Consider the following 48,357-nt stretch of genomic DNA (forward strand, 5'->3'; position numbering starts at 1 on the left):
ACCAAACTGACGGGCCAATTCGTCTTTGCTGACCGGTGTGTCTTCAATCACATCATGCAGCAAGGCAGCCATCAGGGTTTCATGGTCCATGCGCATATCCGCCAGAATGCTGGTGACTGCGACAGGATGAGTAATATAAGGCTCGCCGCTGGAGCGGATTTGCGGGGCGTGCGCATCACGCGCAACCACATAAGCCTGCTGCACCTGAGCCACTTGCTCCGGTGGCAAATACGCGCTGATTTGCTGCTTCAGGCCTTCAAACAAATACATTCAGAACTCCCCAGACCACCACGCATGGGCGTGCTCTTTGAATATACGTGGATTTAGAGCAGTTGCCAACGGCAGGGCACCGTTGGCACGGGAGCGGCGGTCTTAGTCGTCTGAACCGATGATGGCGGCAACGGCAGCCATTTCTGAGGCTTCCTGCTGCAGCTGGTCACGACGTTCCTGTTGGTTCAGGATCTCTTCCGTGATCAGGTCTTTTTCGATTTCACGCAGGGCGATCACAGTGGCTTTGTCGTTTTCCGGATCCACCATTGGCTCTTTGCCTTCCACTGACAGCTGGCGGGCACGGCGTGCGGCGACCAGGATCAAATCAAAGCGGTTACCAATTTTATTTACTGCATCTTCAACTGTTACGCGAGCCATCAGCCACTCCAGTGATATAGGTTCAAATTAAGACCGCATAGTCTACTCTATTTGGCCGGATTCGCCAACAGGCCCGTCAGCAGCGCGCTCTGGCGTTGTGCCTGTTTGGTTTTACGCAGACGATGGCTCAGGATCACTGCTTCAAACTCGGCTGTGGCCTGTTGCAGATTGTCGTTTACTATCCAGTAATCGTATTCGTCTGCATGGCTGATTTCTGCCCGGGCCTGAGCCATCCGGCCCGCTATCACTTCGGCGCTGTCCTGGCCTCGTTGGTTCAGGCGCTGCTCCAGTGCTTCCACGCTTGGCGGCAGAATAAAAATGCTGCTGATAAAAGGCAGCTGCGCTTTCATCTGACGGGCACCTTGCCAGTCAATATCCAGGAATACATCAATGCCGCGGGCCAGCTGGTCGCTGATGGCGCTTTTCGAGGTGCCATAATAATTGCCAAATACTTCGGCCCATTCCAGAAACTGCTGCTGTTCAATCAGTTGTTTAAAGTGGGGCACGTCGGTGAAATGGTACTGCACGCCATTGGTCTCACCAGGGCGTGGCGCTCTGGTGGTGTGAGAAATGCTGAGCTGCATATCGGCGTGTTTGTTCAGTAACGCATTAATCAGCGTGGATTTGCCGGCTCCGCTTGGCGCCGAAATAATAAAGAGATTACCTGGTAAGTCCTGCATGACTCTGTCTGCTGTAGTAGCCAAAAGGCGATTTTAGCTGGGTGTAGTCAGCCTGCCAACCATTGAGTGCAGAGCTTAGTTTGCGAGCTGTGCTGCCATTTCGGCCACCACCTCCGCAATCAGTGCACGTAGCCAGCGGTGTGCGGGGTCGTGGCGGTAACGGACGTGCCAGGCCATTTCAATAGGAAAGGTGCCAAGGTCGACCGGCGCCGGCAGAATTTTCAGCCTGGGGTCGCGGGCCAGTTGACGGCAAATCAGCATGGGTAATGTGGCGCAGTAATCGGATACGGCAATCATTTCCGGGATGGCCAGAAAGTGGGTGACCGACACGGCGACCTCACGTTTCAGGCCTTGTTGTTCCAGCTTCTGGAATAAGCCCGCTTTGAGCCGGCCCGGAGGCAGCATATTGACGTGTTTCAGTTGCTCGTACTGCGCTTTGCTGAGGCTGTCGCCAACCGAAGGATGATCGGCGCGTACCACACAGGCCAGGCTGTCTTCGCCGAGGCGTTGCACCACCAGATTGTCCGGCGGGTCGGTAATGCGCCCCAGCACCATAGTGGTGTCACCGGACACCACGCCTGTGGCGGACAGGTCCGAGCCATAAGGAGTGAGCCGCAGCCGGATCCCGGGAGCCAGCTGGCGTAACCTGGCGACTATGGCAGGCATCAGCACATATTCGACATAGCTGTTGGGCGCAATGGTGACCAGTTGACGGGCGGTTGCCGGGTCAAACTCACGTTGTCCCAGCACCAGGTCGTCGAGGTTGGCCAGAGCGGCGCTAATCACTGGCGCCAGCTCCAGTGCCTTGGGTGTCGGCTGCATGCCGTAGCGTTCCCGGATAAACAAGGGGTCGTGCAGCATGTCGCGCAACCGGGTCAGCGCATTGGACAGCGCAGGCTGGGTCATGCCCAGTCGCTGTGCAGCCCGGGTGACACTGCGCTCTTCCATCAGCGCCAGGAATATAGGGAACAAATTCAGGTCATATTTCATCCAGATATATTGGGTGGGATATATCTTAAATTCAATGAATAAATTGGATGAATTACTTACGGCGGCGCATGCTTACCCCGGTAAAACGCAGCCCCGGCGTGATGGGGCGAACAGTGGTAACTGCCATTTTCCCCTAAGTCAACGCGATGCAAAGCCCGCAGGGGCAGCACGCAGAAAGAGGATGAACAAATGAATGATGTACTGACAAAGACTGATCATGCAGCGCTGTTCCAGCCGCTGCCGCTGGGCGACATTGAGGTAAAAAACCGTATTTTTATGGCGCCGTTAACCCGTTCGCGTTCCTTAGCCGATGGTCATCTGCAAACGCCACTGCATGCGTTGTATTACGCACAACGTGCCAGCGCAGGGCTGATTATTTCCGAAGCAACCCAAATCAGCCAACAAGGCCAGGGTTATGCCTGGACCCCCGGCATCTACACTGAAGCGCAGGTGCAAAGCTGGCAGCTGGTGACAGACGCAGTGCACAACGCCGGTGGCCGTATTTTTAACCAGCTGTGGCACGTTGGTGGGGTTTCTCACTCTGTGTTTCAGCCGGGCCAGCAAGCCCCGGTGTCGGCCAGTGCCTGGACGCCGCAAGGCATGGCCTTTGTCGGCGATTACCACCCGGATGGCCCGACTGTGCCGCACCCGGAGGCGCGTGAAATGACCAAAGCGGATATTCAACAGCTGATCAAAGACTATCAGCACGCGGCGCTGATGGCGCTGAAAGCTGGCTTCGATGGCGTCGAGTTCCATGCCGCCAACGGTTATCTGATTGACCAGTTCCTGCGGGATTCGGTGAATAAAAGAACTGACGAATACGGTGGTTCGGTAGCAAACCGCATCCGTCTGCTGACTGAAGTGGTCGATGCCTTATTGCAGGTGATGCCGGCTGGCAAAATTGGCGTGCGGTTAACCCCTATTGATGGTGTCGGCGGCAGTTACGACAGCGACCCGGCCACTTTATACACTGCGGCCGCCAAAGCTCTGGCAGGCAAAGGACTGGCCTATTTGCATGTGGTGCGGCCGAACAGCCATGTCAGCAGCGAAAAGAACCTCGGCACCGGCGAAGCCATAGTGCAGCAGATGCGTGCTGCCTTTGACGGCCCATTTATTATCAATGGCGAATTCAGTCCAGAGGAAGCGGCCGAATGGATTGCTGCCGGCAAAGCCGATGCGGTCTCGTTCGGACGGCCTTTTGTCGCCAACCCGGACCTGCCAGCGCGCATTGCGCAAAATGGTCCTTACAATCAGGGGGATCGCGCGACCTTCTTTGGTGGTGATCACCGCGGTTATACCGATTACCCCAGCCTGGTCCACAGTACCAGTCACTCACAGCAACACTCAGCAGTACGTTAACTTCAGGAGCTTCGATCATGGCTTTAAAAGATATTTTGCCCGGCAAACTGGGTTTTGGCACCGCACCGCTTGGCAATATGTTCCGCGACATTCCTGAAGCGGAAGCCCGTGCCACTGTGGACGCAGCCTGGAAGGACGGTATCCGTTATTTTGACAACGCCCCTTTTTACGGCGCCGGTCTGGCCGAATTGCGGATGGGGGAGGCTTTGGCTGAACGCAACCGCGATGACTATGTGATCAGCACCAAAGTGGGCCGGTTGGTACTGGATGAAATTGAAGATGTCAGTGCCCGCGATTTGGGCGAAAAAGGCGAAGTGTTTAAGTACGGCCGGCCGAATAAAATCGTTAATGACTATTCGGCTGACGCCACCTTGCGCTCCATTGAGGACAGCCTGAAACGACTGAAAACCGACCGTATCGAAATTGTCTGGGTGCATGACATCGCACAGGATTTTTACGGCGATGAATGGCTCAGTATGTTCGAGTCGGCCCGCAAAGGCGCTTTTCGGGTGTTGGACAAGTTGCGGGACCAAGGGGTGATCAAAGCCTGGGGTTTAGGGGTGAATAAAGTCGAGCCGATTGAACTGCTGCTGGATTTGGCCGAACCTCAACCCGACGGTTTTTTGCTGGCGGGTCGCTATACGCTGCTTGATCACGACAGAGCACTGCAACGGGTGATGCCAAAAGTGGCAGAACGGGGCCTGGGTATTGTGGTTGGCGGCCCCTACAGCTCCGGCGCTTTGGTGGGGGGGCCTAACTTTGAATACGCTCCGGCATCCGCGCAAATTTTGCAAAAAGTGGCGCAGATCAAACAACTGGCCGACCGCTACGGCATCAGTATGAAAGCCGCTGGTCTGCAATTTGCGTTGGCGAATCCGGCGGTGGCCGCTGTGATCCCTGGCGCCAGCAAACCAGGCCGGATTAGTGAAGACAGCAGTGCACTGAAAGAAGTGGTCCCGGTTGACTTCTGGCGGGAGCTGCGAGCCGAAGGCCTGGTGAACCCGCTGGCACCTTTACCTGTCTGAGTTTTCGACCTCAAAAAAAAGCCCGGCGCTCTGTGACAGAGCCCCGGGCCTTTTTATGCAGGCCTAGCGTTTTTTCGCTTTAATTGACAACGTCAGCTCAAAGTGGGCCATCACTTCATCGCCATGCAGCGAAGGGCAGGTCACATTAATAGTGACCGTCTGATTCACCCGTTCACCGCTTTGCAGCGACTGTTCAATCATCTGGTCGATTAAGGCGCCGTCATTACTGACAAAATGCACGTCGGCTTCAGGACGTTTTAAAAACTCACCTTTGACATCTTTAAAGGCAAAGTGAATAGCCAAACCACGCTGGCGGGCTTTGTGAAACACCAGAAAAGCACCGGCTAAATCGGCCCCTATGGCCAAAGCACCAAAATAAATACTGCCCAGATGGTTTTTGGTATGACGGTGATGCGGCATCCGGATCACGGTGCGCTGGTCATCCAGCTCAATAATTTTGGGTTTACAAAAACCAATCAGGGGAATGTAACGAAACCCAAACCACCATAATTGCCAGTTGGCTTTGCGCAATGCGTTCATGTTCTACTCCGTACCACTAACTGGTCGGAGCTTATCATTTGGGTGGGGATTTCGCGAGTTTTTGCTGCCATTGTCGGTCAAATTGCAGCTTTGCCTGCTGTCGAAGCTCTGCACACCAGGCAATTTGCGCTGTGTCCCGCACGCCATAACACTGTGCGGGCTCGCGGTAAAACTTCAGCCAGGCCTGCTGTTGTTCACCCTGATAAGGTGCAGTCAGCAACAAGTGACTGCTGGAAAAAGCCCGGCCTTTCGCCAGCTGCGACAGGTCGCCGGATTTTGCCGGGGGGGTATTTTTGCTTTGGACTGATTTCGCCTGCTGCTGGTCGAGACAATTTTGCAGACGGCTCGACAAAAGTCGTTGTTGTCGCTGTAATTTTGGTAATTCGTTCAGGCGATAACCTTGTTTCAGTTGTTGCTCCAGCATGTTCAGTCTGACTTCAATGTCTGAACAGGCTGCTGCAGCCAAACGCCAACTGATTAGAACAAAGCACAGACAAACCAGCGATGGGTTCATCCTTAAACCCCTTATTGGTTAACATAAAGTAAATAAAACATAGCTGGTTTTTGTGACCTTGAGGTCAAAACCGGCCCAAGGTTCAGGCAATGCACAATAAAGGCTGGAGAATGAAGATAAATGGAACCGTGATCCTGCTGGCAGCACTGCTTGGTATCAGTGATGTTCAGGCACAACAAGTGCCTAAAGTGCCGGTGCGGACGGCGCTGGTGCAACAGCAGGATATGCAGGTTTGGATCCGTGGCATAGGCCGGGTCAAACCAAAACAAAGTGTGGATATTCGTCCTCAGGTGGATGGGGTGCTGCTGGACATCCTGGTCAAAGAAGGCCAGATGGTGAACAAAGGCGATCTGCTGGCGGTGCTGGATGACCGGGCTATAAAGGCTTCGCTGGCTCAAGCCAAAGCGCAGCATGGGGTCATCAAAGCTCAGTTGGAGTCGGCCAGGCTGGACCTGCAGCGTTTTCTGAATCTGAGCACAACCCAGGCCATTTCACAGCAAGTGCTGGATCAACAAAAAGCGCTGGTGCAGCAACAGGAAGCCCAGTTGCGCAGTGTCGAAGCGGCGATTCAGGCACAGCAAGTGCAGTTGTCTTTTACCCGCATCAGCTCCCCGGTCACAGGCCAGGTTGGGATCCGCAATGTGGATGCCGGTAACTATGTGCGCTCCGGCGACAGCCTTGGCCTGTTTTCGGTGGTACAGCTGGACCCCATCAGTGTCGAAATAGCGTTGCCGCAGTCCAGGCTGCCTCAGCTGCAGCAACTGATGCAGCAAACAAGGCAACAACAGCAGGTGCCGGTACAGGCCTTTCTGCAGGATGGGGCTGAACTGTTGGCTCAGGGGCTGTTGCAGGTGGTGGACAACAAAGTCGCTGCAGGCACAGGCACAGTGCGTGTCAAAGCTGATTTTGCCAATCCAGATCACAAGTTATGGCCTGAGCAGACGGTGGTGGTGGCGCTGCAACAAGAGAAATTGCCAGGTGTACTGACAGTCCCGCTGCGTGCACTGGTACAGGGGCCGGACGGGCCTTATGTCTGGCTGAATGAGCAGGGCAAAGCCAAAACGCAGCCTGTGCAACTGGTGTTGCAGGAGCAGGACCTGGCGGTTGTTTCAGGTTTGCAGGCCGGGCAGCAGGTGGTGGTTGATGGCCAAAACCGACTGAAACCGGGTGCAGAACTGGCGGTGACTGCCGAGCCTCGCCTGGCGGCCAGCAAGGAGCTGCAGCCATGAAAGCCAGAGGCGTGTTTGCCTGGTGTATGGAACATCCGATAGGCACAGTGCTGCTGGCTTTTGCGCTTGTACTGCTGGGCTTGCTGGCCTTTCCACGTTTATCCATTGCGCCTTTGCCGGAGGCCGATTTCCCGACCATTGAAGTGAATGCGCGATTACCCGGCGCCAGTGCTGAGACTATGGCCTCTGCGGTGGCGACTCCGCTGGAAGTGGCGCTCAGTGCCGTGCCAGGTATTGCCGAAATGACGTCCAGCAGTGCTTTGGGCTCGGTCAGTATTACGCTGCAGTTTGTGCTGGAAAAAGACATTGATGCGGCCGCGCAGGAAGTGCAGGCAGCGCTGAACCAGGCGCAGGGTCGCCTGCCTGACATGCCCAATGCACCAACCTGGCGTAAAGCCAACCCGGCCGACAGCCCCATTCTGATTATTGGTGTGACTTCGGCCACTTTGTCCCGTACCCAGGTAAGCGATCTGGCCGAAACCGTGCTGGCACGGCAACTGACTCAGATTAACGGCGTGGGTGAAGTTTTTATTGGCGGTCAGCAAAAACCGGCCATTCGTATTCAGGCCAGGCCTGAAGTGCTGGCGGGGGCCGGTATCACACTGGCCGATATTCGTGCTGCGGTGCAACAAGCCAGTGTCAACCAGCCCAAAGGGGCCTTGTACGGCAACAGCAAAGTGTCCACCTTATCGGTCAATGATCAGGTGTTCAGTGCGGAAGACTATGCCAATCTGATTGTCACATACCAAAACGGTGCGCCGGTGTATCTGCGTGATTTAGCGGTGGTAAAGGCGGGCGCTGAAGATGATTATGTAGAAATTTCGCCAAACGGAGAGTCGGGTGTGGCACTGATTATCCGCCGTCAGCCAGGCGCCAATATTGTTGCGACGGCGGATCGGATCCGCGCTGCCTTGCCGCAGCTGACTGCGGCTTTGCCTGCCGATGTCAAGGTGGAGGTGTTTAACGACAGAACCCGCACCATTCGCGCTTCATTGCATGAAGTGGAGCTGACGCTGGCTATTGCTGTGGTGCTGGTGATTGGCGTGATGGCGGCGTTTTTACGCCAGTGGTCGGCGACTCTGATCGTGACCGCTGTCTTGTTGATTTCGCTGATTGCCACCTGCGCTGTGATGTATGTGGCGGGCTTCAGTCTGAACAACCTGACGCTGGTGGCCATTGTAATCGCCGTTGGTTTTATTGTGGATGATGCCATAGTGGTGATTGAAAACATTCACCGTTATCTGGAGCTGGGCTACAGCAAAAAAGAAGCGGCGCTGCGTGGGGCTGAGGAAATTGGTTTTACCGTGATCTCCATCAGCGTTTCGTTGATTGCGGCTTTTATCCCATTGCTGTTTATGGGCGGCATTATAGGCCGTTTGTTCCTCGAGTTCTCGTTAACGGCGGCGGCCGCCATTTTAATTTCTGTGCTGGTTTGCTTAACGCTGGCTCCGACCCTGGCGTCGCTGTTTATGGACAAAGCGCCGCACCATAGCGACAGCCCGGGGCTGTTTGACCGGTTAATTGGCCGTTATGACAAGGTACTGAGCTGGGCCCTGGATCACCCAAAAACCATGCTGATGGTGTTTTTCCTGAGCATCGCTGGCAGCGTGGGCAGCTTTATGGCCATTCCGAAAGGCTTTTTTCCATTGCAGGACACTGGTTTTATTATTGGCACTACGCAGGCCGCTTCTGATATTCCGTATGAAGACATGCTGGCCAAACACCAGCAACTGGAACAGATACTGCGTAACGACCCGGATGTGACAGGTTTTAATCATCTGGTGGGTGGCAATGCATCCAATGGCTCAGGCCGGGTCTGGATAGTGTTAAGTGATCCGGACGACAGGGAGGCGGATGCCAATGCCATTATCGATCGCTTAAGGCCGCAGTTCAGTCAAATCCCTGGTTTGCAGGTGTTTCTCCGTTCGGCTCAGGACATTAATCTCGGCGGCCGCGGTTCCCGTGCTCAGTATCAGTACGTACTAAAAGCGCTGGACAGCGATGAACTGGCACAGTGGACCAACGCACTGACCAGCAAGTTGCGGCAAAACCCAATGTTTACGGACTTGTCGAATGACCTGCAGTGGGACGCCAATATTATCCGGCTGGATTTAGACCGGCAGGAAGCGGCCCGCCTTGGCTTTAGCGCAGCGGATTTAGACCAGGCGCTGTATGACGCCTTTGGTCAGCGTCAGATCAATGAATACCAGACTGAAACCAATCAATACAAAGTGATACTGGAACTAAGCCCGGATCAGCGCGGCAGCGCGCAAAGCCTGAACTACTTTCATTTGCGTTCGCCCAGCACTGGTGAGCTGGTGCCCTTATTGGCCTTTGCCAAAGTGTTGCCGGCTGAGCCTGGCCCTGTGGTGATTAACCACCATGGACTGCAGCCGTCCGCCAATATCTCGTTTAACCTGGCCGCTGGTGTTGCGCTGGGCGATGCGGTACAGGCGCTGGAGCAAGCCAGAGCAGAACTGGCCATGCCCGCCTCTGTGCTGGGCAGTTTTCAGGGCGCAGCCCAGGCATTTCAGGAGTCACTGGCCAGCCAGCCCTTGCTGATCCTGACGGCTTTGCTGGCGGTCTACATTATTCTCGGGGTTTTGTATGAAAGTTTTGTGCATCCGCTGACTATTTTATCGACGTTGCCTTCGGCGGCTATTGGCGCCATTTTGCTGTTGTGGTTCTGGGGGCTGGATTTCTCCATTATGGCCTTGATTGGCATTATTCTGCTGATCGGGATAGTGAAGAAAAACGGCATTCTGATGGTCGATTTCGCGCTGGCGGCGCAGCGTGAACAGGGGGTGTCGGCCAAGGAGGCCATTCACCAGGCCTGTCTGGTCAGGTTCAGGCCCATTATGATGACCACCCTGGCGGCTATTCTGGGGGCTGTGCCACTGACCCTGGGTTTTGGCACTGGTTCTGAGTTGCGGGTGCCGTTGGGCGTTGCTGTGGTAGGTGGCCTGGCGTTCAGTCAGGTGCTGACTTTGCTGACGACCCCTGTGGTTTTTATGACGCTGGACCGGCTGTTCCTGCAAAAGCGCCGGGAGCTGCAGGCAGAGCAGGCGGTTGTTTAAGACTGAACCCGGCAGCAGCGTAGCCGGGCAGTTTTTGATAGCGCTACCAGATTGAACAGTTTTTTTTAAATCGCTACATATCACTGTTATCCATGTTTTTCATAGCCTTAATCTAGATGGTTCTGTAATTCTATAGTCGTCAGGTACAAAATGGTTGCGCAATCATTTTGTGTCAGTTAATTTATTGCCGGGTATTTAACCTCTGCTGGTTTTTTGATCGCCTCTGGCCTGTATTGGCTGGGTTTTGTGAGTGGCGATGCTGGAAATCAGTTGAAAATTCTAAATAAATCAACAGGTGTTAGCGCTATCACGCTAATAAAGACCGGGGTAAGGTGACAGACGTGAAAGAATTCAGACCAACGCAGGCGGCGCTGCTGATCAGTGCAGCTCTGGCGTGTATGGCCTCAGCTCAGGCGGAACAACAGGCCGCTGCAGAGCGTGAAATTGAAGTGATCCAGGTGACTGCCACCAAAAGGACCACGACCTTAAGAGAGACTCCGCTGGCGGTCACGGCTTATGATCAAAAAGCGCTGGATAAGAACCATGTGATCCAGCTGGATGACTTGCAGGGCGCTGTTCCCAGCCTGCAAATTGCGCAAAACGGTACCCAGAATACCCCTATGGTGTATATCCGTGGTATAGGGTCCTCTGATCAGACTGAAAGTGGTGATCCGGCCGTCGCATTCCACATTGACGGTGTCTATTCAGCCCGCTCGCAGGGCGCTTCTGCGCTGATGTTTGACTTAGAAGGCGCCGAAGTACTGCGTGGGCCACAAGGCACACTGTTTGGCCGCAACGCCACTGGTGGTGTGGTGAACCTGCACACCGCCAAAGCCCGTCTGGACGGTTTTGAAGGCAATGCGGAAATGACGCTGGGCAATTACGACCGCAAAGCGGTGCGCGCCATGGTGAATATTCCGGTATCTGAGACCTTTGCTTTCCGTGTCGCGGCTGCCACCGACCAGTCTGATGGCGTGGTGGATTTTCTGCCGGGGTCGGCCATGGGTGAAAAGTACGGTTCGACCGATTTGGCCGCAGCCCGTTTCAGCACTTACTACCAACCAAATGACCAGCTGGACTGGACCTTATCTTATGAACATTTTACCGATCAGGGCACTGGCCATATTCCAACCCTGACCGGCGGCGATGACCGCAGCTCTTATGTGCAAGTGCCTGGTTTTAATGACTTTGTCATTGATTCAGTTCGCACCCGCATTAACTATGTGTTCGAAAACGAGCTGGAATTAGCCTATATCGGTGGTTACACCGACTCATCGCGCGAGTCGCTGTGGGACCGCAGCTGGAGCCTGACCAAATACGAATGGGGCGGTTGTGTCGACTGTACCCACGAAGCCGTGCAACACGAGTTGCAGCTGAAAAACGAAGACAGCGCCCGCTGGCAGTGGATGGTGGGGTATTTCTTCTTTGATGAAAGCAACAAAACGATTTTCGACATAGTGCACCCAGACGTGGATTACGAAGGTGGCACCACACCCAACCCGAATCTGTGGTCGACCTATCGCCAGCCAGACCGCGGTTTACGCTCGAACAGCCTGTATGCCCAAAGCACCTTTAAACTGACCGACGACTGGCGAGTGAGTGCTGGCCTGCGTTACACCAATGACAAACGGTGGGACAAAGGCGGGCGCAATATTATGTGTCCGGTGAAAAAAGGTACAGAAACCATGGAGCCAAACACGGATTATGTTGGCCTGCTGGACCCGGATAACCTGCTGGGGGGCCTGGCGCCAAACAAAAACCTGGTACAGCCGGGGCAATGTTGGGTGGACACCTACAACGACACCAGCCCGGAATGGTCGAAAACCACGGGGATGGCGCGCTTAGAATGGGACATGAACAAAGACATCATGGTCTATGGCTCGGTTGCGACTGGCTTTAAATCCGGCACTATTCAGGACGGCAACAAATACACAGGGACAGGTCCTTTCACCAAAGCTGACCTGGACGCCATTATCGCCGCCAACAATAACGAAGCCGCTGGCACCAACGCCTATGTGGCTCCGGAAGAAAACACCAGCATTGAACTGGGCATGAAAGGCTTGTTCCTGGATGGCAGTCTGCAACTCTTTGGTGCCTTGTTCTCTACCGAATACACCGACCTGCAGGTCACCAGCAACGTGGTGACCGCCACTGGCGCCGATTTACTGCGTAAAACCAATGCGGGTAAAGCCACCATCAATGGTCTGGAGCTGGAAGCCAGGTACCTGGTCAGCGCCAATGGCGAGCTGACTTTTGCAGGTTCCATCCTGGACGCGACTTACGATGAGTTCCTGACCACAGACTCCAAGTACGGTGCTGGTGGTATCGCCTTTAACCCGTCTGCCGGTGTGCCGTCGCAACCAAACCTGCTGGATTTCAGTGGTAACCACCTGGTGCTGGCGCCTGAGTTTTCCGGCTCTGTCAGCTACGAGCACTTTGTCGGCCTGGACAACGGCGCCACTTTAACACCACGTGCCCGTGTCAGCTACTCGTCAGAAGTCTGGTTTGACCCGGCCAACCGTGGTGACCGCCCTGAAGGCTTCCGTAACCTGCCTTATGCGGCAGATATTGACCGCCAGGATGCCTACGCCAAGCTGGATTTGAGCCTGAACTACCAGCCATCAGACGGCAACTGGAGTGCGGAAGCCTTTGTGAACAATGTGACAGACCGTGACATTAAAAGCGATCAGGGCCGGACGCACGGCGATGCAGTACCGAACTTTATGTGGCAGTCGCCACGGACTTTTGGGGTGCGCTTCAGCGTCAGTTTCGATTAATTCCTGCCTGCCGCTCCTTCACCGGAGCGGCTTTTGCCCTTGTTTTGCACTCCAGCCGGAGTGCTTTTTTTTGGCTTAAGGGCGGAGAATGAACCTGATCTCAGGTGGAAGCGCGGCGGATAATCTGATAGCCCACGTCAATGGGCGCTTCTGGCACGGCTTCGCTTTTATTGCGGGCCACCAGCAGCTCAACCGCCTGTTTGCCCATTTCAAAGCGTGGTGAGGCAACAGAGCTGATGCCTGGTTCCACCAGAGCCGAGGCTTCCAGATCATTAAAGCCGCAAATCGCCAAATCCTGCGGCACCCGCAAATTCATCCGTTTGCTTTCAAATAAAGCACCCAAGGCTAAATCGTCGTTGCAGCAAAACACAGCATCACACTGACCGGCCGATTCAGCCAAAACGGCCTGCAGCAGCTGTCCGCCTAATTTGATGGACGAGGATTGTGGCGTGGTGATCACATAGGTCTGGCAGGCATCAGGCCAGGCGGCAACCGCCTGTTTAAAGCCGGTCAGCCGTTGCTGGGTGCGTGGGTCCATCCGGGCCCCAATAAAACCCAGTTTACGGTAACCCTGCTCAAGCAGATGGCGGGTCATATCGCGGCCGGCGGCCAGATGCGAAAAGCCAATATTTAAATCAATCGGCTGGTCGGTCAGCTCCATCAACTGCACCACCGGAATACCGGCGTTTTTCAGTAAACGCTTGGCGTAGTCGGTCTGATCTGTGCCGGTCAGGATCATGCCTTCGGGCGACTGGCTGAGCAGGGTGGTAATCAGCTTTTCTTCTTCCAGCGGCGAGTAATGGCAATCGCCCAGGATCACCTGCAACTGGTGCTGCTTCACGGCGCTGTATACGCCTTGCAGCACTTCATTAAACACAATGTTGGACAAAGACGGAATAATCACCGCCAGCACACCGGAACGGTTAGACGCCAGTGCGCTGGCGGCGTGGTTGCGGATATAACCCAATTGTTCAATCGCCGTTTCCACCTGATGCCGCAGTTTATCCGAGACTTTTTCCGGATTGGTTAACACCCGGGAGACGGTAATGGCGCTGACTCCGGCCAGTTGGGCCACATCTTTAAGGTTGGGTTTTCTGTTCATGCAATCCTGCCTTGCTGTTCCGGGTTCACCTTAACGGAAAGCAAAGAAATGGTCAAAATGGTTGCGCTAACATTTTGTCTGAATTAAGCTCTTGGCACGTCATTTTTGAGCTTAATTTTTGATGCAGCAACAGACTTGTTATCAGAGCCTGGTACTGATGGGGGTCGCAGGCAGTGGCAAATCCACTATGGCGCGGCTGCTGGCAGAGCGGTTGGGCTGGCAATGCCTGGAAGGCGATGATTTTCATTCGGACCAAGGCAAACAAATGATGGCCGCAGGCCAGCCTTTGGCGGCAGAGCTTCGCCAGCAGTGGGTGGACCGCCTGTGTAACCTGTTAAAACAGTATCAACAGCAGCAAAAGCCTGTAGTGCTGAGCTACTCTGGTTTGATTAAAACGCAGCGTGAACAGATCCGTGCCGCCGCCTGGACACCGCTGTTTGTCTATCTGAAAGGCTCGGCTGAGTTGTTGTCGCAGCGTCTGGCTGAACGGAAAAACCACTTTATGCCGGAATCCATGTTGGCCAGTCAGCTGGCCACCATGCAGGAACCAGAGCAGGAAGCCGATGTGCTGATCCTGGATATCAGCCAAAGCAGGGAGCAATTGCTGCAACAGGTGCTGGGCAGACTGATTGGCTGATAACGCAATCATGGAGTTGCGCGTTGTGACAAGTGCAATGGTACAAGCTAACAACATAACAAAAGAGAGACAGGGTGACAGCAATCAACAAGCAACCTGGCTGGCTGGAAAAGCTGGGCTACGGTGCTGGCGATATAGGCTTTAACTTTTACTGGGCCAATATCTCAGCCTTTTTACTGATCTTCTACACCGACGTCTTTGGTATCTCGGCCGCCGCAGCAGGCACCATGATGCTGATCACCAAGGTGATCGACGCTTTTACCGACCCCTTAATGGGGGCTCTGGCTGACCGGACCCAAACCCGCTTTGGTAAATTCAGGCCTTACCTGCTGTGGCTGGCTTTGCCTCTGGCCGGAGCCGGTGTTTTGACCTACAGCACCCCGGATTTAGACGCTGATGGCAAACTGGTGTGGGCCTATGCCACCTACAGCCTGCTGATGCTGATTTACACCGCCATCAATATTCCGTATTCGGCTTTGTCCGGTGTGATGACCAATAACAGTCAGGATCGCACCACCCTGGTCAGTTTCCGTTTTATTGGTGGTTTTACCGGCGGCATTCTGGTGACTTATCTCACGCCCAAGCTGGTGGTCTGGCTGGGGCAGGGCGATGAAGCACTGGGCTGGCAACTGACCATGGCAGTGTTTGGGGTGGCGGCAGCGCTGCTGTTTCTCTGGACCTTTGCTGCCAGCCGAGAGCGGATCCAGCCGGTAAAAACCGAGCGCCATCCGATCAAACAGGACCTGGCCGACCTGGCGGCCAACAAACCCTGGCTGGTGCTTTTTGTACTGGCGCTGGTGATTATGATCACCATCACCATGCGGGCCGCCAGTGGCGTTTATTACTTTAAATACTATGTGATGCGGCCTGAGCTGGTTGGCGAGTTCTTGTCGTCTTATATGCTGGCGCTGGCGTTAGGGGCGGCTTCCACCCCATTAATGACCCGCTTTCTGCCAAAAAAACAACTGATGATGCTGTTAATGGCGCTGGCCGGTCTGTTGTCGATCAGCCTGGTTTTTGTGCCGGCGGATCAGATAGGGCTGATTTTTGCCGTGAACCTGGCCATAGGTTTTGTGCTGGGGCCTAAGTCGCCACTGGCCTTTTCCATGTATGCCGACACCGCCGATTACAACGAATGGCGCACTGGCCGACGGGCGACGGCCATGACCTTTTCGGCGGCGACCTTTTCGCAAAAGCTGGGTGGCGCTATTGCGTCGGCCAGTATTGGCTGGCTGCTGTCGCTGATGGGCTATGTGGCCAATGCGGAACAAAATGCCGGTTCGCAGCTGGGCATCCTGCTAATGATTTCGGTGATCCCTGGGGTGGTGGCCCTGTTGGCCGCGGCCGTGATGTGGTTTTACCCGCTGACCGAATCGCAGTTGTTGCAGATGCAACGGGAACTTGAACAACGGAAAACAGCCGCAGTGGCGGCCGGACAAACAGAATGAAGCCGATGACGACTCCAATCATGAGCCCCAGCGCTGACGGGCAGCGCTATGAATTATTCAGTCCCACCGCCATGCCACAGGCGGGGGCTTTTTTATGGAATTCACAGCTGATGATTCAGCTGAACTGCCGTGGTTATGCCACAGCCCAGTTTATGCAGCCGGAACCGGCCAAATACGCCCATGCGCCGAATCTGGAAGCCAAAACTTTTATGCAACCGGAGCAACCCTATTACGCGCACCACCCCGGCCGTTTTGTCTATATCAAAGACGAAGACAGTGGGGAGATTTGGTCGGTGCCGCATGAGCCGGTGCGTAACAGCGCCGAGCGTTTTGTATTTTCAGCCGGTAAAACCGATATTGCCTGGCAACTGACGCTGGCCGGTGCAATTGAAGTGGACTGGCGGCTGACGTTAAGTGCAGATCGGCCGCTGGAGCTGTGGGCTTTGTCGGTGAAAAATACCGGCAGTCGACCGCGCCGCTTGAGTCTGTACCCCTATTTCCCGGTCGGTTATATGTCCTGGATGAACCAGAGTGCACGTTATCGGCCTGAGCTGCAGGCGGTGGTTTGCTCGTCGGTCACGCCTTACCAGAAATACCCGGATTACTTTAAGAATAAGTACTTTAAAGATAAAACCTTCTTGTTGGCCGAACAGGCGCCGGTCGCCTGGGAAACCCAGCAGCAGCTGTTTGAAGGCGAAGGCGGTTTGCATGCGCCGTCGGCACTGCAACAGGCAAAACTGAGCTGTTCTGACGCCGACTATGAAACCCCGGTCTGCGCCATGCAGTACCGGCTGGAACTGGCGGGCGGGCAACAGCAGCAGTACCGTTTTGCCTTTGGCCCTGCTTACGATGAAGCGGAAGTGGCCGACATCCGCCAGCAGCTGTTTGGCAACGCGGCGGGTTTCAGCCAGGCGGTGGAGCAGTATCAGAGCTGGATGAGCCGCTTGCAGCCTGCGCTGCAGATGCAAACCCCGGATGCGGGCCTGGATAACTTCGTCAACCACTGGTTGGCCCGTCAGGTGTATTACCATGGCGACGTGAACCGTTTAACCACAGATCCGCAAACCCGCAACTACCTGCAGGACAATATGGGCATGGCTTACCTGGCGCCGACTGTTGCCCGCCATGCTTTTTTGACCGCTTTGGCGCAGCAGCACCAGAGTGGCGAAATGCCGGATGGTATTTTGCTGCACAAAGACGCTGAGCTGAAATACATCAATCAGGTGCCGCACGCCGACCAGTGCATCTGGCTGCCGGTTTGCTTACAGGCCTATCTGGACGAAACCAATGACTATGGCATTTTGCAGGAACTGCTGCCGTACAAAGACAGCAATGAACAAAGTACGGTCTTTGAGCATATCTGCCGGGCCATGGGCTGGCTCTGGCTGAAAAAAGATGCACGCAACCTGAGTTACATCGACCAGGGCGACTGGTGCGATCCGATGAATATGGTCGGCTACAAAGGCAAAGGGGTGTCGGGCTGGTTGAGTCTGGCGGCGGCTTATGCGATGAAGTTATGGGCAGCTGTCTGCAGCAAGCTGGGGGAACAGCAACTGGCGCAGCAGTACCAGCAGCAAGCAGAGGCTTTTAATCAGGCGGTGAATCAGTACCTGTGGGATGGCCAGTGGTATGGCCGTGGCATCACTGACGACAATCTGGTGTTTGGTATCAGCAAAGACAACGAAGGCCGGATTTACCTGAACCCACAAAGCTGGGCCTTATTAAGTGGCGCGGCGAGCGAAGAGCAACAGCAACAATTACTGGCTGCAGTGGCAGAGCAGCTGCATACCCCTTATGGCCCACAAATGCTGGCACCTGCCTATACCGCGATGCGGGAAGACGTGGGCCGTGTGACACAAAAGTACCCGGGGTCAGCCGAAAACGGCTCTGTGTATAACCATGCGGCGGCGTTTTATTTGTACGCCCTGTATCAGGTGGGAGAGGCGGACAGTGCTTATCAGGTGCTGCGCCAGATGCTGCCGTCTGATGACGAGGCTGATCAGCGCCAACGGGGTCAGTTGCCGGTGTTTATTCCCAATTATTACCGCGGTGCTTATCAGCAGTTGCCCCGCACCGCTGGCCGTTCCAGTCAGCTGTTTAACACAGGCACTGTGCATTGGGTGTACCGCTGCCTGATTGAAGGCTTGTTTGGCTTAACAGGGGACGGCGACGATTTACGTATTGAGCCGCAGTTGCCATCACACTGGTCTGAAGCCAAGGTGCTCCGGCAGTTCCGTGGTGCACAAATTCAACTGCATATCCGCCGCGAGGTGGGTGTGACCCAGCCGCAACTGTGGCAGGGCGAACAGCAACTGCCAGAGCTTAAGCTGGCACAACCACAGGCTGGGCAACAGTACCAGCTGACATTAGTACTGCCACTGGAGGCTTAACCCATGACCAGGCTGCGGATTGGTTTATTAGGCGCGTCGCGCATTGCAGAAAAAGCCATATTGCAGCCCGCTGCGCTGCTGGCGAGCGATGTAGAAGTGCGGGCTGTAGGGGCGTCCAGCGCCGCCAAAGCACAGGCTTATGCACAGCAATACCAGTTAGCTGCCTGGGAGGGCAGTTATCAGGCGCTGCTGCAGCGCGATGATATCGACCTGATCTACAACGCGCTGCCAGCGTCTTTGCATGCACAGTGGAGTATCAAGGCGTTGCAGGCAGGCAAATCGGTGCTCTGCGAAAAACCTTTTGCGCTCAATGCGGCAGAAGTGAGCTCCATGCTGAGCGCCGCTGAGCAAAGTGGTCAACTGCTGCTCGAAGGCTACCACTACCGCTTTCATCCGGTGTTTTTAAAAGTGCAGCAGCTGCTGCAGTCGGGCGTATTAGGGAAATTACTGACAGTACGCAGCAATTTTTCGGTGCGTATTGCCGAAACCCCTGGCTCATTAAGGCATCAGCTGGCGTTGGGGGGCGGTGCGCTGATGGATTTGGGCTGTTACCCGCTGCACTGGGTACGGCAGTTACTGGGCAATGAGCTGCAACTGCTGCAGGCGGCGGCTATCTGCCACACTCAAGGGGTGGATGAAAGTTTCAGTGCCCGATTGCTGGGGCCGGCGGGTGAGCAGATTTACCTTGGCTGTTCGATGGCCGAGCACTTAAATCGTCAGCATGATGCCTATCTGGAATTGTTGGGCGAGCAGGGCAAACTGGAGGTGTTTAACCTGGTGGCGCCCCACCAGGGCCATCAGATTCGGCTGGAGCTCAATGGTCAAAGCCAGACAGAACAGCTGGAAGCCGAAAGCACTTATTATTATCAGCTGAAACACTGGCTGGATTGCCTGCGTGGTCAGGCGACGCCGCTGACGGGTGGCCAGGATGCGCTGCAACAAATGCAGTGGATTGACCGGCTCTATCTGGCCGCAGGCCTGCCAACCCGCTAAACCTCAGGGTTAATCTCCGGATGCTGGCCCGGTAAAACCGCTGGCCAGCTGATCCAAAGTGACTTCACCGAAGCGTTGCAGTACCAGCCGCTCGGCCTCTTGCAACACATCATCAATAGCGGCATTGACCGCCTGCTCAATAGGGCACTGATTGTGCTCATCAGTCAGCCCTATGGTGAACAACGAGCCTTCTTTCAGGCTTTTGTGAATATCCAGCAGACTGATCTCAGCCAGTGGTTTGCACAAGGTCCAGCCGCCGCCATGGCCTTTGCCTGAACTGACATAACCCTGAGTTTTTAAAATTGCCATGGTGCGGCGCACCACCACTGGGTTGGTATGCAGCATCTGGGCTATCTGCTCTGACGTGGCTGGGTGTTGTTGGTGATGCATATGCACCAGCACATGCAACATGCGGGATAAACGGCTGTCTTTTCTCATTTTTTTCTGATGCGGCATAAGCGTTTGCATAGTGTACGCTGAATTTTCATGAAACAAATAATGTTTCATGAGTTGAATTTAATTTTTTATGTAACTTATAATGTTTCGTAAGTTGGGCTGTGACGAAGGTACGGGACTATGTTGGATTGTTTGGTGATTGGTGGCAGTTTTGCCGGTTTGTCGGCGGCTATGCAGTTGGCGCGGGGTCAACGCAGTGTCGTGGTGCTGGATGCAGGAGAGCCGCGTAACAGGTTTTCCAGCCAGTCGCATGGCTTCTTTGCACTGGATGGTGTTAGCCCGGCCGAGATCTTAGAGCGGGCCTGGGCCCCGCTGTTGGCTTATCCAACTGTCAGCCGGGTGCAGGGCCGGGCTGTACAGGCCACGAAGACGGCCGAAGGTTTTGTGGTTGAAAGCGCCGACGGCCAAAGCTGGCACAGCAAAAGCCTGGTGCTGGCGACTGGCGTGACCGATACCTTACCTGCTATTCCAGGCCTGGCTGAGCGCTGGGGCAAAACGGTGATCCATTGCCCCTATTGCCATGGTTACGAGCTGCGTAATCAACCAGCAGTGGTGATCGCCAGTTCTCCCCATTCGGTGCATCAGGCGGCGATACTGCCGGATTGGAGCCCGACCATTTATTGCACTCAAGGCCAGTTTGAACCGGATGCAGAACAAATGCTGATGCTGGAAAAACGCGGTGTACAGGTTGAACGCAGCCCCGTCGTGGCGGTGGAAGGCGCAGGGGTGCAGATTGAGGCTGTGCTGCTGGCCGATGGACGGCGTCTGGCGGCGGCCGCTGTGTATCTGGCGCCAAAAACCGGCTTTGGTCATCAACTGGCGGAGCAATTGGGGCTGGCTGTTGAGGCCGGAATGACCGGGCCTGTTGTCGTTGCTGATGAGATGAAACAAAGTTCAGTTGCCGGAGTTTTTGTGGCCGGTGACAATAGCAGCCCAATGCACAACGCCACGCTGGCCTCAGCGGCAGGGGTGTTGGCGGGGGGAGCGGCTCACAGGTACCTGATGTTGCAGTATCAGGCCGCGGAGCATGCCTGATGGATGCTGAACAGTTAAAAGCGGTTTTTGAGCAGCAAGCCAGTCGGTATGATCAGCAGTGGCTGCGGCTGGCTCCACTGCAATCAGCGCTGTTTTTCCTGGCAGAACAGTGCCTGTTGCAACTGCCTGAACAGGCGCATCTGCTTTGTGTTGGTGTCGGTACAGGCGAAGAGCTGCTGTATCTGGCACAGCGCTTTCCGCTCTGGCGTTTTACAGCGGTAGAACCTGCAGCGGCTATGCTGGAATGCTGTCGGCAAAAAGCACAAGCCGCCGGGGTGCTGCAGCGCTGTGAATTGGTGTTAGGGTACCTGCAGGATCTGCCGGTTTCCGCCTGCTTTGATGGGGCGACCGCTTTTCTGGTGTCTCACTTTTTGACCGAGCGGCAACAGCGTCTGGCTTTTTTTCAGCAGATCGCCAGTCGGCTTAAGCCCGGGGCTGTGCTGCTAAATGCCGATTTAGCCTGTGCTGAGCAGGAAGTGCAGTGGCAGGCCCAACTTAGTTTTTGGCAGCAACTGATGACAGGGCAGCCGCCTGATGCAGAGAAGTCAGCGCTATGGATGCAAAGTTACCGACACGATGTGGAGGTATCCGAGCCTTCTGAGCTGCTGTCGTTGTTGCAACAAGCCGGTTTTGCTGAGGTCAGGCCTGTGTTTCAGGCTGGGCTGCTGCATGCCTGGTGTGCAAGCCGTGCAGAATAACTGCCATAAACAAAGCCGGAGCAATGAGCTCCGGCTTTATCAGCTCTGAGCAAACTCAGAGATCAAAACGGTCCAGGTTCATCACCTTGGTCCAGGTTTTCACAAAGTCGTCGACAAACTTCTGTTTGGCATCGTTTGAGGCATAGACTTCAGCCACAGCGCGCAGCTCAGAGTGCGAACCGAAAATCAGGTCCACCGGCGTGGCTGTCCATTTCAGCGCACCGGTCTTGCGGTCAAAGCCTTCGTATAAGCCTTCTTGCTTGGCTGATTTCTCCCAGCGGGTGGACATATCCAGCAGGTTAACGAAGAAATCATTGCTCAGGGTGCCAGGCTTGTTGGTGAACACACCGTGTTTTACACCCGCTGTGTTGGCATCCAGCGCCCGCAGACCACCCAGCAGCACTGTCATTTCCGGCACCGTCAGGGTCAGGTAATTGGCTTTTTCTACCAGGGCTTCCGCAGGCGGTAATTGGCTGTCTGTGCTGAAGTAGTTACGAAAACCGTCGGCTTTGGGCTCCAATACGGCAAAAGACTGCACATCGGTCAGTGCCTGCGTAGTGTCCATCCGGCCAGGAGTGAACGGCACTGTTACAGTGTAACCGGCATCTTTGGCCGCTTTTTCAACGGCGGCAGAACCTGCCAGTACAATCACGTCGGCCAGCGAGACTTTTTTGCCGCCTTTCAGCGTTTTATTGAAATCCTGTTGCACTTTGGTCAGGGCAGCCAGCACTTTCGCCACTTCTTTCGGGTTATTCGCAGCCCAGTCTTTTTGCGGCGCTAACGCCAGACGGGCACCATTGGCACCGCCACGCATATCAGTTCCACGGAAGCTGGACGCGGCAGACCAGGCAGTACGCACCAATTCTGGCACTGTCAGTTTAGTGGCCAGGATCTTCGCTTTCAGCGCAGTGATATCCGCTGCTTCAATCACCGGGTGATCCAGTGCCGGAATTGGGTCTTGCCAAATCAGCGCTTCTTTTGGTGCATCTTTACCCAGGTAACGGCTGGCTGGGCCCATATCACGGTGCGTCAGCTTAAACCAGGCTTTGGCGAAGGCCAGTTCAAACTCTTTTGGATTGGCACGGAAACGGGTGGTGATTTCGCGGTAAATCGGGTCTTCTTTCAGCGCGATGTCACTGGTGAACATGATAGGGGCATGACGTTTGCCTTCCACGTGCGCATCGGGCACTAAATTGGCTGCCTGACCATTGGCTGGGATCCATTGGGTGTGACCAGCCGGGCTTTTGGTTTTCACCCACTCAAAGCCGTACAGGTTGTCCAGGTATTGCATGGTCCACTTAGTTGGGCTGACCGACCAGGCGCCTTCGAGGCCAGAAGTGACAGTGTCTTCCGAGTGGCCTTTGCCGCATTTGTTTTTCCAGCCAAAACCTTGCTCTTCAACACCTGCAGAAGCCGGATCGGCACCAACGCATTTGTTTGGATCATGGGCACCGTGGGCTTTACCGAAGGTGTGGCCACCAGCAATCAGCGCCACAGTTTCTTCGTCATTCATCGCCATACGGCCAAAGGTGTCACGAATTTGCTGCGCAGAGGCCAGTGGATCAGGCACACCATTCGGGCCTTCCGGGTTGACATAAATCAGGCCCATCTGGGTGGCGCCCATAGGTTTGGCTAAGTCGCCTTTGGCATAGCGACTCTTGTTGTCCAGCCATTTTTTTTCTGAACCCCAATCCACCATCTCGGCTTCCCAGTCGTCAGTACGGCCACCGGCGAAACCAAAGGTTTTAAAGCCCATGTCTTCCATCGCCACAGTACCGGCCAGCACCATTAAGTCGGCCCAGGAGATTTTGCTGCCATATTTTTGTTTGATGGGCCACAACAGACGGCGGGCCTTGTCCAGGCTGACGTTGTCCGGCCAGCTGTTCAGTGGTTCGAAACGCTGCTGACCGCCGTTGGCGCCACCACGGCCGTCAAAAATACGGTACACACCGGCGCTGTGCCAGGCCATACGAACGAAAAACGGACCATAGTGGCCGTAGTCGGCTGGCCACCAGTCTTGTGACGTGGTCAACGTAGTGCGGATTTCGGCTTTCAGGGCGTCCAGATCCAGAGTTTTAAACTGCTCGGCATAGTTAAACTCTGGGCCATAAGGATTGGATTCGGCGCCATGCTGACGCAAAGGGGACAAATTCAGCCGTTCAGGCCACCAGAAGCTGTTGGTGGTCGTGTCTTTGGTTGCGGTTTCTGCCTGCAGCGCAATCGACATTGACAGCGCAAGTACAGACAGCAAAGGAATGGTTTTTTTCATGGTCGTTTTTCCTGTCCTTGAAGTGCCGCAGCGGGCACAAGAATTATCGGTCGCTGTGCAGAGGACACAGCACTCGTATGCTTCTTGCCTGAGCCTCTTAACATCTGGAGGTAACAGAGCTCAGGTAAAACAGCCTTTAAAAAGTAGCCGTGGTGCATTCATAGTACTAAATGATAAAAAGCGATTGTTTTAATCATTTAAACTGATGTTTTGTTCGGTGGCAGGGGGTTGTTAACTTGTTGTTTAAGAAAATGAACAGCAGAAAGTGAGCGGAATTTCGTTGATTTTGTGGAGTACTGCCAGCATGATGCGAAAAATAACGGGTGTTAACCGGGCGCTTTCCGAGTTGATGAGTCACAGCATGATAAACAAAAACCTGCTCTGTTGGTTACTGCTGATCGGCTGCTGTCCGACTGTTGCATCGGAACATCTGAGTGATCATGAAGTGTTCTGTCAGGCAGATCCTGCTGTGGCCTGCCAGGAGTTTATTCAGCAGCATCTGAGCGCAGCAGAGCCGCAGTCGGCTGACTGGTTTAAAGTGAAAACTTACCAGTTGGATTATCTGTTTGATAAACAGCAGTTTAAGCCGCTTCTGGATGAAACGTCGGCCTTGCTGAAGCTGCAAAATCTGCCTCAGTCTATTGAGGTGCAGGTGTATTTTTACCATGCCAAAGCCTTGATCGCTGTTGGTCGCAGGGACGAAGCGCTGTTATTTGCCGATCAGGCGATGCAAATTCTCGAACAGATTTATCAAGTCTTTGGCGACCCGTTACGTATGGTGGAACTGGCTAATCTGCATTACAGCATGGGGCAAATGGCTCAGGCAAAACGCCTGCTGTTGCTGGCAGAAAGTGAGTTTCAGCGCAGCAAAGATCCGGTATTTCTGTTTGAGCTGAATTCGAACAAAGCCCTGTTGTCCGATATTGCCGGAAATTTTACCGAGTCTGCCAGCTTCAGAAAAATGGCGTTGGAGGCGATAGCGCCTTTGCAACACAATGGCAAAAATATTGTGGCTTACGGTAATTTGGGGCGCACTTACCAGTTGTTGGGCGACTACCCTCAAGCGGTGCATTACTACAGGGAATCTCTGAAATTTATAGAGCCAGAGCAGGATGTTCACCTTCTGGCGTTGTACCAGCTGAAAATTGCCGAGCTCTACAGCCAGCTCAATCAACGCAAAGCCGCTACCGAGTGGCTGGCGAGGGTGGATGTGAACCAGTTGTCGGTCAACCGACAGGACTTGTACCGGCAAGTAAAGATCTGGTGTCAACAAGATCAAAAGTGAAAAGAACAGCCCGCAGCCAGGTTGAAACGCGGGCTGAGGTCATCATTCCAAATTTTGCACCTGCTCCCGCATCTGCTCAATCAGCACCTTCAGCTCCACTGCTGTGTTGGTGATTTCGGTGCTGATGGCCTTGGACGACAGGGTGTTCGCTTCTCGGTTGAATTCCTGCATCATAAAGTCCAGCCGGCGGCCGACGGCGCCCCCTTGTTTGATGCTGTGACGGGTTTCTTTGATATGGGCGTCTAAGCGGTCCAATTCTTCAGCGACGTCGGATTTTTGCGCTAAAAAGGCCATTTCCTGTTCCAGGCGGTTCTGGTCCAGTTCGGCTTTGATTTCTTGCAGGCGGGCGACGATTTTGTCGCGTTGCCATTGCAGCGCTTGTGGCAAATGCTGGCGTAAGTTGCTGACATGGTTGGCAATTTGAGCCAGACGGTCTTGCAGCATTTGCTCAATGGCGGCACCTTCGCGGCCACGGCCGGCTAAAAAGTCGGTCAGGGCGGCGTCAAAGCCGGCCAGCAGTTCGGCCTGCAGGCTGTCGAGGTCGGATTCCTGGCTTTCCATCACGCCTGGCCAGCGCAGAATATCCAGCACATTCAGCTGGGCTTTGCTGCTCTGTTCCGCCAGTGAACTGGCCACTTTCATCAGCTGGCTGGCCAGTTGCTCGTTGATGGCCAGTTCACCAGTCGCGGCACTGGCACTGTACTTTAAATTCACTTCCAGCTTGCCACGGTTCAGCTTCTGACGCAGTTTGTCCCGCAGCAGGCCCTCAAGGCCACGGAACTGTTCGGGCAGACGGAAATAAGTCTCCAGATAACGCTGGTTCACAGAGCGGATTTCCCAGACGGCGTTGCCCCAACTGGCTTTAATTTCATGCCGGGCGTAGGCGGTCATGCTGTGGATCATAACAAGGTCCTGAAAATGAAAATAAAACCGAGTATACCCAGTTCACCTCAATTCCGCTAATGGATGGCATCGGGCCAGCGAAATCCCTATAATAAGGCACATTTTTCAGCTGACAGAGGCTCCATCATGCGTCCAAGTGGCAGAACTGCTGGTCAAATTCGTCCTATCTCGTTCACCCGTCAATTCACTGCTCATGCCGAAGGTTCGGTGCTGGTGGAGTTTGGAAATACCAAGGTTTTATGTACAGCTTCCGTTGAGGAAGGGGTGCCACGTTTTATGAAAGGCCAGGGCAAAGGCTGGATCACCGCTGAATACGGCATGTTGCCTCGCGCCACTCATACCCGTAATGACCGCGAAGCGGCTCGTGGTAAGCAATCTGGCCGCACCATGGAAATTCAGCGCCTGATAGGCCGTGCGCTGCGGGCGGCGGTGGATTTGTCCATTCTGGGCGAAAACACTATTACTTTTGACTGTGACGTCATTCAGGCCGACGGCGGCACCCGCACAGCCGCTATTACCGGTGCCTGTGTGGCTTTGGTGGACGCGCTGAACCATATGCGCAGCAAAGGTTTGATTAAAACCAACCCGTTAAAATACATGGTGGCGGCGGTTTCTGTGGGGGTGTACAAAGGCGAAGCTATTGCCGATCTGGAATACACCGAAGATTCAGCCGCTGATACCGACATGAACGTGGTGATGACCGAAACCGGCAAACTGATTGAAATTCAGGGCACAGCAGAAGCGGAGCCGTTCAGTTTCGACGAAATGCAGAACATGCTGGAACTGGCCCGCCATGCCATCCGTGAAATCATCGACGAACAGAAAAAAGTGTTGGCGTAAGAGGCAGTGATGAAAGCATTTCAGAAAGACTTTATTGAGTTTGCGTTATCGCGCCAGGTGCTGAAATTTGGCCAGTTCACCTTAAAGTCCGGCCGCACCAGCCCGTATTTCTTCAACGCTGGGTTGTTTAATACAGGTGGTGATTTGGCCCGGCTGGGTCGTTTTTATGCGGCAGCCCTGCAGGACGCCGGTGTGGAATTTGACCTGCTGTTTGGCCCGGCGTACAAAGGTATTCCTATTGCCACCACCACGGCGGTGGCGCTGTTTGATCATCATGGCAAAGACGTGCCTTATTGCTTTAACCGCAAAGAAGCCAAAACCCATGGTGAAGGGGGCAATCTGGTCGGCTCGCCGCTGCAAGGCCGGGTGATGCTGGTGGATGACGTGATCACCGCAGGCACCGCCATTCGCGAATCCATGCAGATTATTCAGCAGGCGGGGGCCCAACTGACTGGCGTATTAATTGCGCTGGACCGGCAGGAAAAAGGCAAAGGCGAGTTGTCGGCCATTCAGGAAGTGGAGCGTGATTTCAATACCAAAGTGGTGTCTATCATCAGCCTGAAAGATCTTATCCATTATTTGCAGGACAAACCTGAACTGGCAGTGCATCTGGATGCCGTTAAAGCTTACCGTGCCCAGTACGGTGTGAACTAAGGACAATCCATGACCAAACCCAATGGCAGCGGTTTAGGCCGGGTGCTGAAGGCGGCAGATTGCAGCCGCAAAGGCCTGGCTGCAGCCTGGATTAACGAAGCCGCCTTCCGACAGGAAGCGGCGCTGATCGTGCTGGCCTTGCCTTTTGCCTGGTATCTGGCGGCCGACTTTGCTCAGTTTGCCTTGCTGATGGGCGTTTGGTTGCTGGTGCTGATTGTCGAATTGCTGAATTCGGCCATCGAAGCCTTGACAGACCGGGTGAGCCTGGAGCGTCACGTGTTGTCTGGCCGTGCCAAGGATATGGGGTCGGCGGCTGTGAGTCTGGCGTTGCTTTTTGTTGCTTTGGTGTGGATTGGTGCCATCTGGCAGAAGTTTGCTTAATGGCTTTTGTGGTGAAAAAGGCGGGTGAACCCGCCTTTTTTAATGCCGTTACAGGGCAAAAATGCTGCGTTGCAGCAGCGCCCATTGATTCGGCCACTGCGCCGTCGGCAAACGTTCAAAGCCTGAGCGAACAAACTGCTGCAGTTTGCCTTCGCAAATGCCCAGCAGCAGGTTGGCTAAATCCCCTTCGTCCACACTGAAGCTTTTGCCTTCGCGCAGCTTGCGTTCGCGCAGGCATTGCTTCAGCTGAGTTTCCAGTTTTTCATACAAGGCACTGATGCGCTCCTGCAGTCGTTCCTGCTCGCCTTGTAAGGCATCGCCGGTCAGAATGCGGCAAATGCCCGGGTTTCGCTCAGCAAAAATCAACAGCAGCTGCATAATCAGCTCAATGCGTTGTTCGGTTTGTTTGTGTTCCTGCAAAATGGCATTGATGCGGGACAGCAGGGTGTCTTCAATAAAATCAATCAAGCCTTCAAACATCCGGGCTTTGCTGGGAAAGTGGCGGTACAGAGCCGCTTCTGACACCCCTACTTCCGCGGCCAGCGCTGCTGTGGTAATGCGCTGGCCGGCATGGCTTTGCAGCATCGCTGCCAAAGCTTGCAGAATATCTTCCTTGCGGTTGGTTTTTTTTATGGTCGCCATGCCAATCCCTGTCTGCTGTTAGCTGCGGCCTGAATGACCAAAACCACCTTCACCCCGCTCTGAGGCGTCAAAATCGCTGACCAGATTAAACTCGGCCTGCACCACAGGCATAAACACCAGCTGGGCAATACGCTCGCCTGGCTGAATGCTGAAGCCGTCCTGGCCACGGTTCCATACCGACACCATCAGCTGGCCCTGGTAGTCTGAATCAATTAAACCCACCAGGTTGCCAAGGACGATGCCATGTTTATGGCCCAGCCCGGAGCGCGGCAGAATAGTCGCACATAAATTGGCATCACCAATATGAATGGCAAGGCCGGTCGGGATTAAGGTGGTCTGGCCCGGTGCCAGTTCGACCACTGAATCCAGGCAAGCGCGTAAATCCAAGCCGGCAGAACCCGGGGTGGCGTAAGCTGGCAAAGGGAATTCGGTGCCAATGCGGGCGTCGAGAATTTTCAGGTCAATAGCTTTTTTCATTGTGAGTACCGCTTGTAAATCAAAGAAATCAGTTGCTCAGCCAGCTGGCTTTTCTCTTGTAATGCGAAGGCCTGTTCGCCGTCGGCCCAATAGGCGGTTAGAGCGTTTTGTTCGGCATTAAAGCCCTGGCCAGGCACCGACACATCGTTGGCGCAAATTAAATCCAGTTGTTTCTTTTGCAGTTTTTGTTTGGCGTAGTTCGCCACATCCTGGGTTTCTGCGGCAAAACCAACGGTAAATGGCCGGCTTTGGCGCAGGGCGGCTACGGCGGCAATAATGTCCGGGTTTTTTACCAACTGCAGGCTGATGCCTTCGTCGCTGGTTTTTTTCAGTTTTTGTTCTGCCACTTGGGCTACTTTGTAGTCAGCCACGGCGGCGCAGCCAATAAAAATGTGGCAGTTTGTGGCCAGAGCAAGCGCCTGCTGATACATCTCATCGGCACTTTGCACGTCAATACGCTGCACACCTGCTGGTGTTGGCAGGTTGACCGGGCCTGCAATCAGCTGAACTTTAGCGCCAAGCTCAGCGGCGGCCTGCGCCAACGCAAAGCCCATCTTGCCGGAGCTGTGGTTAGAAATATACCGCACCGGGTCTATGGCTTCCCGGGTTGGTCCGGCCGTGATGGTGACTGTCAGTCCTTGCAGCAGTTGCGGTTTCGGCTGAAAAAATTGTACGACTAATTCGGCCAGCTGCAGCGGCTCCAGCATGCGGCCTGGGCCGACATCCCCACAGGCCTGCTCACCGGCCGCCGGGCCCCAAATGTAAAAATGATGTTGCTTCAGCCTGTCTATATTGGCCTGGGTCGCTATATTTTTATACATCTGCTGGTTCATCGCCGGGGCTATCGCCACAGGGGCTGCGGTCGCCAGAATGCAGGTGCTGAGTAAATCGTTGGCCATGCCATGAGCAATGCGGGCAATGGTGTCGGCCGACGCCGGAGCCACCAGCACTAAATCGGCCCATTTGGCCAGTTCAATATGGCCCATCGCCAGTTCAGCCGCAGGGTCGAGCAGGCTGTGACTGACCGGGTTGCCGGATAAAGCCTGCAAAGTTAAAGGTGTAATAAATTCACGGGCGGCGTCGGTCTGGATCACCCGGACATCAGCGCCCCGTTCCTTTAAGCGGCGGATCAAGTCGGCACTTTTATAAGCAGCAATGCCGCCGGTAATGCCAAGCAGAATACGTTTATTGGCCAGGGCTAAGCTCATAACTGCGAGATTCTGAGGTGTTCATGGGGCCTTAAGATAACACGGAAAGTTAAAGGAAAACAAAACACAAAGGAGGTGTGTGATGGCAATTCGCGACTGGCCACAGAGTGAGCGGCCAAGGGAAAAATTGCTGCAGCAAGGGGCTGCTACTTTGTCTGACGGTGAACTGCTGGCGATCTTTTTACGTACAGGGGTGGCGGGACAAAATGCGGTGGAGCTGGCCCGCCAACTGTTGCAGGACTTTGGTGGTTTGCGGCCGTTAATGGCTGCAGGTGAAACTGAGTTTTGCCGGGGCAGAGGCTTAGGGCAGGCCAAGTATGTGCAGTTGCAGGCCGTGTTGGAATTAAGCCGGCGCTATTTATTACAAAGCCTGCAGCGTGACACTGTCTTTACCGAACCTGCGTTGGTGAAGAATTACCTGCTGCAAAGTCTGGCCGAACAAAAACGCGAAGTCTTTATGTTGCTGTATCTGGACAGTCAGCACCGGCTGATTTGCGCCGAGCCGTTATTTTTTGGCACGATCGACGCTTCTCCTGTGTATCCGCGTATTGTAGTTCAGAGTGCTTTAGCGCATAATGCCGCCGCCGTTATTTTGGCTCACAATCATCCATCCGGAGTTGCAGAGCCAAGCCGTGCTGACAGAGCCATAACCGAACGCCTGACTCAGGCGATGTCCCTTGTAGATATTAAGTTACTGGACCATTTTGTCGTCGGCGACGCGGAGGTTGTTTCCTTTGCTGAACGCGGCTGGCTGTGATGATCGGAAAGGATCCGCTCACGATCGTCGGAATCAAATACAGATTTGCCTTGAATTTGTTCAGGCTTTCGTGTATAAATTGCGCCCTTTCAGAAGTCCGGGGCATTCTTCTTGGCCAGAAGGATGAAAGAAGCTCGAGCTGAAGTTATTTTGGAGAAACATTGACATGTCTAGAGTGTGCCAAATCACTGGCAAAGGTCCGATGGTAGGTAACCGTCGTTCACACGCCAACAACGCGACTAAGCGTCGTTTCCTGCCAAACCTGCAAACTCACCGTTTCTGGGTTGAGAGCGAAAACCGCTTTGTAACTTTACGTTTATCTACTAAAGGTATGCGTATCATCGATAAAAATGGTATCGATGCAGTATTAGCTGACCTGCGTGCAAACGGTCAGAAGGTTTAAGGAAATAAATTATGCGCGATAAAATCCGTTTAGTTTCTTCTGCTGGTACTGGCTTTTTCTACACGACTGATAAGAACAAGCGTACTATGCCAGAAAAGATGGAAATCAAAAAATTCGATCCAAAAGTGCGTAAGCACGTGATTTTCAAAGAAGCGAAAATCAAATAATCGAACCCGATTTCAACAACAAGCCCGGCCTCAAGCCGGGTTTGTTGTTTTCTGCAGTCAGAAAAATGACAGCAGTGACAAGGGCGAGCACAGCGGGTACCCTGTCAGCAGAGATGCAGGAGCTGTGCTGATGATTCGATTATCCAAAACCAGCTGGAACAATGTCTTGATCTATGCCGTGCTGGTGCTGATTGGGCTTTTTGTGATTTTGCCTGAGTATTGGCAACGTGACGCTCAGAGTGCACCAACCCGTCTGGTGTCAGCCACTCAGACCTTATTGGCCTTACATTACCCGGCGCATCAGGTCGAACGGGCCGGGCCCGCGTGGCGGGTACAACCTGCGGTATTGTCGCAAGCGCAACTGCAACAATTAGTGGATGACTGGCAGCAGGGCAGCCTGGCGTCCCCGTCGCCACTCAATCCAATTCGGCCGGTATTGCGTTCAGAAGTGGCCGCCTGGCTGACCGGCAAACCCGCACAACAGCACTGGCAGCTGTATCAGGCACAAGAGCAGTGGTGGCTGAAGGCCGTGGACGCTGATCTTTGGTTCCGTCTGAGTGAGACTGAAGCTGAACAACTTTTTCCAACAGCAGTACGATAACTATGCCTGAATTACCAGAAGTTGAAGTGTCCCGGTTAGGGATCAGCCCGCATTTACAGCAACAGCGCATTGAACAGGTCCTGGTGCGTCAGCGCCAGTTACGCTGGCAGATCCCGGATGAAGTGCTGGCTATCAAAGACCAGCCTGTGCTGGACGTCAGTCGTCGCGCCAAGTATTTATTGATTCACTTACCTGCTGGTGAGCTGATTATTCATCTGGGCATGTCTGGCAATCTGAAAGTGTTACCGCAGGGGACCGCTGCAGGCAAACATGACCATGTGGATATTCTGTTGAGTTCAGGCCAGCTGCTCAGGCTGAATGACACCCGGCGTTTTGGTGCCGTGCTCTGGCAGGATAAAAACGCCGTGCATCAGTTGCTAGCTCATCTGGGGCCTGAGCCACTGCTACCGGATTTTACCGCTGAGCACTTGCTGCAGGCCTGCGGTAAACGTAGCAGCGCCATCAAACTGGTGCTGATGGACAATCAGGTGGTGGTGGGGGTTGGCAATATTTATGCGAATGAAGCCCTGTTTCAGGCCGGCATTCGCCCGACTATGCCAGCCAACCAGCTGACCTTGTCACAGGCCGAACGTGTGACCACTATCGTCAAACAGACCTTAGCGAAAGCCATTACTCAAGGCGGTACCACCTTAAAGGATTTCAGTCAGGTAGACGGCAAACCCGGTTATTTTGCGCAGCAATTGCTGGTGTATGGCCGAGGTGGGGAATGTTGTTTCAGCTGCAATACAGAGCTCAAAGAGATCCGCCTGGGCCAGCGCAGTACTGTCTACTGCCCACAATGCCAGCCGGAGTCTTAGGCCAAACAGCGGTTTCAGAAACGCCGTTTGGCCAGAATACGCCACTCCAGTCCCGACAACTCGCCCTGATCATGCAAAGCCTTGGTCAGGTCGATATGGATCATGGTACCGCGACTGCTGTGGCTGGATAACAAACGCACACCCAGGCCTATGCCATACAGGCTTTGGCCTGCAGAGTCTTCCGGCAAGGCCGGATTGCTGCCCCAGGTCCGGCCCCAGTCCGCAAAAGCGGCATAACCCACATCAAAGATCTGAGCGATGGACAGGGTACTGTAATAGCGGTATTCAGCAGTCGCCAGCGCCAGCCGCTCGCCGGTCTGGTAGTACAAAGGGTAAGCACGCATGCCGGTATCACCGCCCAGACTTAAACGCTGATCGCGGAATAAATCCTGACCATAGGCATAGGTCAGCTGCCCGACCAGGCTCTGGTGTTCGTCCAGCTGATGGATCCACATGGCATAACTGCTGATGAGCAACTGGTTTAACTCAGCTTGTTGTAACTGCTCGGCCTGCCATTGGCCAATCAGCAAATCAGTCGGGCTGAGTTGCCAGGCCTTATCGAGTGTCCCTTTGAGTGACCAGCCACTGTGCTCTGCACCCAGCCAGGGTTGAAACCAGCCCAGCCGCACACTGGCCTGCCAGCCTAAGTTAATGTCTTCCACCCGGTTAAACTGATAGACGTTGTAGAGTTGCCGGTAATCGGCTTCAACAAAGTGCCAGCTGAACCAAAACTGTGATAAGTCTCTGTCCTCTGGTTTACCGTAATCTGTGTACGCCGTGGTATCAAACTGCACCTGGTGTTGTTCTATGCCCAGGCTGATGCGCTGCACCCAGCGTTCTGCTTCCGCCACTTTCCAGCCCGAAGACAGTTGTAATAAGTCGAGGTTGCGCTGGTACTCATTAATTTCGTCACCGCGCAGATACTCATTCACATTTTCACTGTCGGCTTCCAGGTGAAATGCAAAAGCCCAGGGAGCATGCAGCCGGTAAAAGGGTTTTTCCAGCGCCAGTAAATAGGATTCGCCATCGGTTTTGTCAGCATACAGGGTATTCAGATTCCAGTGACTGCCAAATAGGTTTGGTGAACGGAAATTCACCAGGTAGCTCTGACGCTCGCTGTCGTTTTCATAATCCAGATTGATCTGGTTGCCGGTGCCAAACAGGTTGTCTTCGGCCAGACCCAATACGGTTTTGCTTTCACCTCCCTCGCGGGACAGCGATATATTCGGCAATAAAGACCAGTTGTCCCAAGTGTGAATGGTGACACTGACAGAGCCATCAGTGCAGTGTTCAGTGACCCGGACTTCGACTTTGCGCAAATAACGCCGGGTGCGCAACAAACGTTCAGTCTCCAGCAAGGCTTCCGCATCCAGTGGATCGCCGACCTGAAACAACACATCTTCCAGTATGGTGTCTGGTTTGGTGATTTTATGGGTGCGATTGGCCAGATGATGAAACCAGTAGACTTTGTCCGCGTTCAAATCAAACACATCTTCACTGTGGACACGAATGGCCCGAATGGGGAACCCCTGAAATTGCTGCAACTCGCTGTCAGCAGGCAATCGGGTACAGGCAGCAGAGTGTTGCTCTGCTGCCAAAGCAGCTTTACAGCCAAACCAAGCCATCCAGCACCACATTGCTGCCATCCGGAAGCGCATGGAGAACTCCTTTAGTGCGGCGGTTTTTACCCCGCCAATTTTTTTTGACCTTAGCCTGCCAGAGTGCATTTTGTAAAGTGGCTGTTTTTATTGAGATTTCCACTCCCTTAGAAATGCCTGGGCTGGTTCACTTAAGCTTAGCTCGCGTTGAGGGAAAGGGAACTGCACCCCTTCACGGTCAAAGGCAATTTTGATCTGTTCAAGCAAACTGGTCTTTAGCGCCAGATAATTTTCTTTGCGGGTCCAGACGGAAAACTGTAAATCCAGCGAAGATTCCGCAAAATTCAGAAAGCGGAAATCCGGTGCCGGTTCATCCAGACAGAGTGGGTGCTCATCCGCGACCTGCAGCAGAAGGTCCCGTACCTGACTGATCTGTTCTTTGTAGGCGACGCCCAACAACAGATCGAGCCGGCGGATCGGAAAGCGGGTCAGGTTGGTCACTTCGGTTTTGATCAGGCTTTCATTGGGGATACGTACAAAGAGGTTATCCGGGGTGCGGATTTTCACCGACAATAAATCAATAGACAGTATTTCTCCTGTGGTGGTGCCCACTTTGATGGTGTCTCCAATCTGAAATGGCTGCTCACCAATTAAAAACAAGCCACTGATCAGATTCGAAACTGAGGTCTGAGAGGCGAACCCCAGAGCCACCGACAATACTCCGGCTGCACCGAGCAGCACACCCAGGTTAAAACCCAGTTGCTTTAAGGCTGTGGCAATAAACAGTGCCAGCACCAGCCAGTACAGCAGACGTTTGACCAGGGTGGCATGATGGGGGCTGAACTTTTTCAGACTCAGTTTAAAGGCGGCTTTGGACAACAGGCTGGCTGCGGCAAAACCAACAATCGCCAACAGGGTGGCGCGCAGTAACGGCAGGACATTCGACGAGCCGACGTAACTCCACAACGAATCGATCGACATCAGTTGCGCTCCTTCTGGTTAAATAAACCGCTGAATACCCGAAACAGCCCCTGCGTTTCAAAGTGGTGCCTGGCTTTGCACAGTCTGACGGTCGTGTCGTCTCCGGGGGCTTGTTGCCGGTGAATCGTCAGGCGTGACAGTTCGGCATTGTCCTGGTGATCAATATGCACCTGATCGGTCCAGAGTGAGCCATCACTCAAGCCGTACAAGGCTAAAAACGGCAGGGGCAGGCTGAGTTTTTCAATACTCATCATCTGATTGGAACTGTTTTTCACCCGAATAGGTGTGATGGCCCGGTGTGCCCGGCTGGGTAATTCGTCTTTGCTGTGTCTGGCCTGAGTTTTGTCGGCATAACAGAGTTCACCTGTTTGTGTGTTGGGCCCGAACCAGGTGTCGGATAACAGCTGGGTTGGAATATCCTGCAGGACAATATCGGGTTGTTTCAGTTCAAGCCGGATCAGCACTGGGCTGCTGATATAAAAGGTCATTTCTTGGGCGGCGGGCAGATACACAGGCTGATGGGTTTTGATCACCACAGGTCTGTCCAGCAATTGGGGAGTTAAACAAAACTGCAGCGGCTCGTCGGCAAACACATAGCGGCTGAAGGTCTGATGGGCGGGCCAATGCGGCAAATAACAGGCCTGTGCAAGGTTTTGTTCTGGGGTGCTCAGGCGTTCGGTATGCAGACGCCATTCCCCGGTTTTCCGTTGTAAGTAGAGGCAGAGCGGGCCTATCTGCAGTCGGGCTATCTGTTCATGATTCAGTGTCTGCGCCTGCCACCAGGGGCTTTGCGAATCCAACCACATAAAAAATCCCGTTAAGTTGAGGTTCAGTGCGTTAAAGCGTAAAATAATGCGCGTTTTTCATCGACTCAGCAATGAGTTAACCCATAACCCCTGAAGGAGAGTCCGTTTTATGGACGTGCCCAGTCACAGGCCTGGCCTGAATTCAACTCAACAATTATTTATCTGGTTGTAGTGACTGGTTCCTGGCCTCACGACAACCCCTAGTCTGAGGTAATTATGGAACTACTGGTATTGATCCATTTGTTACGGGCGGCGCTGGAAAGCGGCGACTATGCCGGTTTGACCGATAAGCTGGCCGATATTCACCCGGCCGATTTAGCGGCCGCCCTGGCTGAGTTTTCTCCGGCTCATCAGTGGCAACTGCTGAACCTGTGCTCTTTGGCCCGGCAAGCTGAAATTTTTGTGTATTTACCACTGGAACAGCAGGTGGAGCTGGCTCACAGTGTCAGCCGCGCCCGTTTTACCCCCCTGATCCGGCAGATGTCGTCGGATGAACGGGCGGATTTGTTTAATAAATTCTCTGATGAGCAGAAACAAGCCCTGTTGCCTGCGCTGGCTCAGGCTGAGCGCGACGATATTCTGAGCCTGTCGTCCTATTCAGAGGGCACAGCTGGCGCCATTATGAGTTCTGACTACGCCATGTTGTCACCGCACCTGACCGTCAGTGAAGCCATTGACGTGCTGCGTCACGAAGCGCCAGACAAAGAAACCATTTACTTGTCTTATGTGGTCGATGAAAAGCGCAAACTGATTGGCGCTTTGTCGTTACGGGAGTTGATCCTGGCGCCGACCTCGGCGCTGATTGATGAGGTCATGAAACACGATCCTATCCAGGTGCGGGTGGACAGTTTGCAAGAAGAGGTGGCCACACTGATCGCCCGTTACGACTTATTGGCGATTCCGGTGGTGAACCAGCAAGGCCAGTTGGTTGGCATTGTCACGCACGACGATGCGATGGATGTTGCCGCGGCGGAGGCGACCGAAGATTTTCACAAAACAGCGACTATCGGCAAACTTGAAGGCAGTGTCAAAGAAGCCAAAATAAGCCTGTTGTACCGCAAGCGGGTGGTGTGGCTGGTGGTGCTGGTGTTTGGCAATATTTTTTCCGGGGCAGGCCTTGCGCTGTTTGAGCAGGTGATTTCCCAGCACATAGCGCTGCTGTTCTTCCTGCCGTTGCTGATTGCCAGCAGTGGCAATGCCGGTGCCCAGTCAGGCACACTGATGGTGCGGGCTTTGGCGACTGGGGATGTGAAGCTGCGGGACTGGGGCAAAATGCTGGGCAAAGAAGTGCTGATTGCCGGGTTGTTGGGCCTGACCATGGCGATTGCCGTCTCTGGCCTTGGTTTCTGGCGTGGTGGAGCCGACATCAGTGTGGTGGTGGCTTCGACCATGCTGCTGGTGGTGCTGATTGGCAGCCTAATTGGGTTGTCGTTGCCGTTTTTACTCAGCCGGTTTGGTATGGACCCGGCCACGGCCAGCGGTCCTTTGATCACTTCTATTGCCGATGTCGCCGGCGTGGTGATTTATTTCTCGATTGCCAGTTGGTATCTTGAGCTGGCGCTATAAAGTGCTGGCTCCACTTCCGTTCATAGTCAAAAAGTTTTAACCATCCGGATTGTCCGGTCAGAAAAAAGCCGTTATAGTGCGCGGCGAACCAAGGGGTGCGAAAGCTGAGACGCCAACAGGCGAACCCTTAGAACCTGATCCGGATCATACCGGCGGAGGGATGGTGCGAACCTCATTTCCTTTTGCTCTGGTGATCCTACGTTTTTCTGATTTCACTGGAGTAAGTCACAAATGCGTAGATTATCCCATCTATTCATTGCGTTAAGCGCAGTCAGCTGTGTTTTTGTTCAGGCCGACGACAGCGTGGTTGAAACCATCGAAGTGAAAGGCGACTTTCGCAGCCAGCCACTCAACAAAATCCCAGGCAGTATTGCCGTTTTTACCGATGCAGAAATACAGCGCCAGAATGCCCAGCATCTGGACGATTTGTTGCAGCAGGCCGCCAATCTGAATTTTTCCGCCGGTGCGTCCCGTGGCCGTTTTTTGCAGGTCCGGGGGGTCGGCGAACGCAGCGAGTTTGTTGACAGCATTAACCCGTCGGTAGGTGTGCTGATTGACGGCATGGATTACTCCGTTTTGGGGGGCAGTTCGCTGTTTGATCTGGAGCAGGTGGAAGTGTTCCGCGGTCCTGAGGCAACCCGTTTTGGTGCCAATGCCATGGCCGGTATGCTGAATCTGCAATCCCGCCGGGCTGATTTCGAACCGAGTGGCGAACTGGCGGCGACCATCGCCAATTATGACAGCCTGCAACTCAGTGCCGCTTATGGTCAGGGTCTGACTGACAGGCTGGCTTTCCGGCTGGCTGTGGACCACCAGCAGTCGGACGGCTTTATCAACAATACCTACCTGCAGCGCGACGATACCAACAATATTGACGAAACCACCGCCAAACTGGCGTTTCGTTATCTGGCGACAGAACAGCTGACGCTGGATTGGGTGAACCATATCCGTGATTTGAACAACGGCTACGATGCCTTTTCGCTGGACCGCAACCGCACCACTTTGTCAGACCAACCCGGACAGGATCAGCAGCGCAGCAAAGGCTCGATGCTCAGTGCCGATTACACAGGTCTGAGGGTGGGCCGCCTGCACAGCCAACTGAGTTATATTTCGGCTGACACCGACTATGGTTTTGATGAAGACTGGAGTTATGAGGGTATTCACCCGGATGGCTACAGCACTACAGATCGCTATTTACGTGAGCGTTCACTCTGGAGTGCGGAACAGCGGCTGGTCAGCTCAGGCGATCATCAGTGGGTGGCCGGTTGGTACCACAGTCAGCAGCGTGCTGATTTAGAGCGGCAGTTCTGGGATTGGGATGTCTGGGCGCCAGCGCAGTTTTCCAGTCATTTTGAGCGCAAAAACAGTGCGTTGTTTGGTGAGCTGAGCCTGGCTCTGGCTTCGGACTTGGAGCTGACCTTAGGAGGTCGCGCCGAGCGTTATCAGGACCAGTACAGTGACAGCAAAGGCGTCACGCGGCAGGACGACGACTGGATGTTTGGCGGCAAGGCCAGCCTGAGTTACCAGCTGAGCGACAGAGCCAGCCTGTATGGCCTGGTGTCGCAAGGTTACAAAGCGGGTGGGGTGAACGGTGAAGCCTTAGGCAAAGCCGATGCGACCGGTTCTGCAGCCCTGGCTGACTATTTACGTGAACGCGCCAGCTTTGCCCCGGAAACCTTGCTGAATACCGAGTTTGGTGTCAAAGCCAGTAACGCTGAGCAGACTCTGGTGAGCCGGGTCGCGCTTTTTGCCATGTGGCGCGACGATATGCAGGTCAACAGTTGGGTCACGCGTGACCAGATGTTTATCGGCTTTATCGACAATGCGGCCTCTGGCCGCAATTATGGTCTGGAGCTGGAAAGCCGCTATCAGGCCCGGCCAGACTGGACCTTGTACGGTACGCTCGGGTTATTAAAGAGTGAAATCCGTGGTTTTGTTACCGAAGCAGGGCTGGATAAAACCGGTCGTGATCAGGCGCACGCACCTGGCTATCAGTATCAACTGGGGTCTGAGTGGCAACTGGCCGCCGACTGGAGCCTGAATCTGGCAGTGCAAAGCAAAGCGGCGTTTTATTACTCCGACAGCCATGATGCCCGTTCAGAGCAGATGCATCTGCTGAACCTGCGGCTGCAATACCAGCTGGAACAATGGCAGTTTGCCCTGTGGTGCCGCAACGCGCTGGATGAGGACTATGGGGTACGTGGCTTCTATTTTGGCAATGATCCGCGTGACGGCTACACCGAACATAGCTATGAACAACTGGGAGAACCGCGCCGTATAGGTTTAAGCGCCCGTTATCAGTTCTGAGGAGAAACAGATGAAGTTATCCATTGAAATCAGTAAGTACCCACTGACCGAAAACTACATTGAGCCGATTAAAGGCTTTATTGAGTTGCTGAACCAAAAGCCGGAACTGCATCTGATCACCAATACCCTGAGCACTCAGGTGTTTGGTGACTATGACCAGGTGATGGCGGCACTATCAGAAGGGATCCGCTGGTCCTTTGAACGTTATGGCAAAGTGGTGTTTGTGGTGAAGTTCCTGCACGGTGATCTGCGGCCATGACCGCACTCTGGCAGCAGCTGTTTGCCGATATGGCGCTGATGACCCAGCTGGAACTGCTGGCGGTGCTGTCTGCCCTGGCCTATGTGCTGCTGGCTCTGAAACAGAGCTTATGGTGCTGGCCGGCAGCACTGCTTAGCACTTTGCTGTACAGCCATATTATGTGGCATTCGGCACTGCTGTCCGATGCGTTGCTGCAGATTTATTATGCCGGTATGGCGCTGTACGGCTGGTATCACTGGCGACGGCTGCAACAGCAGCCAGGCCAGCCCAGAGGCATGACGGAGTGGAGCTGGTCAGTGCATGCCAGGCTGATTGGCCTGACGGCCAGTGCAGGTGTAGTGTTGGGCTACCTGATGAGCCGCTATACTCAGGCAGATTTTGCCTGGGTGGATGCGCAAACGACCACCTTCAGCGTGATGGCCACCTTTCTGGTGGCCCGAAAAGTGGTGTCAAACTGGTTGTATTGGCTGGTCATTGATGCGGTGTGTATTTACGTCTATATCGAAAAACACCTGTATTTCACGACTGCACTTTTTGTACTCTACACCCTGATTGCATTGGCTGGGTTTTTCTTATGGCGACAGAGTTACCGGCAACAACAGCAGCTGGCCTGATTTGGGCTTTGTGCCAGCGCCTGGAGTTTTTTGCAGAGCACCAGCCCGTGCGCTTGCAGCAACTGACCTTTGGTCAATTAACCCAAACCTTTCAAGTGCAGACTGACAAAGGTGTGTATGCGGTGCGGCACTATGCAGACTCTGTGCGACCTGTCCGTCGCCAGCAGGAACTGCGCTGCCAGCATGCTGCGGCAGCAGCCGGACTGGCACCAGCGCCTTTGTGTCTGAATAACCATCAGCGTATGTTGGTTTGCGAGTTCTTAGCCGAGGCCTGCCACCTTGAGCTGCATTGGCTGCAGCAGCACCTCACTCAAAGTGTTTCGCGGCTGGTGACTTTGCATCAACTCAGTGTGCAAACCCCGCAGCTCGACCCATGGCTCTATTTGCACCAGTTAAAGCAGCAACTGGCTGTCAAACTTTGTGCTGCGGACCAGATGTTGTATCAGCAGTTGCTTGACGTGGCTCGGCAGTTGCAGTTTTTCCCAGCGGATACAGGGTTATGCCATATGGATTTGAATCAGGCCAATCTGTTGTTGGCAGAGGACAGGGTCTGGTTGATTGATTTCGAATATTGTCAGCTGGCCGATGTTTGTTTTGATTTGGCCAGCCTGAGTTGGAACTTTGCGTTAAATATGCAGCAAGAGCAGCAATTGCTGGGGTTGTATTGCCAATTACGCGGCTGGCAGGCAGGCAGGGTTGGTGGCAAGAAGTATCAGTTAGTCAAACAACTGACTTTGGGTTTTGCCTGGTTATGGTATCTGGCGGAACAGCAGCAGAACCAGGACCCGCGCCATCAAGAGGCTGCAACAACCACCAGGTGGCAGTTGTTGCAGTTGCTGTCACAAACCGCCTAAGCGCTCTGCCAGAATTTTGTAGCGTTTAACGTCGTCTTCTTCAAACAGCGGTTTGCCTTCACCGTCCTTATCACAGGGGACCAGTAAGTTTTCACGCGCCAGCCGCTCGACCCGGATATCCTGAATACCGAGAAACTCAGCGACTTGTGCTACGGTCATTGTTGCCATTGTTTTGTTTCCTGCCCTATTAACCAAGAATCATTGTATGTCTGTTTTACACAGAACGCTCAGAGGCGTGATCACAGTTTTACTGTGTTTTCACAGAGCAGACAACCGGATCACTCAGATTTCGTTACAATTTTATGTGTGGCGCCTGGTGAAGCCTGTGTTAGATTTTTGTGATCATCCTTCTGTCAGGACCTTCGTATGCGCAACCCACCTTTAGTCAGCCTTGTGTTGGCATGTTTATTTTCAGGAACAGCTATGGCCGCACAAGCACCACAAGCTCAAACCAAAGCCTATGAGGTTGACTCCCCGTATGGCAAACGCTCAGACCCTTACTACTGGCTGCGTGATGACAGCCGGCAAAACCCGGAGATGCTGGCGTACCTGAATGCTGAAAATCAGTATTTTCAGCAAATGACAGCCAATCAGAAAACTCTGGTGGATCAGCTGGATAAAGAAATTGTCGGCCGTATCAAACAAGATGACAGCTCTGTGCCTTATGACAAAGGGGATTACACCTATTACACCCGTTTTGAAACCGGTCAGCAGTACCCGATTTATGCACGTAAGCCAAAAGCCGGTGGTGTAGAACAAATCCTGCTGGATGTAAATAAACTGGCTGAGGGCAAAGACTTTTATCAGATAGGTAACTGGGAGGTCAGCCCGGATCAGCGGACGCTCGCCTATATGGAAGACTTAAATGGCCGTCGCCAGTACAACCTGAAATTCCGCGATTTGACAACAGGCAAAGACTTACCGGACCAGATCCCTGGTTTGTCGGCATCTATTGCCTGGGCTGCCGACAATAAAACGGTGTTTTATATCGAAAACGACCCTGTGACTTTGCTGAGCACCAAGGTGAAAAAGCATCAGCTGGGGACGGACGCCAGCAAAAACCCTGTGGTGTATGAAGAAAAAGACAACAGTTTTTATATGGGGGTCGGAACCAGCAGCGATAACGCTTATGTGGTGATCGGTCTGGAAAGTACAGTCTCGAATGAATTCCGGGTGTTGCCTGCGGCCACCCCGGACGGAAAATTCCAGCTGCTGGCACCACGTCAGCGTGACTTCAAATACGACGCTGATCATCAGGCCGGACGTTGGGTGATCCGCACCGACTGGCAGGCGCCGAACTACCGTCTGATGACTGTGGCGGATAAAGACATTGGCGACCGCACCAAGTGGCAGTCATTATTGGCACATGACGATGGCATTTTTATCGAAAGCTTTCAGCTGTTTGATCAGTACCTGGCCATTAACGAGCGCAGTGAGGGTTTAAGCCGGATCCGGGTTTTGCCCTGGAAAGACCTGAGCAAAGCCACTTATGTGGCGTCCGATGAAGCCTCTTATGTGGCAGATTTTGAGATCAACCCGGAACAAAACACCCATTGGCTGCGGTATAACTACAGTTCACTGACCACACCCAACAGCGTGTACAAAGTGAATATGAAGACCGGTGAGCGGGTGCTGCTGAAACAGCAGGAAGTGTTGGGTGGTTTCGACAAATCGCACTACAAGACGGACAGAGTCTGGGCTCTGGCTAAAGATGGCAGCAAAATTCCGGTATCCTTGTTGTACAAAAAGGACTTTAAGCGTGATGGCACTGCACCTTTGTACCAATACGCCTACGGCTCTTATGGCAACTCGATGGACCCCTATTTCCGTTCGACAGTGTTGTCGCTGGTGGACCGGGGTTTTGTCTATGCCATTGCCCATATCCGTGGTGGCCAGGAAATGGGACGGCATTGGTATGAGCAGGGTAAGTTGCTGAATAAAATCAATACCTTTACTGATTATATTGCGGTGACCGATTATCTGGTTGCAGAAAAGTATGCGGCCAAAGATAAAGTCTTTGGTATGGGGGGCAGCGCTGGTGGTTTGCTGATGGGGGCGGTGGCCAATATGGCACCAGAGAAATACCGAGGTCTGGTGGCACATGTGCCTTTTGTCGATGTCGTGACCACTATGCTGGATGAATCAATCCCGCTGACCACCAATGAATTTGATGAATGGGGCAACCCGAAGCAACAAGCCTATTACGACTATATGCTGTCCTATTCCCCTTATGATCAGCTGAAAAAACAAGCCTATCCGGCCATGCTGGTCACCACGGGGTTGCATGATTCCCAGGTTCAGTATTTTGAACCGGCCAAGTGGGTTGCCAAGTTACGTACCCTGAAAACAGATAACAACCCTTTGTTATTTAAGATCAATATGGAAGCTGGCCATGGTGGAAAATCCGGACGTTTTGCCCGCTTGCATGAAACAGCGCAGGAATACGCTTTCATTTTATCTTTGCTGAACCAGCCAGGTTCTTAGTGGTGATGATGAAACCGCAGCCTGTGCCGGGCTGCGGTTTTTTTGCCATTTTTCCCCCTTGGGCTTAAACAGCCGCAAATTGACCTCAATTCCCTGCCTGTGCTGGTAGACAAAGTTTTTACTGCTCTGTATAACAATATGACTTAGCTGAATTTTTTGTTCTGTCATGAAGTGGACAGAATTATCAGCTATGGTTTTTAGTGCAGTCACATAATAACCATAATTCAGGTAACGCTTATGAAAGCATCCGGCATGTCCCTGGCCTTGTATAACAACTTTTTAGGTCAGGCTCCTAACTGGTACAAACTCACCATCATCGTTTTTTTACTGATCAACCCGATACTCTTTATTCAGAACCCATACCTGGCTGGTTGGGCTTTGGTTGTCGAGTTTATTTTTACACTGGCCATGGCGCTGAAATGTTACCCCTTGCAGCCTGGTGGCTTGCTGACGCTGCAGGCTGTGGCTATGGGTATGACCAGCACCCACAAAGTGATGCATGAAGTGTCGGTCAATATTGAAGTGATTTTATTACTGGTGTTTATGGTCGCCGGTATTCACTTTGTGAAAGACCTGCTGTTGTTTGTGTTTACTAAATTACTGATCCGGGTGCGCTCGAAAACAACCTTATCGTTGGCCTTTGTCTGTATGGCGGCCTTTTTGTCAGCTTTCCTCGACGCGCTGACCGTGGTGGCGGTGATTATTGCGGTGGGCATCGGATTTTATGCCATCTACCACAAAATTTCGTCTGGCAAGAAATTCCAGGACCCGCACAACCACAACGAAGACAACGAAGTGCATGAACTGTCGCGGGCGGATCTGGATGCGTTTCGTGGCTTTTTACGCAACCTGCTGATGCATGCCGGTGTAGGGACTGCCTTGGGTGGTGTGTCGACCATGGTCGGCGAGCCGCAAAACCTGATTATTGCCGAAGCCGTGGGCTGGGATTTCGCTGAGTTTGCGTTGCGTATGGCATCTATCAGTGTGCCCGTTTTACTGGCTGGTTTAGTCACCTGTTTTGTGCTGGAGAAAATGCGCTGGTTTGATTTTGGTGTGCGTTTGCCGCAGCCGGTGCAGGATGTCCTTATTGCTTATGACAACTACCAGACCGAACGTATGACCAGTTCGGACATCAGCAAACTGTGGGTGCAGGGGCTGATTGCCGTGATCCTGATCCTTTGCCTGAGCCTGCATCTGGCTTCTGTGGGTCTGATAGGTCTGATGGTGATTATTCTGGCGACAACCTTTTGTGGTGTTACCGACGAGCATCAATTGGGGAAAGCCTTTCAGGAAGCTTTGCCTTTCACCTCGCTGCTGGTGGTGTTTTTTGCCGTGGTGGCGGTCATTATTGACCAGCACCTGTTTAAACCTGTGATTGACTGGGTTCTGACCTTTGACGGTCAGAATCAACTGGCCATGCTATTCCTGGCCAATGGTGCCTTGTCGATGGTCAGTGACAACGTATTCGTTGGGACAGTGTATATCAATGAAGTGAAGGCAGCATGGCAGTCTGGCCAGATCAGCCGTGAGCAGTTTGAATTGCTGGCGATTGCGATTAACTCAGGTACCAACCTGCCAAGTGTTGCGACCCCAAATGGTCAGGCAGCATTTCTGTTCCTGCTGACCAGCGCTTTGGCCCCGCTTATTCGGCTGTCCTATATGAAAATGGTCTGGATGGCGTTGCCTTATACGCTGGTGCTGACCCTGGTTGGCCTGGCAACAACAGTGCTGGTATTGCCTGAAGTGACCCAGTGGATGTATGCCAATGGCTGGATCCATCACTTTGATCCTGCCGCCGTCGTCAGTCCGGCATCCGGCCATTAAATCCTGAAGGAGGCAACCGTCGTTGCCTCCTGCTTTTGTCCCGCTTCATGGCGCAGCAGTCCGGTTTGGCTGGACAGGCTGCAGGCTGGCAGGTATAACATTCTGAAATTTATGATCATACTGGACTGATTGATTTCAGCCCGCCTCGTTGCGCGCTGCTTTGGTCGTTTTCCTGGATCCATCAGTGCATTCAGGCCTCCATAAGGACGCAAATCGATGATTGAACTGCTGTTGCTGGTCTTGCTCCCCTTGCTTGGGGTGCTGGTCCCTGTGTTCTGCCGCCATTGGTCCCGCAGCTCCTGCGCTATGGCTACGGCTGTACTTCCGTTTGCTGCATTAGCGTTGGTGTTGCAGCTGGCCCCAGCGGTGTTTGCCGGTGATACCTTGTTGCTTCATCTGCCATGGGCGCAAGCTTTGGGATTGCTGATCAGCCTGCGGCTGGACGGTCTGTCTTTGCTCTTTGTGCTGCTCATCCTCGGTATGGGACTGTTGGTGATTTTGTATGCCCGCTATTACCTGGCTGAAAAAGACTCCATGCCACGTTTTTATGCCTTTTTGTTGTTGTTTATGGCGGCCATGCTTGGGGTGGTCCTGTCCAATAACCTGATCCAGCTGTGGGTGTTCTGGGAGCTCACCAGCATCAGCTCATTTCTGCTGATTAGTTACTGGTGGCACAGAGCCGACGCCCGCCTGGGGGCGCGGATGGCGTTGGCCATTACCGGCTTTGGTGGGCTGGCACTGCTGGCTGGGGTGTTATTGCTCGGACAGGTGTTAGGCAGCTACCAACTGGATGTGGTGCTGGGTAAAGCGGCACAACTGCAGCAAAGCAACTGGTATCCGTTAATACTGGTGCTTATACTGCTTGGGGCTTTTACGAAATCTGCACAGTTTCCGTTTCATTTCTGGCTGCCCAATGCGATGGCAGCACCCACACCTGTCAGTGCTTATCTGCATTCAGCCACTATGGTGAAAGCCGGTATCTTCCTGCTGGCGCGTTTATACCCGCTGTTGGCGGGGTCGGACTTATGGTTTTTGCTGGTGACCCTGACCGGGCTGACCACTTTGTTGGTCGGTGCTTACCTGGCCTTGTTCCAACATGATTTAAAAGGCCTATTGGCTTATTCCACCATTTCACATTTGGGGCTTATTACCCTGTTGTTGGGGCTGGATACTGATCTGGCGACTGTGGCCGCTATTTTCCATATTATGAACCACGCCATCTTCAAAGCGTCGTTGTTTATGGCGGCCGGTATTATTGATCACGAATCCGGTTCGCGGGACATGCGTAAACTGAACGGGCTCTGGCAGTTTATGCCTGTGACCGCCACACTGGCGATGGTGGCGTCGGCTTCGATGGCTGGAGTACCGCTGCTGAACGGTTTCCTGTCCAAAGAAATGTTTTTTGCTGAGACCCTGCACCAGGACGTGCTTGGTGCCTTGTCCTGGCTGATCCCTGTGTTGGCCACAGTGGCGGCTATTTTATCTGTCGCTTATTCGGCGCGTTTTATTCATGACGTGTTTTTTAATGGTCAACCCAGAGGTTTGCCTAAAACGCCCCACGAGCCTCCCCGTTACATGAGGGTGCCAGTGGAGGTTCTGGTAGCCCTCTGCATCCTGGTTGGGGTGGTACCGCACTATGTGGTGGGTGATTTATTGGCTGTTGCCTCAGTGGCAGCCCTGGCCGGGCCTTTGCCACACTACAGTTTGTCCATTTGGCACGGTTTTAACTTGCCCCTGCTGATGAGTATGGTGGCGCTGGTGCTGGGGATTTGTCTCTATGCCAACCGGAAGCATCTGTTTCGTTTTCAGGCTGAAATTCCCAGCCTGAATGCGTTAACCTTATTTGATCAATGGTTCCGTCAGTGGGTGAGCAAGGCACAGCGCCTGCATCAACGCATTGAAAATGGTGAACTGCAGACCTATCTGAGTTGGTTATTGATGCTGATGGTGCTGATGCTGCTGTTGCCATTACAGCAAATGGGGCAATTTAAAGGACTGAAGCCAGAGCTGCCAGCGGATCCGCTGATGTTTATTGCGGTTTTGGTGGCTGCCGTGGCTGCC

General features: G+C 53.7%; 45 protein-coding genes and 1 riboswitch (1 of these 46 running past the window's edge). Of the genes, 28 read left to right on the plus strand and 17 right to left on the minus strand.

The window, feature by feature from the left end:
- The 4 genes from spoT to WKJ03_RS13635 form a co-directional block, all read right to left on the minus strand.
- On the minus strand, positions 1-270 hold the 5' portion of the coding sequence (gene spoT / locus WKJ03_RS13620) for a bifunctional GTP diphosphokinase/guanosine-3',5'-bis pyrophosphate 3'-pyrophosphohydrolase (protein ID WP_337842768.1). Its footprint begins 1,851 nt before the window's first position; the window shows 270 of its 2,121 coding nt (coding positions 1-270); the start codon lies at positions 268-270; its stop codon lies beyond the left edge, outside the window.
- A 102-nt stretch (positions 271-372) separates the two neighbouring features.
- Positions 373-648, minus strand: a complete 276-nt coding sequence (gene rpoZ / locus WKJ03_RS13625; protein ID WP_337842769.1) for a DNA-directed RNA polymerase subunit omega — start codon at positions 646-648, stop codon at positions 373-375.
- A gap of 47 nt (positions 649-695) precedes the next feature.
- A complete protein-coding gene (gmk, locus tag WKJ03_RS13630; protein WP_337842770.1) occupies positions 696-1,328 on the minus strand; it encodes a guanylate kinase in 633 nt (210 codons plus the stop codon).
- Between the two features lie 75 nt (positions 1,329-1,403).
- Positions 1,404-2,318: a LysR family transcriptional regulator gene (locus WKJ03_RS13635; RefSeq protein WP_337842771.1), complete on the minus strand. Its 915-nt coding sequence runs from the start codon at positions 2,316-2,318 to the stop codon at positions 1,404-1,406.
- A gap of 189 nt (positions 2,319-2,507) precedes the next feature.
- On the opposite strand from WKJ03_RS13635, the gene WKJ03_RS13640 reads away from it, so the two are divergent.
- Positions 2,508-3,677: an alkene reductase gene (locus WKJ03_RS13640; protein ID WP_337842772.1), complete on the plus strand. Its 1,170-nt coding sequence runs from the start codon at positions 2,508-2,510 to the stop codon at positions 3,675-3,677.
- A gap of 17 nt (positions 3,678-3,694) precedes the next feature.
- The gene (locus WKJ03_RS13645) at positions 3,695-4,702 is read left to right on the plus strand and encodes an aldo/keto reductase (protein ID WP_337842773.1); all 1,008 of its coding nucleotides are present in this window, start codon (positions 3,695-3,697) and stop codon (positions 4,700-4,702) included.
- 63 nt (positions 4,703-4,765) lie between these two features.
- Here WKJ03_RS13645 and WKJ03_RS13650 read toward each other — a convergent pair whose 3' ends face one another.
- Together WKJ03_RS13650 and WKJ03_RS13655 are read right to left on the minus strand one after the other, a co-directional pair.
- Positions 4,766-5,242, minus strand: coding sequence for a DUF4442 domain-containing protein (locus WKJ03_RS13650; protein ID WP_337842774.1), 477 nt, complete (start codon positions 5,240-5,242; stop codon positions 4,766-4,768).
- 34 nt (positions 5,243-5,276) lie between these two features.
- Complete coding sequence (locus WKJ03_RS13655; protein WP_337842775.1) at positions 5,277-5,756, minus strand: hypothetical protein; 480 nt, start codon at positions 5,754-5,756, stop codon at positions 5,277-5,279.
- A gap of 110 nt (positions 5,757-5,866) precedes the next feature.
- Here WKJ03_RS13655 and WKJ03_RS13660 point away from each other — a divergent pair, with 110 nt between their 5' ends.
- The 3 genes from WKJ03_RS13660 (at position 5,867) to WKJ03_RS13670 (ending at position 12,839) form a co-directional block, all read left to right on the plus strand.
- Positions 5,867-6,985 carry an efflux RND transporter periplasmic adaptor subunit gene (locus tag WKJ03_RS13660; protein ID WP_337842776.1) on the plus strand — a complete coding sequence of 373 codons (1,119 nt, stop codon included), beginning with the start codon at positions 5,867-5,869 and terminating at the stop codon, positions 6,983-6,985.
- Complete coding sequence (locus WKJ03_RS13665) at positions 6,982-10,062, plus strand: efflux RND transporter permease subunit (protein ID WP_337842777.1); 3,081 nt, start codon at positions 6,982-6,984, stop codon at positions 10,060-10,062. The genes WKJ03_RS13660 and WKJ03_RS13665 overlap by 4 nt, the downstream gene beginning before the upstream one ends.
- Positions 10,063-10,403: 341 nt before the next feature.
- Entirely contained in the window at positions 10,404-12,839 is a 2,436-nt protein-coding gene (locus WKJ03_RS13670) for a TonB-dependent receptor (protein ID WP_337842778.1), read from the plus strand.
- 100 nt (positions 12,840-12,939) lie between these two features.
- Here WKJ03_RS13670 and WKJ03_RS13675 read toward each other — a convergent pair whose 3' ends face one another.
- On the minus strand, positions 12,940-13,941 hold the full coding sequence (locus WKJ03_RS13675; protein WP_337842779.1) for a LacI family DNA-binding transcriptional regulator: 1,002 nt from the start codon (positions 13,939-13,941) through the stop codon (positions 12,940-12,942).
- A 121-nt stretch (positions 13,942-14,062) separates the two neighbouring features.
- On the opposite strand from WKJ03_RS13675, the gene WKJ03_RS13680 reads away from it, so the two are divergent.
- From WKJ03_RS13680 to WKJ03_RS13695, 4 genes are all read left to right on the plus strand, one after another.
- Entirely contained in the window at positions 14,063-14,578 is a 516-nt protein-coding gene (locus WKJ03_RS13680; RefSeq protein ID WP_337842780.1) for a gluconokinase, GntK/IdnK-type, read from the plus strand.
- Positions 14,579-14,652: 74 nt separating this feature from the next.
- Positions 14,653-16,026, plus strand: coding sequence for an MFS transporter (locus tag WKJ03_RS13685; RefSeq protein ID WP_337842781.1), 1,374 nt, complete (start codon positions 14,653-14,655; stop codon positions 16,024-16,026).
- Between the two features lie 5 nt (positions 16,027-16,031).
- A complete protein-coding gene (locus WKJ03_RS13690) occupies positions 16,032-18,416 on the plus strand; it encodes an amylo-alpha-1,6-glucosidase (RefSeq protein WP_337842782.1) in 2,385 nt (794 codons plus the stop codon).
- A gap of 3 nt (positions 18,417-18,419) precedes the next feature.
- Positions 18,420-19,409 (plus strand): Gfo/Idh/MocA family oxidoreductase, encoded by a 990-nt coding sequence (locus tag WKJ03_RS13695; RefSeq protein WP_337842783.1) that lies wholly within the window; start codon positions 18,420-18,422, stop codon positions 19,407-19,409.
- Between the two features lie 9 nt (positions 19,410-19,418).
- Here the strand turns inward: WKJ03_RS13695 and WKJ03_RS13700 are convergent, their stop codons facing one another.
- A complete protein-coding gene (locus WKJ03_RS13700) occupies positions 19,419-19,847 on the minus strand; it encodes an Rrf2 family transcriptional regulator (protein WP_337842784.1) in 429 nt (142 codons plus the stop codon).
- Positions 19,848-19,985: 138 nt separating this feature from the next.
- On the opposite strand from WKJ03_RS13700, the gene WKJ03_RS13705 reads away from it, so the two are divergent.
- Positions 19,986-20,900 carry an NAD(P)/FAD-dependent oxidoreductase gene (locus tag WKJ03_RS13705; RefSeq protein ID WP_337842785.1) on the plus strand — a complete coding sequence of 305 codons (915 nt, stop codon included), beginning with the start codon at positions 19,986-19,988 and terminating at the stop codon, positions 20,898-20,900.
- Positions 20,900-21,598, plus strand: a complete 699-nt coding sequence (locus WKJ03_RS13710) for a methyltransferase domain-containing protein (protein WP_337842786.1) — start codon at positions 20,900-20,902, stop codon at positions 21,596-21,598. The genes WKJ03_RS13705 and WKJ03_RS13710 overlap by 1 nt, the downstream gene beginning before the upstream one ends.
- Positions 21,599-21,653: 55 nt before the next feature.
- Here WKJ03_RS13710 and katG read toward each other — a convergent pair whose 3' ends face one another.
- The gene (gene katG / locus WKJ03_RS13715) at positions 21,654-23,825 is read right to left on the minus strand and encodes a catalase/peroxidase HPI (protein ID WP_337842812.1); all 2,172 of its coding nucleotides are present in this window, start codon (positions 23,823-23,825) and stop codon (positions 21,654-21,656) included.
- Positions 23,826-24,228: 403 nt separating this feature from the next.
- Between katG and WKJ03_RS13720 the strand changes: the two genes are divergently transcribed.
- Positions 24,229-25,152: a tetratricopeptide repeat protein gene (locus WKJ03_RS13720; RefSeq protein WP_337842787.1), complete on the plus strand. Its 924-nt coding sequence runs from the start codon at positions 24,229-24,231 to the stop codon at positions 25,150-25,152.
- Between the two features lie 42 nt (positions 25,153-25,194).
- On the opposite strand, the gene WKJ03_RS13725 is transcribed toward WKJ03_RS13720, so the two are convergent.
- Positions 25,195-26,055, minus strand: coding sequence for a YicC/YloC family endoribonuclease (locus WKJ03_RS13725; RefSeq protein ID WP_337842788.1), 861 nt, complete (start codon positions 26,053-26,055; stop codon positions 25,195-25,197).
- A 126-nt stretch (positions 26,056-26,181) separates the two neighbouring features.
- Between WKJ03_RS13725 and rph the strand changes: the two genes are divergently transcribed.
- The 3 genes from rph to WKJ03_RS13740 are packed head-to-tail and all read left to right on the plus strand — an operon-like array spanning position 26,182 to position 27,930.
- Positions 26,182-26,895 (plus strand): ribonuclease PH, encoded by a 714-nt coding sequence (gene rph, locus WKJ03_RS13730; RefSeq protein ID WP_337842789.1) that lies wholly within the window; start codon positions 26,182-26,184, stop codon positions 26,893-26,895.
- Positions 26,896-26,904: 9 nt separating this feature from the next.
- Positions 26,905-27,549, plus strand: a complete 645-nt coding sequence (gene pyrE, locus WKJ03_RS13735; RefSeq protein WP_337842790.1) for an orotate phosphoribosyltransferase — start codon at positions 26,905-26,907, stop codon at positions 27,547-27,549.
- A 9-nt stretch (positions 27,550-27,558) separates the two neighbouring features.
- Positions 27,559-27,930, plus strand: coding sequence for a diacylglycerol kinase (locus WKJ03_RS13740; protein WP_337842791.1), 372 nt, complete (start codon positions 27,559-27,561; stop codon positions 27,928-27,930).
- Positions 27,931-27,978: 48 nt separating this feature from the next.
- Here the strand turns inward: WKJ03_RS13740 and slmA are convergent, their stop codons facing one another.
- Genes slmA through coaBC form a run of 3 tightly spaced genes read right to left on the minus strand, consistent with a single transcriptional unit; the run spans position 27,979 to position 30,257 of the window.
- Positions 27,979-28,572 carry a nucleoid occlusion factor SlmA gene (slmA, locus tag WKJ03_RS13745; protein ID WP_337842792.1) on the minus strand — a complete coding sequence of 198 codons (594 nt, stop codon included), beginning with the start codon at positions 28,570-28,572 and terminating at the stop codon, positions 27,979-27,981.
- Positions 28,573-28,590: 18 nt separating this feature from the next.
- On the minus strand, positions 28,591-29,049 hold the full coding sequence (dut, locus tag WKJ03_RS13750) for a dUTP diphosphatase (protein WP_337842793.1): 459 nt from the start codon (positions 29,047-29,049) through the stop codon (positions 28,591-28,593).
- Positions 29,046-30,257: a bifunctional phosphopantothenoylcysteine decarboxylase/phosphopantothenate--cysteine ligase CoaBC gene (gene coaBC, locus WKJ03_RS13755; RefSeq protein WP_337842794.1), complete on the minus strand. Its 1,212-nt coding sequence runs from the start codon at positions 30,255-30,257 to the stop codon at positions 29,046-29,048. The genes dut and coaBC overlap by 4 nt, the downstream gene beginning before the upstream one ends.
- 82 nt (positions 30,258-30,339) lie before the next feature.
- Between coaBC and radC the strand changes: the two genes are divergently transcribed.
- The 5 genes from radC to mutM all read left to right on the plus strand — a co-directional run bounded on the left by radC (position 30,340) and on the right by mutM (position 33,003).
- Positions 30,340-31,014 (plus strand): DNA repair protein RadC, encoded by a 675-nt coding sequence (gene radC, locus WKJ03_RS13760; protein WP_337842795.1) that lies wholly within the window; start codon positions 30,340-30,342, stop codon positions 31,012-31,014.
- 166 nt (positions 31,015-31,180) lie between these two features.
- Positions 31,181-31,417 carry a 50S ribosomal protein L28 gene (rpmB, locus tag WKJ03_RS13765; RefSeq protein ID WP_337842796.1) on the plus strand — a complete coding sequence of 79 codons (237 nt, stop codon included), beginning with the start codon at positions 31,181-31,183 and terminating at the stop codon, positions 31,415-31,417.
- 11 nt (positions 31,418-31,428) lie between these two features.
- Positions 31,429-31,584 carry a 50S ribosomal protein L33 gene (rpmG, locus tag WKJ03_RS13770; RefSeq protein ID WP_031566726.1) on the plus strand — a complete coding sequence of 52 codons (156 nt, stop codon included), beginning with the start codon at positions 31,429-31,431 and terminating at the stop codon, positions 31,582-31,584.
- A 130-nt stretch (positions 31,585-31,714) separates the two neighbouring features.
- A complete protein-coding gene (locus tag WKJ03_RS13775; protein ID WP_337842797.1) occupies positions 31,715-32,185 on the plus strand; it encodes a hypothetical protein in 471 nt (156 codons plus the stop codon).
- Between the two features lie 2 nt (positions 32,186-32,187).
- Entirely contained in the window at positions 32,188-33,003 is an 816-nt protein-coding gene (mutM, locus tag WKJ03_RS13780) for a bifunctional DNA-formamidopyrimidine glycosylase/DNA-(apurinic or apyrimidinic site) lyase (RefSeq protein ID WP_337842798.1), read from the plus strand.
- Positions 33,004-33,017: 14 nt separating this feature from the next.
- On the opposite strand, the gene WKJ03_RS13785 is transcribed toward mutM, so the two are convergent.
- The 3 genes from WKJ03_RS13785 to WKJ03_RS13795 all read right to left on the minus strand — a co-directional run bounded on the left by WKJ03_RS13785 (position 33,018) and on the right by WKJ03_RS13795 (position 36,388).
- On the minus strand, positions 33,018-34,661 hold the full coding sequence (locus WKJ03_RS13785) for a hypothetical protein (RefSeq protein ID WP_337842799.1): 1,644 nt from the start codon (positions 34,659-34,661) through the stop codon (positions 33,018-33,020).
- Between the two features lie 87 nt (positions 34,662-34,748).
- Complete coding sequence (locus WKJ03_RS13790; protein ID WP_337842800.1) at positions 34,749-35,582, minus strand: mechanosensitive ion channel family protein; 834 nt, start codon at positions 35,580-35,582, stop codon at positions 34,749-34,751.
- Positions 35,582-36,388, minus strand: a complete 807-nt coding sequence (locus WKJ03_RS13795) for a DUF432 domain-containing protein (protein WP_337842801.1) — start codon at positions 36,386-36,388, stop codon at positions 35,582-35,584. The genes WKJ03_RS13790 and WKJ03_RS13795 overlap by 1 nt, the downstream gene beginning before the upstream one ends.
- A 216-nt stretch (positions 36,389-36,604) precedes the next feature.
- Here WKJ03_RS13795 and mgtE point away from each other — a divergent pair, with 216 nt between their 5' ends.
- The 5 genes from mgtE (at position 36,605) to WKJ03_RS13820 (ending at position 41,988) form a co-directional block, all read left to right on the plus strand.
- The gene (gene mgtE, locus WKJ03_RS13800) at positions 36,605-37,954 is read left to right on the plus strand and encodes a magnesium transporter (protein ID WP_337842802.1); all 1,350 of its coding nucleotides are present in this window, start codon (positions 36,605-36,607) and stop codon (positions 37,952-37,954) included.
- 81 nt (positions 37,955-38,035) lie between these two features.
- Positions 38,036-38,132, plus strand: a riboswitch (TPP riboswitch).
- 53 nt (positions 38,133-38,185) lie between these two features.
- Positions 38,186-40,261 carry a TonB-dependent receptor gene (locus tag WKJ03_RS13805; protein WP_337842803.1) on the plus strand — a complete coding sequence of 692 codons (2,076 nt, stop codon included), beginning with the start codon at positions 38,186-38,188 and terminating at the stop codon, positions 40,259-40,261.
- A 10-nt stretch (positions 40,262-40,271) separates the two neighbouring features.
- Complete coding sequence (locus tag WKJ03_RS13810; protein ID WP_337842804.1) at positions 40,272-40,520, plus strand: hypothetical protein; 249 nt, start codon at positions 40,272-40,274, stop codon at positions 40,518-40,520.
- On the plus strand, positions 40,517-41,134 hold the full coding sequence (pnuC, locus tag WKJ03_RS13815; RefSeq protein ID WP_337842805.1) for a nicotinamide riboside transporter PnuC: 618 nt from the start codon (positions 40,517-40,519) through the stop codon (positions 41,132-41,134). Before WKJ03_RS13810 ends, pnuC begins: the two co-directional genes overlap by 4 nt.
- Positions 41,095-41,988 (plus strand): phosphotransferase, encoded by an 894-nt coding sequence (locus WKJ03_RS13820; protein ID WP_337842806.1) that lies wholly within the window; start codon positions 41,095-41,097, stop codon positions 41,986-41,988. The genes pnuC and WKJ03_RS13820 overlap by 40 nt, the downstream gene beginning before the upstream one ends.
- Here WKJ03_RS13820 and WKJ03_RS13825 read toward each other — a convergent pair.
- Entirely contained in the window at positions 41,974-42,156 is a 183-nt protein-coding gene (locus tag WKJ03_RS13825) for a helix-turn-helix domain-containing protein (protein WP_337842807.1), read from the minus strand. The two genes, WKJ03_RS13820 and WKJ03_RS13825, sit on opposite strands and share 15 nt — an antisense overlap.
- A 255-nt stretch (positions 42,157-42,411) precedes the next feature.
- On the opposite strand from WKJ03_RS13825, the gene WKJ03_RS13830 reads away from it, so the two are divergent.
- From WKJ03_RS13830 to WKJ03_RS13840, 3 genes are all read left to right on the plus strand, one after another.
- Entirely contained in the window at positions 42,412-44,472 is a 2,061-nt protein-coding gene (locus WKJ03_RS13830; protein WP_337842808.1) for a S9 family peptidase, read from the plus strand.
- A gap of 237 nt (positions 44,473-44,709) precedes the next feature.
- Complete coding sequence (gene nhaB, locus WKJ03_RS13835) at positions 44,710-46,296, plus strand: sodium/proton antiporter NhaB (protein WP_337842809.1); 1,587 nt, start codon at positions 44,710-44,712, stop codon at positions 46,294-46,296.
- A 216-nt stretch (positions 46,297-46,512) separates the two neighbouring features.
- Positions 46,513-48,357, plus strand: a 1,845-nt coding sequence (locus WKJ03_RS13840) for a proton-conducting transporter membrane subunit (protein ID WP_337842810.1), incomplete at its 3' end; no start/stop codon positions are given.

Origin of the sequence: Rheinheimera sp. (genome assembly GCF_037442525.1) — a bacterium.
Taxonomy (GTDB): domain Bacteria; phylum Pseudomonadota; class Gammaproteobacteria; order Enterobacterales; family Alteromonadaceae; genus Pararheinheimera.

What these genes read in the sequence shown, in the direction of transcription:
- rpoZ (WP_337842769.1), bottom strand. Translation starts at nt 648, where the DNA reads ATGGCTCGCGTAACAGTTGAAGATGCAGTAAATAAAATTGGTAACCGC.
- gmk (WP_337842770.1), bottom strand. Translation starts at nt 1,328, where the DNA reads ATGCAGGACTTACCAGGTAATCTCTTTATTATTTCGGCGCCAAGCGGA.
- WKJ03_RS13635 (WP_337842771.1), bottom strand. Translation starts at nt 2,318, where the DNA reads ATGAAATATGACCTGAATTTGTTCCCTATATTCCTGGCGCTGATGGAA.
- WKJ03_RS13640 (WP_337842772.1), top strand. Translation starts at nt 2,508, where the DNA reads ATGAATGATGTACTGACAAAGACTGATCATGCAGCGCTGTTCCAGCCG.
- WKJ03_RS13645 (WP_337842773.1), top strand. Translation starts at nt 3,695, where the DNA reads ATGGCTTTAAAAGATATTTTGCCCGGCAAACTGGGTTTTGGCACCGCA.
- WKJ03_RS13650 (WP_337842774.1), bottom strand. Translation starts at nt 5,242, where the DNA reads ATGAACGCATTGCGCAAAGCCAACTGGCAATTATGGTGGTTTGGGTTT.
- WKJ03_RS13655 (WP_337842775.1), bottom strand. Translation starts at nt 5,756, where the DNA reads ATGAACCCATCGCTGGTTTGTCTGTGCTTTGTTCTAATCAGTTGGCGT.
- WKJ03_RS13660 (WP_337842776.1), top strand. Translation starts at nt 5,867, where the DNA reads ATGAAGATAAATGGAACCGTGATCCTGCTGGCAGCACTGCTTGGTATC.
- WKJ03_RS13665 (WP_337842777.1), top strand. Translation starts at nt 6,982, where the DNA reads ATGAAAGCCAGAGGCGTGTTTGCCTGGTGTATGGAACATCCGATAGGC.
- WKJ03_RS13675 (WP_337842779.1), bottom strand. Translation starts at nt 13,941, where the DNA reads ATGAACAGAAAACCCAACCTTAAAGATGTGGCCCAACTGGCCGGAGTC.
- WKJ03_RS13680 (WP_337842780.1), top strand. Translation starts at nt 14,063, where the DNA reads ATGCAGCAACAGACTTGTTATCAGAGCCTGGTACTGATGGGGGTCGCA.
- WKJ03_RS13690 (WP_337842782.1), top strand. Translation starts at nt 16,032, where the DNA reads ATGACGACTCCAATCATGAGCCCCAGCGCTGACGGGCAGCGCTATGAA.
- WKJ03_RS13695 (WP_337842783.1), top strand. Translation starts at nt 18,420, where the DNA reads ATGACCAGGCTGCGGATTGGTTTATTAGGCGCGTCGCGCATTGCAGAA.
- WKJ03_RS13700 (WP_337842784.1), bottom strand. Translation starts at nt 19,847, where the DNA reads ATGAGAAAAGACAGCCGTTTATCCCGCATGTTGCATGTGCTGGTGCAT.
- WKJ03_RS13705 (WP_337842785.1), top strand. Translation starts at nt 19,986, where the DNA reads ATGTTGGATTGTTTGGTGATTGGTGGCAGTTTTGCCGGTTTGTCGGCG.
- WKJ03_RS13710 (WP_337842786.1), top strand. Translation starts at nt 20,900, where the DNA reads ATGGATGCTGAACAGTTAAAAGCGGTTTTTGAGCAGCAAGCCAGTCGG.
- katG (WP_337842812.1), bottom strand. Translation starts at nt 23,825, where the DNA reads ATGTCGATTGCGCTGCAGGCAGAAACCGCAACCAAAGACACGACCACC.
- WKJ03_RS13720 (WP_337842787.1), top strand. Translation starts at nt 24,229, where the DNA reads ATGATAAACAAAAACCTGCTCTGTTGGTTACTGCTGATCGGCTGCTGT.
- WKJ03_RS13725 (WP_337842788.1), bottom strand. Translation starts at nt 26,055, where the DNA reads ATGATCCACAGCATGACCGCCTACGCCCGGCATGAAATTAAAGCCAGT.
- rph (WP_337842789.1), top strand. Translation starts at nt 26,182, where the DNA reads ATGCGTCCAAGTGGCAGAACTGCTGGTCAAATTCGTCCTATCTCGTTC.
- pyrE (WP_337842790.1), top strand. Translation starts at nt 26,905, where the DNA reads ATGAAAGCATTTCAGAAAGACTTTATTGAGTTTGCGTTATCGCGCCAG.
- WKJ03_RS13740 (WP_337842791.1), top strand. Translation starts at nt 27,559, where the DNA reads ATGACCAAACCCAATGGCAGCGGTTTAGGCCGGGTGCTGAAGGCGGCA.
- slmA (WP_337842792.1), bottom strand. Translation starts at nt 28,572, where the DNA reads ATGGCGACCATAAAAAAAACCAACCGCAAGGAAGATATTCTGCAAGCT.
- dut (WP_337842793.1), bottom strand. Translation starts at nt 29,049, where the DNA reads ATGAAAAAAGCTATTGACCTGAAAATTCTCGACGCCCGCATTGGCACC.
- coaBC (WP_337842794.1), bottom strand. Translation starts at nt 30,257, where the DNA reads ATGAGCTTAGCCCTGGCCAATAAACGTATTCTGCTTGGCATTACCGGC.
- radC (WP_337842795.1), top strand. Translation starts at nt 30,340, where the DNA reads ATGGCAATTCGCGACTGGCCACAGAGTGAGCGGCCAAGGGAAAAATTG.
- rpmB (WP_337842796.1), top strand. Translation starts at nt 31,181, where the DNA reads ATGTCTAGAGTGTGCCAAATCACTGGCAAAGGTCCGATGGTAGGTAAC.
- rpmG (WP_031566726.1), top strand. Translation starts at nt 31,429, where the DNA reads ATGCGCGATAAAATCCGTTTAGTTTCTTCTGCTGGTACTGGCTTTTTC.
- WKJ03_RS13775 (WP_337842797.1), top strand. Translation starts at nt 31,715, where the DNA reads ATGATTCGATTATCCAAAACCAGCTGGAACAATGTCTTGATCTATGCC.
- mutM (WP_337842798.1), top strand. Translation starts at nt 32,188, where the DNA reads ATGCCTGAATTACCAGAAGTTGAAGTGTCCCGGTTAGGGATCAGCCCG.
- WKJ03_RS13785 (WP_337842799.1), bottom strand. Translation starts at nt 34,661, where the DNA reads ATGCGCTTCCGGATGGCAGCAATGTGGTGCTGGATGGCTTGGTTTGGC.
- WKJ03_RS13790 (WP_337842800.1), bottom strand. Translation starts at nt 35,582, where the DNA reads ATGTCGATCGATTCGTTGTGGAGTTACGTCGGCTCGTCGAATGTCCTG.
- WKJ03_RS13795 (WP_337842801.1), bottom strand. Translation starts at nt 36,388, where the DNA reads ATGTGGTTGGATTCGCAAAGCCCCTGGTGGCAGGCGCAGACACTGAAT.
- mgtE (WP_337842802.1), top strand. Translation starts at nt 36,605, where the DNA reads ATGGAACTACTGGTATTGATCCATTTGTTACGGGCGGCGCTGGAAAGC.
- WKJ03_RS13805 (WP_337842803.1), top strand. Translation starts at nt 38,186, where the DNA reads ATGCGTAGATTATCCCATCTATTCATTGCGTTAAGCGCAGTCAGCTGT.
- WKJ03_RS13810 (WP_337842804.1), top strand. Translation starts at nt 40,272, where the DNA reads ATGAAGTTATCCATTGAAATCAGTAAGTACCCACTGACCGAAAACTAC.
- pnuC (WP_337842805.1), top strand. Translation starts at nt 40,517, where the DNA reads ATGACCGCACTCTGGCAGCAGCTGTTTGCCGATATGGCGCTGATGACC.
- WKJ03_RS13820 (WP_337842806.1), top strand. Translation starts at nt 41,095, where the DNA reads ATGGCGACAGAGTTACCGGCAACAACAGCAGCTGGCCTGATTTGGGCT.
- WKJ03_RS13825 (WP_337842807.1), bottom strand. Translation starts at nt 42,156, where the DNA reads ATGGCAACAATGACCGTAGCACAAGTCGCTGAGTTTCTCGGTATTCAG.
- WKJ03_RS13830 (WP_337842808.1), top strand. Translation starts at nt 42,412, where the DNA reads ATGGCCGCACAAGCACCACAAGCTCAAACCAAAGCCTATGAGGTTGAC.
- nhaB (WP_337842809.1), top strand. Translation starts at nt 44,710, where the DNA reads ATGAAAGCATCCGGCATGTCCCTGGCCTTGTATAACAACTTTTTAGGT.